Origin of the sequence: Trinickia sp. LjRoot230 (genome assembly GCF_964253315.1) — a bacterium.
GTDB lineage: Bacteria > Pseudomonadota > Gammaproteobacteria > Burkholderiales > Burkholderiaceae > Trinickia.
The window spans coordinates 911490-967874 of record NZ_CAXUQX020000001.1 but is presented as its reverse complement, the minus strand read 5'-3'; the positions used below and the strand labels follow the sequence as shown (position 1 = coordinate 967874).

Below are 56385 nucleotides of genomic sequence, written 5' to 3'. Positions count from 1 at the left end.
AACTCGAGCCATTCTCCGCGACCGCATCCGACATCAAGCGCCTTCTTGTCAACCGTGGCATGCAACGCTTGAACGACCGGCAGATAAATGCTCTGTCGCGCCTTGATGGTCTCTTTCGTCCCGCGAAAGCGCTCTTCGAGCGCCCGATAAAAATCGTCTGACAGCATATCCCCGCGCCTCTTTATAGTTGGTAACTTACCGTGCTCAGTTCGGGCTCCATCCACGCACAGCCAACGAACTTCTTTTTAGACATATTGAGCACCTGGAAAACGATGGCATGGTCACGCCATTCGTAGTTCCTTCCCACATGAGTGTCGCCGGCATGTAGCGCCACCGCCACCGAATAATTGCCCTCGCCAAGATTGGCGGTGAATGCAAACCGATATTTGATGCGCTCGCCTGCGGCATATGCAACTCGCGCTGGCGAAGGCTGCGCAAGAAAACGCGTGTTGGTACCGAAAATCGGCTGCCCGAGGCGGTCTTTGATCGCATATCCAAGCACGAGGTCCGGCACGTTCTCGTGCACCGATACATCGACCTCCAACGCCACTTCGCTACCCACATCGATAATCTCGACGCGCTTGCCCTCCGCATCGACCAAGCGAATTTCGTTGACGGTCGCCTCGCCGGTGCCGGATATCGTTCGCGTCTTGCCGTCGTCGCCGCGCACTTGCTTGACGGTCTTGCCTTCGCGATCGGCAAGCAGTGCGTTGTAGTAATCGAAAATCTCTTCGGGGTCGCCCTGCTTTTCGAGGCGCCCTTCGTTCAACAAAATAGCGCGATCGCAAATCGATTGGATGGCCGTCTTATCGTGCGAAACGATCAGCAGCGTGGTGCCCTCTTCACGATACGAACGAATGCGATCGAAACTCTTGTGCTGAAAATAGGCGTCCCCGACGGACAACGCTTCGTCGACGATCAGGATGTCGGGCCGGCGAAACGTGGCCACACTGAACGCGAGCCGCATTTGCATACCGCTCGAATACACGCGCACCGGTTGATCGATCGCATCGCCAATTTCCGCGAACGCTTCGATGCTGGCCATATTCGCGTTGATCTCGTCGACCGAATAGCCAAGCAGTTGCCCGGCCATGATGACGTTGTTGCGCCCCGTGAAGTCAGGGTGAAACCCCATCCCCAATTCGAGCATCGCAGCAACGCGCCCTGTCACGCTGATACCGCCTTGCGTAGGCTGCGTGGTGCCGGTAATCATCTTGAGCAACGTGCTCTTGCCGGCACCGTTGATGCCGACGATGCCCACTGCCTCGCCCTGCCTCACCTCGAAGCTGATATCGCGCAATATCCATTTCAGTTGGTGCCGGACAACCTGCCCCGGCGCCATCCATTCAACCAATCGCCCAAAGCGTGAAGCGTATTGCTTGTACGCTTTGCTGACGTTTTGTACGGAGATACTGCCCATAAGATCGGGTCCGCTGTTACGAGTCGACGCGTTCAATGGCTTCGTTAGAACGAAAACCCGATTTCATTTCTGCGCAAATCGGCTTGCACCATCATCTGGCACAGTTCCTCGAGCGACGTCTTCGGTTCCCAGCCAAGCTTTTCCTTGGCCCTCGCCGGGTCGCCAATCAGCAATTCCACTTCGGCCGGCCGATAGAACTTCGGATTCACGCGAACGAGCACTTTGCCGTCGGCTGCATTCACACCTTCTTCTTTCTCGCCTTCGCCACGCCACTGCAATTCCGTACCCGTTGCCTTAAAAGCCATCGACACGAAGTCACGCACGGTCTCGGTACGGTTCGTAGCCAGCACGAACGTGTCGGGTTCGTCGGCCTGCAGCATGCGCCACATACCTTCGACATACTCCTTTGCAAAGCCCCAATCGCGCTTGGCGTCGAGATTGCCGAGTTCCAACATGTCGAGCTTGCCAAGCGAAATCTTCGCGGCGGAATCGGTGATCTTGCGCGTGACGAACTCGCGCCCACGCAGCGGCGATTCATGATTGAACAAGATGCCGCTCGAACCAAAAATATCGTACGACTCCCGATAATTCACGGTCATCCAGTGTGCATAGAGCTTGGCCACACCGTACGGGCTACGCGGATAAAACGGCGTGCTTTCCTTTTGCGGAACAGCCTGCACCTTGCCGAACATTTCGGAAGTGGAAGCCTGATAGAAGCGAATCGAGCGGTCGACAATGCGAATGGCTTCGAGCAAGTTCAACGCGCCCACGCCGGTAATCTGCGCCGTGGTGCAGGGCTGGTCGAACGACACGCCAACGAAGCTTTGCGCGGCGAGGTTATAGACCTCGCGTGGCTGCGCCGATTCGAGCAAGCGGATGGATGAACCAAGGTCGGTTAGATCATGCTCGACAAGGTGCAGCTTGGGGTGACCGAGAACGCCCACCTCTTCCATGCGCCAGAAGTTGACCGAACTCGTACGGCGATAGGTGCCATAGACTTCGTAGCCACGCTCGAGCAGCAATTGCGTCAAGTACGCTCCATCTTGACCGGTAATGCCGGTTACGACTGCCCTTGTCATTCCCTCTCCTTTCAAAAGCCAGTTCTTCGCAACCGCTTTTACGGCTTTGGCAAAGAACCATCACAATATCGAATCAAACGGCGCAAATTATATCCGAGGGGTATGGATCGAAACCCGATGCCCCCCTGCACTACAACTCGTCGACCATTTCCGCGGCATGACGCCGAAACAGATAAAGACCCAGCACGCAGACCAGTACGCCGGCTACGAATACCGGCCACACAATCGACCAGTCGGGCCACAAGCGGTTGACGAAAATGGTCTGATAACCCTCGACGAGGCTCGCCATCGGATTGAACCGAATCAACGGCTTCACCTTCTCGGGCAACACGTGCCATGGATAAACGATAGGCGTGAACCAGAACCAGAACTGCAGCAAGATGCCCATGAACTGGCCGACGTCACGAAAAAAAACGTTTAGGACTCCTAACGTCATGCCGAGCCCGATGCCGAACAACACCTGCGTCAGCAACAACGGTATGAGCCCGAGGAAGACGACGCCAGGGAAGTTTCCCGTCGCAACGAGAAAAATCAGAAAGAGTCCGAAGATGATCGCGAAATTAAGGAGTGCTGAACAAGTGACGATCACGGGCAACACGATGCGCGGGAAGTTCAGCTTTTTCAGCAGATTGGCGTTATCGACGAAAACGCTTTGCCCACGCGACACAATTTCGGAGAAGAGCCCCCAGGTCAATACGCCGGCGCACAGGTAGATGCTGTAGCCAAACGTGCTCTGTACACCGGGCATTCTCGATTTCATCACCTCCGAGAAAATAACGGTGTACACGACAATCAACGCCAACGGTTGCAGCACGAGCCACAACGCGCCGAGCATGCTCGTACGATAGCGCGTCTGGAATTCGCGTTTCACGCTGCCGATGACAAAACCTCTGTATCGAAGCAGCGCATTCAACAATGCACCCAATTTATCTTTCCTCTCTATTCACCGCCGGTCTGGCGGCCGACACGCTCATCACCACGCCTGCCGCTCTTGCAGGCAAAGCGCCAACGCTTCGCGCCAATGCGGCGCGCTGATGCCGAATGTCGCGCCCAATTTGGCATTGGACAAGCGCGAACTGGCGGGCCGTCGCGCCGGCGTCGGATAGTCGCTCGACGCAATCGCGACGACGTTTGGCGCCTTCGCGGGTAACGCCAGCTGGAAGATCGCCCGCGCAAAACCGGCCCACGACGTATCGCCGGCCGCGCTCAGGTGGTACGTGCCGGTTCGTTGCGCCCACCATTGCGTGCGTTCTTCGCGCGGCACAGCCAAGGCTTGCGCCACGATATGCGCGCTTAGCGTCGCAATCGTGCGCGACCATGTGGGCGCGCCCCATTGATCGTCGACGATCCGCAATTCAGCACGCTCAGCGCCGAGCCGCAACATCGTCTTCATAAAGTTGCGCCCGCGTGCGCCATAGACCCAACTCGTGCGCAAGATCAAATGCGGCGCGCTAGTCTTGGCAATCGCGCGCTCGCCGGCCAATTTGCTCTCGCCGTAGACATTGAGCGGGCCGACCGCATCCGCTTCGTCGTAGGGTGCGGCCTTGCTGCCATCGAAGACGTAATCAGTCGAATAGTGAATCAACGGAATACCTGCCCGCTCGGCGGCCATTGCAAGCACGCCCGGCGCCGTTGCGTTCACGCGCATCGCAGCGTCGACGTCCGTTTCGGCCTGATCGACCGCGGTATAAGCCGCCGGATTGACGATCAGCGAAGGCTTGATGGCCGCGAGCGCCATTTCGATCGCCCGTGCATCGGCGAGGTCGAGCCCGTGACGATCGGGCGCGATCACAGCGCCTAGCCCTTGAAGGCTGCGCACGAGTTCGAAGCCCACTTGTCCGGACGCCCCGGTGACGAGAATGATCGGTTGGTTCAAATCGGACATGAACGAATACGAATGCAACGCAAGGACGAATGCCGGATGATCGGCGCCGACACGCAGGAATTACGCGTCCGCTAGCGAGGACACGAGATTATAGAAGCACAAGGCGCCCGTTCGAAGGCACCTAACAATCTGATACACGCGAATTAGGCGGATTTTGCCGACCGAGAGGCGCAACAAGGTACAAATTGCCGCACCCGCTACGCTCGCTCACACGAATGACGCTAATGATGCTCGGGTTGAACCATCCAACGAATGGTATCGGCGAAATCGATGGGCTCGACATCGGGAACGAGTTGCCGCAATTTCGCCGCCGAGCCGATCAGCATTTTGACTTCGTTGTCCCGAACGAATGCGCGATTCACGCGCACGTCGAGATCATGACGCGATTCTTCGCGCACCATATCGATAACCCGGTGCAACGTGTAAGCTCGTTCGCTGCAAACGTTGACGACCTCACTGGCTGCGCTGCCTTCCAGTAGCGAACGGTAGATACGCGCAACCATCCGTACATCGGAGAAATCGCGCGCGACGTCGAGATTGCCGAGTTCGATGAACGGCTTGCGCTGCACGAAATGCGAGACGATCTTCGGCACGAGAAAACGCGACTCTTGCCCGCGGCCCGTGTAATTGAACGGCCGCGTCACGACGATGGGCAAGCGGTCGAACCAGGTCCGCACCAAATGCTCCATCGCGAGCTTGCTGGCGGCATAGTGGTTGACCGGTGCGGGCGGCACGGTTTCATCGACGACGCCTTCCGCATTCCCATACACGTTTGCACTGCTGGCAACGAGGATCTTCTCCGGCTGACATCCGACATCGACACAAGCCCGCAGCAAATTCAATGTGCCGACGACGTTGACGCGATACATGTCGAGCGGATCGTCGTGTGCAACGAAGCTAATGGCCGCCATATGCACGATATGCGTCGGGCGCACTTCGCCGATCACACGCCGGCACTCGTGCAATGACGAAATATCGAGGAAATGCTCGTCTTCGCCGACATTCTCGTTACGCGCCACCGTCCCGACGATTTCATAACCGGCACGTCGCAATTCATGGCTCACGTACGTGCCGGTGAAGCCGCGAACGCCGGTGATCAACACCCGTCGAGGCGCTGGCCGAGAAGAATCATTCAATACCATTTCCATCTTTGAATATGTGTTGACGAACCGGATCGATCAGTCCGAATCGAATAAATCCGCATCGGCCAGCGAACGGCCAGCAACATCTTTCGCCGCTAGCACAGGCTCGAAATCAATCGGCCATTCGATGCCCACCTGCGCGTCATTCCAAATCAGACAGCGTTCGAACTCGGGATACCAATAGTCCGTCGTCTTATACAGAAACTCGGCGGACTGGGACAGTACCACGAACCCATGCGCAAAACCGGGCGGAATCCACAGTTGCCGGTAATTCTCGCTCGACAGCACGATGCCGTCCCACTTGCCGAACGTGGGCGATGCGCGGCGCAGATCGACGACGACGTCGAACACCTCCCCTTCGGTCACGCGCACAAGCTTGCCCTGCGCATGCTGGATCTGATAGTGGAGCCCACGCAGCACACCCTTGGCCGAGCGCGAGTGGTTGTCTTGCACGAAAGTCACACCGTCTTGCACTTTCTGCGCGAATTCACGTGCATTGAAACTCTCGAAGAAGAAGCCGCGTGCATCACCGAATACTTTCGGTTCGATCAGCTTGACGCCGTCGAGCGACATCGAGGTAACTTGTATGGTCATGCTATTTGGTCAGTGAGAAGGCCGCAAAGATAGCTGCCATAACTGCTCTTGTTCAGCGGCTTGGCCAGCTTGAGTAGTTGTTCGGCATCGATCCACTTGCGGCGAAACGCGATTTCCTCAGGGCACGCCACCATCAAGCCTTGGCGCTTTTGCAGCGTGGCAATGAACGTTGCCGCTTCGATCAGCGAATCGTGCGTGCCGGTATCGAGCCACGCATAACCGCGCCCCATGATCTCGACGTTAAGCGCACCGTCTTGCAGATAGCGCGAATTCACGTCGGTGATTTCGAGTTCACCGCGCGTGGAAGGCGTAATGCTCTTGGCGATTTCGCAAACGTGCTCGTCGTAGAAGTAAAGCCCCGTCACCGCATAATTCGAGCGCGGTAGCGCGGGCTTTTCTTCGATCGATAAAGCACGAAACCTGGCATCGAATTCGACGACACCGTATCGTTCAGGGTCCTGTACGTGATAGGCGAAGACCGTGGCGCCGGCATGATGTTCGTTCGCCCGCTCGAGCTGGCTTACGAGGTCGTGTCCGTAAAAGATGTTGTCGCCGAGAATCAGCGCAGACGGCTTGCCGCCAACGAAATCGCGCCCGATGATGAACGCCTGCGCAAGCCCGTCCGGCGTGGGTTGCACAGCGTATTGGAGGCTCATGCCCCACTGGCTGCCGTCGCCGAGCATCGCTTCGAAGCGAGGCGTGTCTTGCGGCGTCGAGATGATCAACACTTCGCGAATGCCCGCCACCATCAACGTCGATAGCGGGTAATAGATCATCGGCTTGTCGTACACCGGCAGCAGTTGCTTCGATACGGCATGCGTAATCGGGTAAAGGCGCGTGCCCGAGCCGCCTGCGAGGATGATGCCTTTTCGTGCCATGGCCGCTCCTTCAAGCGCGCTGCGCGTAGTTCGTTTCAACCCACTTTCGGTACTCGCCCGAAGCGACTTCGTTCACCCACGCCTGATTGTCGAGATACCAGCGCACGGTCTTGCCCATGCCCGTTTCGAACGTCTCGGCCGGCTTCCATCCGAGGGTTCGTTCGATCTTGCCAGCATCGATCGCATAACGCCGATCATGGCCCGGCCGATCCTTCACAAAGGTAATTTGTTCGGAGTACGAACCATTCGCTTTCGGACGAAGATGATCGAGTAAATCGCAAATCGTCTGCACGACCTCGATGTTCGTTTTCTCGTTCCATCCGCCGACGTTGTAAGTCTCGCCTGGCTCGCCGCGCGCAAGCACCTCGCGCACAGCCGCGCAATGATCGCCAACGTAGAGCCAATCGCGCACATTGAGCCCATCGCCATACACCGGTAGCGGCTTGCCAGCCAATGCATTCGCAATCATCAACGGGATCAGTTTTTCCGGGAACTGATAAGGCCCGTAATTGTTCGAGCAGTTTGTCGTCAGTGTCGGCAACCCATACGTGTGATGATAGGCGCGCACGAGATGGTCGGAGCCCGCTTTCGTCGCCGAATAAGGGCTGTTCGGCGCATAGGGCGTTGTTTCGGAGAACTGAGGATCAGCGGGCGACAACGAGCCGAACACTTCGTCCGTCGAAACATGCAAAAAACGAAAGGCAGCGCGCGCCGCGCCATCAAGTCCGCCCCAATATCGGCGCACCGCTTCGAGCAGCGTGAACGTGCCAACGATATTCGTTTGAACGAAATCGGCAGGCCCGTGGATTGACCGGTCGACGTGGCTTTCGGCGGCGAAATGCACGACGGCACGCGGCTTGTGTTGCGCGAGCAACGTATCGAGCCAGGGGCCGTCGCAGATATCGCCGCGTGCGAAGATGTGGCGCGCGTCGCCCGCGAGCGGCGCCAGGGTACGCAGGTTCCCCGCATACGTCAGCTTGTCGACGTTCAGCACGGCTTCATCGGAATGGCCATTGCTAAGCCAATCCAACACATAATTCGCGCCGATAAAGCCTGCGCCGCCCGTTACCAGGATCATGGGGTTCCTCAAAAATGCGCGGCCGGCAACGCTCGTGCCGGAGTGTGCGTACAATGCCCCCGTCGCTCGGAGCCAGTTCGACGGCCCGCTCTTTGCTAGCGGTGAGGCACGCCTCCATGGCCGATGTACCCGCTTGGTTTGGCTACGTTCGGCTAAACGCGCTTGACTACGGATTCAGCCGCGCGTTCGACAAATAATCAGCTAATTATACGGCTGCAGGCCCTCAAAACTTGAGGGTGCCCTCTGCGCCCACTTGCACTCCGTAACCATGGACACTACAGCTGCCCCTTACGCCTTTGGCGACCTGCAAGGATGCCTCGCCCCGCTGCGACGCCTGCTCGCCGAACTGACATTGCCCAACGACACACCGCTGTGGTTCGCCGGCGACTTGATCAACCGCGGCCCGGAATCGCTCGCGACATTGCGCGAAATCGTAGGTTTTGGGTCGCGTGCAACCGTCGTGCTCGGTAATCACGATCTGCATTTGCTGGCCGTATCGGCCGGCATCCGCCGTCAACGGGCCGACGATACGCTCGGCGAAATCCTCGCGGCGCCCGATGCGGCTGAATTGCTCGACTGGCTGCGGCACCGGCCATTCGCCCACGTCGAGAACAATATGTTGATGGTTCACGCCGGCGTGTTGCCGCAATGGGACGCGACGCTCGTGCTCGAATTCGCCGATGAATTGCACCGGGCATTGCGCGCCGACAACTGGCGCGAAACGCTGGCCACGTTCTACGAAAAAGGGCCGAACCGGTGGTCGCCCAATCTGAAACGAACGGACCGCCTGCGCGTCGCATTCAACGCGTTCACGCGCCTGCGCTTTTGCTCGCCCGACGGCGAGATGGAATTCAGCGCGAACGGCACGCTCGCACACGGCCCAGCCGGTTTCCTGCCTTGGTTCGAAGTGCCCGATCGCCGCACGTCGGACATGACGGTCGTCTTTGGACACTGGGCCGCACTCGGGCTGATATTGCGCGAAAACGTGGTCGGGCTCGATTCTGGCTGTGTGTGGGGCGAGCGTTTAACGGCCGTTCGGCTGGATAGCGATCCGGCCAAACGCACTGTTGTGCAAGTCGAGTGCGACGACTGCCGAAATAATCGGTAACCACACGGGCTGCGTTGCGGCCGCTCGGTTTCATAAAATGCCTTCGTGAATGCGAACGTGAGGCCGCTGCGCGTCGTTACCGGTTGATGGCGTTTTAGTCGTCAGTCGGCCCGCTCGTATGTCGCCCCGCCAAGCGTATCGGGCACATCGGCGGCATTGCTCGCATCATCGGCATTACCGGCGTGAAGCGTGGCCCCCGGCGCGGCAAGATGCTGCGACTGCAACTCGGAGAGGCCCGCTGCCACGGCCTCTCTGGCCGCCGCTGCGAGTGCGCGCCGATCGGCCATCGGCTCGATCGGCTTGCCCACATACAAATGCGCTGTCAACGGCCCACGGCGCAACACCGCATCGACCGATTCCCCAAGCGACATATCGTTGATATACGCGGGCGCCGTCGACTGTTTTCCTTCGGCGTCCTGATAAAGGAGGCAGATGGGCTGCACCGCGCAACCTGACGACACGGCTGCCTGGAAAAGATTCGCATGAAAAGGCAGCAACGCCAGACCATCGGACGTCGTGCCCTCCGCGAACAGACACATCACCTCGCCTGCATCGAGCCGCGCGGCCATCTCATGCATCGTCCGATGCGCGTCTTTGCGCTTTTCGCGGTGAACGAACACGGTGCCGAGCTGATGCGCAAGCCAACCGACCACGGGCCAACCGCGTACCTCGGCCTTGGAAACGAATGGCGTGGGCCGCCACGCGTTGATCACGTAAATATCGATCCACGAAATGTGGTTGCCGACGACGAGCGCGCGATGGTCGAGCCGTGCCTCGTCATGGTGGACCACCAGCTTCATTCCGGCCAGACGCAGCATCTTGATTGACCACGCACGCGTGAGCGCGAGCTTGCGCTCGGCCGATGCGCGCGGAAAGCACGTGGCCACGGTCCACATGCCATGCAGCAGATGCAGCGCGAGTCGTATTTTGGCGAGCGCGAGCTTCATGTCGATCTTCGTCCGGCTAGGGCTTGGGTTTTCAGGCCTGCTCGAACGCGACGCGGCCCGCGACGACCGTCGCCCGCACACGCGCGGGCAACTCGTACCCGAGAAACGGCGTGTTATGCCCCTGGCTCTTGAGCACGCGCGGCTCGACGCGCCAATGGGCATTGCGATCGAAGATGCATAGATCGGCGGCCGCACCCACCTCGATGCGGCCCGCCGGCAAGTTCGACACGGCGGCAGGCGAAACCGTCACGCGGCTCATTGCTTTGGCTAGCGGCACGTTTGCTTCGTCAGCCCATTTCACCGTCAGCGACAGCAGCAACTCGAGACCGGTCGCGCCCGGTGTCGCCTCGTCGAACGGCAACAGCTTCTCGTCGTCGTCGACAGGCGTGTGGTTCGAGCAAATAGCGTCGATGGTGCCGTCTGCGAGCCCCGCACGAATCGCGTCGCGATCGCGCTGCGTGCGCAACGGTGGATCTAGGCGGAATTGCGAATCGAAGTAGCCGATATCGACATCGATCAAATGCACGTGATTAGCCGAGACGTCGCAACTCACGGACAACCCTTCGGCCTTGGCTTCGCGCACGAGTGCAACGCCCGCTGCCGACGATAAATGCGAGACATGCACACGCGCACCGGTGACGCGCATCAATTCGAAAATCGTATGCAGCGCAATCGTTTCGGCCGCGACAGGTACGCCGGCCAAGCCCATACGGGATGCCACCGGGCCGCTCGCGGCCACGCCGTTCTTGCCGAGGTAGGCATCTTTCGGCCGCAGCCATGTTGTGTAGCCGTACGTGCTCGCATACTGCAATGCGCGAAGCAGAACCTGCGTGTCGACGATCACGGCGTCAGCCTGCGAAAAACCGACACATCCGGCTTCGGTCAACGCGACCATCTCGGTGATGGTCTGCCCTTTGAGACCGACCGTCAGCGCGCCGAGCGGATAAACATGCACGCGATCAAGGTTCAGCGCACGAAATTTGAGCATCTCGACGAGACCGGGCTCGTCGAGCACCGGGTCGGTATCGGGCGGACATACGAGACTCGTCACGCCGCCCGCCAGCGCCGCCGCGGTCTCGGATTCGAGCGTGGCCTTGTGCTCGTAGCCCGGCTCGCGCAGGCGCGCCGATAGATCGACGAGACCCGGCGCCACATACAAACCCTGCGCCGCAATATGCTTCGTTGCTTCGAACCCGGCCGGTGCCGCACCGATCGCCGCGATCTTGCCGTCAGCGATAAACACATCCGCTTGCCGCTCGGCGCCGGCCGTCGGGTCGATCAGCGTGCCGCCTTCGATATGAATCTTCATGCGCTGCCTTTGTTTTTCGTCTTTCGGTCGTCGTTAGTCGTTAGTCGTTGTTGCCGGCCACGATGCCCATGACGGCCATGCGCACCGCAATGCCAAACGTGACCTGATCGAGAATCACCGATTGCGGGCCATCGGCCACCTGCGAGTCGATTTCGACGCCGCGGTTCATCGGCCCGGGATGCATGACGATTGCATCGGGCTTCGCGCGCGACAGACGCTCCGGCGTCAGCCCCCAGCTCTTGAAGTACTCCTGCGCGGAAGGCAGCAGTGCTCCGCTCATTCGCTCGTTTTGCAAACGCAACATGATGATGACGTCGACGTCCGCCAATCCTTCGTCGAGGTTATGAATAACGCGCACGCCCATTTGCTCGAGCCCGCCCGGCAACAGCGTGCGCGGCCCGACGGCACGCACCTCGGGCACGCCGAGTGTCGTCAATGCGTGGATGTCGGAGCGCGCCACGCGCGAGTGAAGGATGTCGCCGACGATCGCCACACGCAGCTTCGTGAAATCGCGCTTGTAGTGGCGAATGGTGTACATGTCGAGCAGGCCCTGCGTCGGGTGCGCATGGCGGCCGTCGCCGGCATTGATCACGTGCACGTGAGGGGCGCAATGCTCGGCAATCAGATACGGCGCGCCGCTCGATGCGTGACGCACGACGAACATGTCGGCATGCATCGCCGACAAATTGTTGATCGTATCGAGCAGCGATTCGCCCTTGCTCGTGGACGAGGCGTTGATGTTCAAATTGATTACGTCGGCCGACAGACGCTTCGCCGCAATTTCGAAGGTGGTACGCGTGCGAGTGGAGTTCTCGAAGAACAAATTGAAGACGGACTTGCCGCGTAACAGCGGCACCTTCTTCACTTCCCGGTCCGTCACGCTGACGAACTGCTCGGCCGTATCGAGAATATGCGTGACGATCGCGCGCGGCAGGCCTTCGATGCTCAGCAAATGCTTGAGTTCGCCGTTTTTCGTCAGTTGCGGATTGCCCTTCAGGAAGCCGTAGCGGAAACGGTCTGCCGATGCTGCACGGTCGCCGGCTTGCCCGGGGCGGACGATGTTCATGTTCTACCCTGCTTCAAACGTGAATGAATGGTGGTTGCTCAACGGCGCGCGGCGGTCGGTTGTCGGCGGTCCGCGGTCGGCTCCGCACCTGTCTCGAAAATGTTGCGCTATTCATCGCATCCAAGTTGGTCAGTACCGCTGAACAATTCGATCGTCAGGTATGCGCCGATCAGTCGCTGCGCGGCTCGGTGCGGAATGTGAAGCGCTCACCTTCACGCGTCAGCACAAGCGTTGCGTCGTCGGCCACCTCGACGTGCCCGCCGATAAATCGTGCGGCAATCGGCAATTCGCGCCCACCGCGCTCGGCCAACACGGCAAGCTCGACCGCAGCGGGCCGGCCGAAATCGTAAAGCTCGTTGATCGCCGCGCGCACCGTGCGCCCTGTGTAAAGGACATCGTCGACGAGCACGATGCGCCGGGCGTTGACGTCGAACGGCAACGACGTCGGGCTGGCTTGGCTGTGCAAGCCCTTTTTCGCGTAGTCGTCGCGATGAAGCGCCACATTGACGACGCCGAAGCTGCCGGCACCCAGATCGAGCGCGAGCCGCTCGGCAAGCCATGCGCCACCGCTATGGATGCCAGCGAGCGCGGGCGCGTCGGGCGTGCCGAACTGGCTGCCGTAAGCGTCACGAATTTGCGCGAGCAAGACGCGATAAAACGCCTCGGCGTCAATGCAACTCATCGGAAAGTCCGTCCAGATATTGTTGAAGAATGATGCGGGCCGCCTCGGCATCGAGCATCGCGGCGGGGATACCGGCCGCGCGCATGTCGGCTTCGGCATCGACAGAACTGTAGCGTTCGTCGACCCAGTTGACCGGCAGATTGAAACGCCCGTTCAACTGATTGCCAAAACGCTTGGCGAGCCGCGTCATGTCGTGCGGTGTGCCGTCCGGGTGCAACGGCAGGCCGACGACAAGCGCGTCCGGCCTCCATTCGCCGATCAGTTTGCCGACGGCCTCGAAGCGATAGTCGCGATTGCGATTGGGAACAACGAGCAGCGCGCGTGCTTGCCGTGTAAGTGAGTTGCCGATTGCGACGCCGATGCGCTTTTCGCCGTAGTCGAAGGCAAGCAGCGTCGTCTCTCGCCCGATGGGCAGGTTCATGCGTGTCCCGCGTCGCCGGAAAGCATCGACGGCGATACGCCAAGCAACCCAAGCGCCGCCTCGAACCGCTCTTCGGCGGGCACATCGAACACGATGCGCGGATCGGCTTCCACGGTCAGCCAGCCGTTCTTCGAAATTTCTTCTTCGAGCTGGCCGGCACCCCAGCCGGCATGGCCGAGCGTCAGCAAAAAGCGCTCGGGGCCCTTGCCGCTTGCGACGGCCTCGAGGACGTCTTTCGACGTCGTCATTTCGAGACCGCCCTCCACCGCCATCGACGATGTGTATGAACTGCCTTCGACCGGGTCATGCAGCACGAAGCCGCGCTCGGTTTGCACCGGACCGCCGAAGTACACGGGGATATGCAAAAGCGGCTCGATTGCGAGCTTCAGATCTATGCGGCTGAACAGCGATTCGAGGTCGATATCGGTCGGCCGGTTGATGACGAGGCCGAGCGCACCACGTTCGCTGTGATCGCAAAGATAGACCACCGTCCCGGAGAACGTGGGATCGGCCATGTTCGGCATGGCGATCAAGAACTGGTTGGTCAGGTTGATGCGATCGTTACTCTTGGACATGGTTCGAATTCTAGCAAAGACAATGCGGAATCGCCCCCTGACTTCGCGGCGCTGGACACAACGGCGCACACCGAAATGTGCCGCACGCCGCGCCGCCGCTGGGCGACATGCCATATTTACCGCACACTCTATCACGCTCGCCGGCCGCATCGGTCGAGCGTATGGCGATGCGCACGCGCTGTACCGAAACAATCGAAGATACCCAACGAGGGAGAACGCGTGCGCGGATCAAGAAACACGGTAGGTGGGCGCCGGCCCCGCGCGCTCGATGGCTTGCGTCAGCGCACTCAGCGCACCGGCCGACTCGGGCGGTGCGACGCCGGCCGCCACGCGCAACAGCATCGCGCGCAGCGCTTCGGCACCGGCTTCGACCGCAGCGGGCGCAGGCGCGCGGCTCGGCATGTCAGCGCTCCACGCGTGCGCACTGAGCCGCCAAGCCAACCCAAGCGCATCGGCCAACGCGGCCACGTGCCCAAGGCCAAGCGCACATCCGGCCGCGCCAAGCCGATACGCCGCATCCGACGCACGCATCGCACCCGCGGCGTCGGCTGTGGCATCGGCCGCGCGGGCGCCGGTCTCGCTCGCCAGCGTCGTCATGGACGCATCCGCCGTCTGCAAAAAGTCCTCATAGGCATGGACGTTCAGGGCAAGTACCCCGAGTTCGCGTACCTGAGCCGCATCTCGAACGGCCGTTTGCTCGGCGCGTGCCGCACCGGCCTCCCAAAGCGCCTCGGAATCCTGCGTGGCCGCAACATGCCAGTCGACCGTCAACCCGTAGTCGTTCAAAAGCGCGACTTCCTCGACGTCCTCAGCCGCCGCGCCGTAAAGCGCGTAGTCGCGCCAGAGCAGCGCCAGCACGGCACGCACGAACGAGCGTGGTGCGAACGTCAGGCCGCGCACCTGCTCCGCGAGCAGCAGGTTGCAACGCGCATAAAACCGCTTCACCTCTGCCGCCCCCGACGCGGCACGCCCCGCCACGCGCAGCGCTCGCGCGCAACCCGCGGCCAACCGCCAAACGTCATACGGATCGTCTCCCGCGAGTTGGGCGATATAGCCGTCCAGTTCATCGAGTGCGCCCGCTGCGGGGACTTGCCCGCGCAGCCCGCCGAGCAGCGCACCCTCGTAGCAGGCGCGCAAGCGCGCCAACTGCGTGGGCGCAAGTGCTCGCAGCGTGGCCGGCGCAATCGGCCGCCCGACGAGCGCGAACTCTTCATAGGTAACGCCGCTTGCCCCGGTATGCACGGCGAGATGCACATTGAGGCCGCGATAGTGCTCGAACAACACCGGCGAACAAGCAAGCTCGCGTAGATTGCGCCGCATGAGCGCCGCACGAAAATCATCGAGCGCGGCGCGGAATGCGGGCATCAGTTCACCATCGGCAAAAGGCGAAGCCAACACGAGGGTATCGACGTAGCGCTGCGCCGGCGACCATCCTGCCTGGCCGAGCGCCTTCGCCGCGCGCAGCAGGGCAGAGCCGGGCGCCGCATGCGAATCAACCGCCTGCCGTGCTTCGTCGAGCCCACTTTCGGCCGCGCGAACGGCCCCTCCGCGAGGGTTCGGCAAGGCTTCGAAGTTCGACGTGAGGAAAGAGCTCATGAGAAAGGCGCGTGACCCGCGCAACACCGCAACATTCGACACCCGACACGCGTAATGAAACGAGCGGCTTGCCGCAGACCACTCGCGCCGACGATCAGATCAGATCTGGACCATCTCGAAGTCTTCCTTGCGCGCTCCGCACTCGGGGCACGTCCAGTTGAGCGGGACATCTTCCCACCGCGTGCCGGGCGCGATCCCCTCTTCCGGCAAACCGGCCTCTTCGTCGTAGATCCAGCCACAAATGAGGCACATCCAGCTTTTGTATTCCATTCTTATGCCGCGCGAAAGGTCCGTTAATCAAAGAGCCATGATGGTACCGTTTTTGAGGCTGCACTGGCTATGCCTTTGCCGTTTGCACGCAGATGGTGCCATCAGATGAAATAAAGCCGCATAATTGAGCCGACCGCGCTTTGCGCCCCCGCTCACCGCCATTTGGACTTCCGTTCCCAGCTTCATTGCCATGCCAAGCGCCGTTCCCACTATCCCTATCGTCCTCACCTTCGGCCTTTCGGACCCAACCGGCGGCTTCGGCATTCAAGCCGATCTGCTCACGCTTGCCAGCATGGGCTGCCACTGCGTCTCCGTGCTCACCGGCTACACGGTGCGCGACTCGGCGAGTTGCGATGAAGTCACAGGGCTCGACCCCGATGTCGTGGCCACGCAGGCGCGCATGCTGCTCGAAGATATGCCGATCGCCGCTTTCAAGATCGGCGCGGCCACGCGCGCCGAAGTGGTTAGCGCGATTGCCGAGGTGGTATCCGACTATGACGACATTCCGCTGATCCTCGCACCCGATTTCACACTCGACGATGAGCATGTGCTGGCTGCCGACGAACTGCGCGAATCGATTGCCGACCTGCTCGCGCCGCAAACGACGGTGCTCGTCGCCGATCACGCCACACTCGCCGCACTGGCCCAGCCCGATGGCGACGCTGAGTCGCCGAGCCTCGATGCCGCAACGGCTCATTTGCTGTCGCAGGGCACCGAATACATTCTGTCGATGCAAACCGGCGCGCATCGGCTCGTCAACACGCTGTTTAGCGAAGAAGGCCAGTTGCGGCAAGACCTCTGGGATCGCCCTGCTCATCGCTTGATGGGTATGACCGATACGCTCGGCGCCGCAATTGCCGCCCTGCTCGCCAACGGAATGGAGCCTGCCGAAGCTGCCCGCGCGGCGCAGGAATATCTGTATCAAGCCGCGCGCCACGCTTTCCGCCCCGGCATGGGCGCCTACTTGCCCGACCGGTTTTTCTGGGCGCGCGACGAGGACGGCGAAGTGTTTCGAGCAAAGCACGTGCCGAACCTGCCGCGCAACCGGCTGCCGCCTGCCTGAGCCGGGAGCAATCGCGCGGGCCCCCGTCAACGATCGGCGGCCCACGGTATGGACGAAAAAAAACCGCATCACATAGGTGACGCGGTTTTTTTTCGAGGGAACGCGCCGTAAGGCGCGCCCCTCCATGCACGTTCGACCTAAGCCGAAATTACATGTCCATGCCCATGCCGCCCATACCGCCGGGCATGCCGCCACCAGGCATCGGTCCATCCTTCTTCGGCAACTCGGCAATGGCGGCGTCCGTCGTCAGCAGAAGACCTGCAACCGAAGCGGCGTTTTGCAGCGCCGTGCGCGTCACCTTCGTCGGATCGACCACACCGGCTTCGACCAGATCGCCGTACTCGTCCGTGGCAGCGTTGTAGCCGAAGTTGCCCTTGCCAGCAGCAACGGCAGCCACGACGACGCTCGGTTCTCCGCCACCGTTTTGGACGATTTGACGCAGCGGCTCTTCCATCGCGCGCAGGACGATCTTGATGCCGGCGTCCTGGTCGGGGTTCGCACCCTTGACCGTGGCGATGGCAGCACGCGCACGGATCAGTGCAACGCCGCCGCCCGGCACGATGCCTTCTTCAACGGCTGCGCGCGTAGCGTGCAGCGCGTCTTCGACACGCGCCTTCTTTTCCTTCATTTCGACTTCGGTGGCAGCACCGACCTTGATCACCGCCACGCCGCCAGCCAGCTTCGCCACACGCTCTTGCAGCTTTTCGCGATCGTAGTCCGACGTTGCTTCTTCGATTTGCGTGCGGATTTGCTTCACACGCGCCTCGATGTTGGCGCTCACGCCTGCACCGTCGATGATCGTCGTGTTTTCCTTGGCCACTTCGATACGCTTGGCTTGGCCGAGCTCTTCCAGCGTCGCCTTCTCGAGCGTAAGACCCGTTTCCTCGGCGATCACTTGGCCGCCCGTCAGGATCGCGATGTCTTCGAGCATCGCCTTGCGACGGTCACCGAAGCCAGGCGCCTTGACCGCAACGGTCTTCAGGATGCCGCGGATGTTGTTCACGACCAGCGTGGCGAGCGCTTCGCCTTCGACGTCTTCCGCGATGATCAGCAGCGGACGGCCGGCCTTCGCGACTTGCTCGAGCACCGGCAGCAGATCACGGATGTTCGAAACCTTCTTGTCGTGCAGCAGCACGAACGGGTTCTCGAGCACGGCGACTTGCTTGTCGGGGTTGTTGATGAAGTACGGCGACAGGTAGCCGCGGTCGAACTGCATGCCTTCCACGACTTCGAGTTCGTCGGCGAGCGACTTGCCGTCTTCAACCGTGATGACGCCTTCCTTGCCGACTTTGTCCATGGCTTCGGCGATGCGGTCACCGATCGACGCGTCGCTGTTAGCCGAAATCGAGCCGACTTGGGCGATTTCCTTGGTCGTCGTGCAGGGCTTGCTGATCTTGCGCAGCTCTTCGACTACTGCGAGCACGGCTTTGTCGATGCCGCGCTTGAGGTCCATCGGGGCCATGCCCGATGCGACGTATCTCATACCTTCGCGAACGATGGACTGAGCGAGGACCGTAGCCGTCGTCGTGCCGTCACCGGCGTTGTCGCTGGTCCTGGAAGCCACTTCCTTGACCATTTGCGCGCCCATGTTCAGGAGCTTGTCGTCAAGTTCGATTTCCTTGGCGACCGACACGCCATCTTTCGTGACCGTCGGGCCGCCGAAGCTGCGTTCGAGCACGACGTTGCGGCCCTTCGGACCCAGCGTGACCTTCACTGCGTTGGCAAGAATGTTCACGCCTTCAACCATCTTGGCACGTGCGCTGTCGCCGAATACGACCTCTTTAGCTGCCATCTTCTAACTCCTTGAAATCTCTGTGGAATACGAACCGGGGATGGTTACTTTTGAACAACCGCCATGATGTCTTCTTCGCGCATCACGAGCAGTTCGTTACCATCGACCTTGACGGTCTGACCGGCGTATTTGCCGAACAGAACGCGGTCCCCGACTTTGACGTCGAGCGCCATTTGGTCACCCTTGTCGCTGCGCTTGCCCGGCCCGATCGCGAGTACCTCGCCTTGATCCGGCTTCTCGGCCGCGGCTTCGGGGATGACGATGCCCGAGGCGGTCTTGGTTTCCTGATCCAAACGCTTCACGATGACGCGATCGTGCAAAGGACGAAGGTTCATACACACTCCTCTCTTGATTGAGACTGTTGAGACTGAAGAACGCTTTTGCTTTAGGCTGCCCGGCAGCCCGGACGGAATTTGTTAGCACTCACCTGCAGCGAGTGCTAATTATATGGGCGGGTAGCGACGAATTCAAGAAGGGACGGGACAGGAAATGTAAGTATGCGGATGGCTTACCTCGGCAGCGGCCAAAGCGCACCCGGGTATACCTGTAGCACGCGCTAGCGTCACCCCTTACGTCGCAGGAAGTACACATACGCGGCAATGACCAGAACGCCAACGGCATCAACCCCGGCCAGCACCGGTAGCGGGTTGGACCATTTGTCCATGTTGGTCGTGCGGCCATAGTACGGCGGCCCATCGCCAAACGCCTCGGTGAGGTTGACGGCATTGAACGCGACGATCAACACCACGAGCAGCAGCAAGGCCACACCAAAGGCTATACGTACCGATCGATTCTTCATGATGTTGGTACGCGTACTCGAGTTCGATTCAATAGCATCCCTGGGGCGATCGGACCTTCATTGCTTTCGCGCTGTCGAGTAGTCGAAACAGCCCGAGCGCGGGGGCGGATCCAGCAGGTGCAGACTGCCAGCCATCAGGTGAAAACGATTACTTTGTTTCGTCGGACGGATGTTTACTGCAGAATTGGGGCCTCCCTGCCAGTCGGCCTACGCCATGCCAGCAACCTGCATTTTTACGTTGAACCGACAACGACTGTCCAGCCTGCTCTGCCCAGGCTTAGGCGCCATTCCAGCTTTTTCCGGGTACGGGCGTTTCGTCAACGACCCAAATTCGACCGCGGTACCCGACGACGGCCCCCTTCCGAAGGGACGTACTACATTGTCGCTCGTCCGAACGGCGGAAAACATCAGGCGCTCGTCGAGACACTCGAAGACATCGCAAACGGGACACACCGCGCCCAATGGTTCGCGCTATTTCACGAAGGTTCACCGCCAACCGACTTTATGACCATCAACGGTATCCGCCGCGGAAGGTTCCGGCTACATCCGGTGGGATACTGGGGGCGAAGCGAGGGATGCATCACCCTGCCTCACCCATCGCAATTCGACACGCTTCGTAAATGGCTGACAGCGCACCCGCCGGAAAATATCCCTGGCACGCAGATCCCTTCTTACGGCAAGGTCATCGTCCGATGAAACGCAAATTGGTGCTTGTCGGCGGCGGCCTGCTACTCACGTTGCCGGTCTATCTCGCTCTAGCGAATTTCCAGCCGCTCGAAAATCTGTTCCTCTATCACGACGCATGGAAAGCGTTTACTCCGCTGTTCATGCTAGGCAACGCAATCGGGATACATGACGACGGAGCGATAGTGGAAACGACGATGTTCATCGTGAGCTTCGTTCTTGCACTCGCCATCGTCGCGTTGCTCGACAAAGGCATCGCATGCACAAGACGACAACGAACCGAGATGTAGTCCGCAAAGCGTTGTCGTCAGGGCTTTTGACCGTCGTGATCGGCTTCGTGCTTGCGTGGTACGCCGCTAACCTTCCCTACGAATTTGCGCCGCTGCCAGCTTCCATTGCGTTCGTCATGCGCGAATTCAATATCGATACGGTGGCGAACGCCGACGATATCGAGACGATCGGATTGCTCGTCATCATCACGCTGTCTCTGATCGTCGCCGCCCTGCTGGTCTGGCTGGCAAATTCGATGGTTCGTCGCTGGCAACTCCGGCACCATTCCTAACGCAGGCGCCGACGATGGCCTAGCCGTTCAACCAATTCTCCAATTTCAGGCCGGGATAAGTGACGAAGGCGCACTCGTTGTTCGTAACGAGCACCAAGCGCAGCTAAATTGCGGCTCTCCGCGCCCGGCGCGGGCTGACGCTTACGTCCTATTCAAGTTCGGCATACGTGATTGCAGACATCACCACATCGCCTACGTAACACTGCGCGAAGCGCTTCGCAATTTGTTCCGGCTGATACCAGATAGAAGCACATGTTGGCATCGAGCATGAAGCGAGGCATCAAAGTACCTCTACTCACTTTGTTCCTGCTCGCCGCGGCCTTCGTCCATGAACTCCGGCCCGAATTTGGCGAACTTTTTCAGCACGCCCGATAACGCACGGCGTGCGGGGCGGATGCGGATCTCATCGCCAATGCGCTCGATTTCGACCTCAACGTCGCTGCGAGCGTAGGCCAGCTCGGCCGGAATGCGCACGGCTTGAAAGTTGCCGTGCTTGAACGCTTTCGTGGTGTGCATGGCGATCTCAAGTTCGGATGTACGGAGGATGTGCTTTAAGCGATTTTCAACGCAATGTAAATCCACGTATGTACGCCGATCAACGTGCATCGCCATAGCGGCAATTTGGCGTTCGATATCCAGAAATATCCGGCGATAGCGCATAACGCGTTAATAACATACGCGATACAGCGTTTCCCACAATCCGCGGCGTAAGAACCGACCACCGCAAATCTTCGGCCCCTTGGCCGGCCCTTCGCTTGCGCAAGGGCTTGATTCGGTTTCGCCCCCAACAATCTCACCGAGCGCCCCCTACTCCCCCTTAGTTAAACTAGGCTCATCTCCATGTCGACACCTGCTATCGGGGGCTCTGACAGCACCCCGCACTCGCCGCGCGTGGAAAACGTCGATGCTCCCGCCGCAGCTCGGCCCTCCCCGCAAGCCGCCGCTCCTGGAATACTTGGCGGCCTTCAAAGCAGCCCGCATCGTGCCACCCAACCCGCATCGCCGGCCTGGCGCAGCAAGGCCGGCACCGCCAGGCAACTGTCCTCCGAGCAACAGCTCTGGCGACTGATGATGCACACCGGCAATGCTGGCCGGCTGCCGCTTGGCCAGCGGGCAGCGGCGTTCAATGACTGTCTCGGTGAAATCTTGCAATTGCCCGCAGAACAGCAACCACCGTTGATGGCGCAACTTACGGCTCAAATCGGCGAACTACCGCAAGTCAAACGGGCAGCGGCATTCACTGACATCGCCAACGCAATCGACACACTGCATCGCGACGAACGAGCCGAAGCGTTGACAGCTCTCGCCAGCCAGGTCCGCTCACTGCCAGATGTCAAGCGATCGGAGGCTTTCTGCCGCGTGTGCAGTGCGGTAGCGCTGCTCACCGACGAGCAACGGACCGCTCCGCTAGTGGCGCTTACCCAACAAATCGGCTCCCTGCCGCAAGCCGAATGTTCGACTGCGTTTAATGCCATTGCGCAATTGCCTGTCGGCGACGGCGCTCATCTAGAGGCGCTAGCCACTCAGCTCAACAAACTACCGACAGCCGAACGACCGGCGGCATTCGATGCGATGGTGCAACTGCCCGTTGAGAACCGGGCAGCGTATCTCAAAGTACTTGCCTCCGCGGTTATCAGACTGTCGCAAGCGAAGCGGCCAGCGGCGTTCATCAGGATCGCTGATGCGATCGAAAACTTGCGCCCCGAAGACCGAGTCGCGCCATTGAGGGAACTGACGGTCCGGGTCCGCTCGCTACCGAAACATGTACGATCGGCGGCCTTTGGCCGGGTGATCAGTATGACAACGCCGTTGTCGACAAAAGACCGAACGATCACGTTCTCGAGGTTGGCCGACCAGATCTCCTACCTGCCACTCGCCGAGCAGTCCGACGGCTTCGATGCGATTGCACAACAGCCTCTCGAGGAAGTCGCCTATCTGGTGGACGATCTTGCCAGAACGATCCCGTATCTGCCGGCAGCCGTATGGCCGGCGGCTTTCCGGCGCTTGGTCGATGCAGCAAATCTGCTGCTATCCGCCGAAGACCGGGCCCAGTCAGCGTGGTCGCTTCGCGCGGCGATTCGGAGGCTGCCAAAAGCGGAGTGGGAAGCTGCCGACAACATCTGCAAAGCGCTCGATCGACGATGACCTCTAATGGCGCGTCCGCACCGTCGTTTCCCCTGATAGTCATCAGTTGTAGGATGACGTACCTTGCGACGCAATACTAATAGTAAGGAGAAAACATGCCCGCACGCCTTTCATCGCGCCAATACGCCGGCGCGAAATCGAAAGCCTCCCGCATTGGACGGAACGCGCTCGCTGTCATCTTTGCGGTGCTCGCCGTCAACGCGGCCCACGCAAGCCGCACGTACGTCTACATTTCGAATGCGGACAGCCAGGACGTCTCGGCTTACCAGGTCAACGAACGAAACGGCGAGCTGACACCGATTCAAACGCTGGCCGTCAATGGCACCGCGATGCCGATGGCCCGCTCGCAGAACCGCCATCACCTCTACGTCGGGCTGCGCTCGAAGCCGTACCGTGTGGTGACGCTCTTCACGAACCCGCTCGACGGACATCTGACGCAGATCGGCTCCGCACCGCTGCCTGACAGCATGGCCTACATTTCGACAGACGCGACAGGACGCTACCTCTTCGGCGCGTCCTATGGCGGCAACATGTTGTCGGTGAGCCGCATCGACGCGGCAGGCTTCCCGCAAGCAGCCCATCAAACCATTCCCACCGGCCCAATGGCTCACGCGATTCGCACCTCGCCCGATAACCGCTACGCGGTCGCATCGGTACTGGGCGCCGACGCCTGGCTGCGGCTCAAGCTCGATAGCGACGCCGGCACGCTCACGCCGGATGCCGAGCCAGCCTATACGTTGCCGCACGGCTCCGGCCCGCGCCACTTCGTCTTCTCGGGCAACGGGCGCTTCGTCTATTTGATCGACGAACTCGACGGCAAACTGCACGTCCTCTCGTTCGACAAAAAAACGGATACGGCCAAGCCGATTCAAACGATCTCGATTCTGCCGCCCGATTTCGGCGACGGAAAACCGTGGGGCGCCGATGTGCATCTCACCCCGAACGGCAAGTTCCTCTATGTCACCGAGCGCACCTCCAGCACGCTAGGTGGCTACCGGGTCGATCGGCACTCAGGCAAGCTCGTACGCATCGGCACCTGGGAAACGGAGAAGCAACCGCGCGGTTTCGGCATCGATCCGGCCGGCCAGTACCTGTTTGCCGCCGGCCAAGTCTCCAATCACGTGAGCTCGTATCGCATCGATCCGAAAACAGGCGCGCTCACCGCCAAAGGTCGCTATGAAACCGGCAAGAATCCTAACTGGGTCGAAACCGCGGTTTTCGAGTAACCGCTAACGTCGAATCTGGCCGAGTCCCCGGCCGCACGGCATACCGCTGGTGCGCCGCCTGGCTCGGCTCGGCTATATGTCGGTCATCAGACGACCGACGCCGCTGCTGGCTATAATTGGTAGCGTTCGCTTTACGAAAGCTCTACGAAACGCTGTTCCCACGAGGTACATCGATGTCCGCGCCGCCTTCCACCTCCGTGCCACCCAGGCGCGCCCGCAATCTCGCCGAATTTGTCGTCAGCCGCTTGACGGAGCAAATCGAATCGAGCGCGCTAAAACCCGGCGACAAGCTGCCGACCGAATCTCAGTTAATGGAAACCATGAGCGTGAGCCGCACGGTCATCCGCGAGGCGATCTCGCGGCTGCAAGCGGCGAAGGTCATCGAGACGCGGCACGGCATCGGCAGCTTCGTGCTGGAGGCCAGCGCGAAACCGTTCGGGCTGGAAGTGGTGCCGGGTACGACGCTGCGCGATGTGCTGTCGATTCTCGAACTGCGTATTTCGCTCGAGACCGAATGCGCGGGGCTCGCAGCCCAGCGCGCCCAATCTGACGACCTCGCGCGCATCCGGGCCGCGCTGGACACCCTTGCCGCCATCCGCGCGGATAACCCCGACAGCGTCGAAGCGGACCTCGAGTTCCATATCTCGGTGGCGCGGGCGACCGGCAATCGCTATTTCGTCGATATCCTGACGCAGCTCGGCACCGCATTGATTCCGCGCGAACGGCTCGATTCGGCCAGCATCGCGCGCGAAGACCCGAATGCCTACCTGTCGCTCGTCAATCGCGAACATGAAAGCATCTTCGATGCGATCGCCCGTCGCGACGCGGAAAGTGCGCGCGCAGCCATGCGCATGCACCTGTCAAATAGTCGCGAACGATTGCGCCGCGCCAATAAGGAAGCCATGGCGGCGCACGACTGACTTCAAACCCGGATTCAGGCTGATTTGAGGCGGAAGGCGGCCACCGCGCGTGCGGTCGCCTGAGCCTGTTGTTCGAGCGCGCTGGCCGCGGCAGCCGATTCTTCCACGAGCGCCGCGTTTTGCTGGGTGACTTGATCCATCTGGCTCACGGCGTCGCCAATCTGGCCAATGCCGATGTTCTGCTCGGCCGTGGCCGACGTGATCTCGCCCATGATGGCCGCCACTTCGCGCACAGCCGTCACGAGTTCGCTCATCGTCTGCCCCGCCTCGATCACAAGCGTATTGCCGCTTTTCACATCTTCGACCGACGCACCGATCAACGTCTTGATCTCGTGAGCCGCGGCTGCGCTGCGCTGCGCGAGCGAACGCACCTCGGATGCAACAACCGCAAACCCGCGCCCGGCCTCGCCCGCGCGCGCCGACTCGACGGCCGCGTTCAATGCGAGGATGTTGGTCTGGAATGCAATGCTGTCGATCATGCCTGTGATATCGGCGATCTTTTGCGAGCTGGCGGACACGGCGCTCATCGTCTGAACCGCACGCTCGACAACCTGCCCGCCGCGCGCGGCCACCTGCGCTGCGCTCGTCGCGAGATCGCTCGCCTGTTCGGCGTTTTCGGCGTTGCGCTTGACGGTGGCGGTGAGCTCCTCCATGTTCGTCGCGGTGTTCTGCAGCGAGGCCGATTGCTGTTCGGTCCGGCTCGACAAGTCGATGTTGCCGGCGGCAATCTCGCGCGCGGCGGTATGGATGGCGTCGCAGTTAGTGCGCACTTCGGAGACGGTCTGCCACAGCCCCTGGCGCATCCGCCGCATGGCTTCGAACAATTGCCCGATCTCGTTCGTTCCCGCAGCCGGCACTTCCACGGTCAGGTCGTTCGCGGCGATCCGGTCGAGCACGCTGGACGCCTGCTGCAACGGGCCGATCACAATACGGCGCAGCGCGAAGTGGGTGGCAACGACAAGCGTAAGCGCAAACGACAGGCCAACGGCGACGAGCGCCACGACCCATCCGTATTCCTGCTCGGCCTGAGCCGATGAGGCCTTCGCCAACGTGCCCGCGAGTGTCTGGAATTTTTCGACGGCAGCCGAATAAGCGATGCCGGCAGCGGTGATGTCGCGATCGTTGATTTCGACGTAGGCGGCGGTGTTGTCGTTGCGCAACGCCTGAAACGCCAATGTCAGTTGCGCGGCGAGGCGGTCGGCGGCGTCGAGCAGCTGTTGTTTTAACGCGTCATCCTGCCCGTCGAAATGGCCGGATTGCCGAAAGGCATCGGTCTCCCGCGCGGCGCGGTCGATCGTGGTTTGGGCGCTCTTCAATGCGGCATCGCACGTGGTTTTGTCGTCGCGCTCCTTGAGCGCCGCGTAGGCTCGCGTCAGCGCGGAGCGGGTGCGCGTGGTGTCTTTATAGCCGTCGTTGATCAGAATGACCTGCCGCGCAATCTCGCTTTGTCGTTGCGCGCTGACGTTCGAACGCTCCAGCGCGAGCACGCCCAGGACGCCGCCAAACACCATCATCGCAGCGAAAACGGCCAGCACTGCGAGCAGGCTGCGTCGCACGGTCCAATTGCGCATTACTTACCCCCGGGTATCGCGGCGCTCGCCAGTACGTAGCCGTCGGCGTGCGCTTCATATTCGTAATTGATATTTGTATTGGTTTTGGCGCAAGCCCGCTGAAAAACCCTGCCGATTCACGAGGCCAAACGCGCCGCGCACATCATACGTCGTCTTACAAGTAGCAACCAGCAAGTTTACACTTGGTAGTTTCCCTAGTATCTGGCCCCTACGCGGCCAACTGACAATTTCATAGGCATCCCGAGTTGTACGATGACATATGAGCGGCGTCCGTCGGACGTCGACCGCACGAAAGCAGCACTCAGCACATGCATGGAGATCGAATGAAGAAGAAGGCAATCGCCACGATGGTGGCCGCATTGGCGACGGGTCTGGTCGCTACCGCCGCTCAGGCACAAAGCAGCGTGACGCTCTACGGTATCGTCGATACCGGCCTCCAGTGGCAAAACAACTCGACCAGCGTCGGTTCGACTACGGGCGGCAAGTCGCTCGTGCGCATGGGCCAAGGCGTGTGGGCGGGCAGCCGCTTCGGCCTTAAGGGCAGCGAAGATCTCGGCGGCGGCACCAAGACCATCTTCACGTTGGAACAAGGCTTCAACAGCGCGACGGGTGCATCGTCGACGGCTGGCCTCGAGTTCCACCGCCAGGCGTTTGTTGGCCTGACGAACAGCTCGTACGGTACGCTGACGGCCGGCCGCCAGTACACGCCTTACTACACGCTGCTTTCGCCGTGGAGCCCGACGACGTGGCTGACCGGCGCATACGGCGCGCATCCGGGCGATATCGACTCGCTGGACACGAACTACCGCACGAATAACCAGTTCGTGTACACGTCGCCGAGCATCTATGGCTTCACGTTCAGCGGCGGTTATGCGTTTGGCGGCGTAGCAGGCAGCGTGGCAGCCGATTCGGTGTGGAGCGTGGCAGCGCAATACAAGAATGGCCCGTTCGGCATTGGCGTAGGCTTCCAGAAGATCAAGAACTCGGCCACGTCCACTGCGGCGTGGAATTCGGCTGCGAGCAACAACGGCGCCGAGCAAGCCGTTTCGTCGATCAACAACGGCTACAAGACGGCGACGGGTCAGCAGCGCATTGGTGTGACGGCCGGCTATCAGTTCACGCCGGCATTGGACATCTCGATGTCGTACACGAACGTCCAGTACATCCCGGGTGCGGGCTCGACCTTCCACAACGAAGCAATCTTCAACACGGCTGGCGCCGTGCTGCACTGGAAGGCCACGTCGGTGCTCGACCTCGCAGCCGGCTACAGCTACACGGCCGCTTCGAAGTCGAATGGCATCACGAGCGCGGCGAAGTATCAACAGTTCAACCTGTCGCAGTACTACTCGCTCTCCAAGCGTACCGGCTTGTACGCGCTTGAGGCCTATCAGCACGCATCGGGCAAGACGCTCAACGGGGCGAGCATCGTCAATGCAACCGCCCAGATCGGCGATGGCATCAACCCGTCGAGCAATCAAAACTCGGTTGCAGTCGGCGCAGGTATCATCCACCGCTTCTAAGCAACAACGATATGCGTGACGTCGTTTGACGATTGTCTTTCGATGTCACGCAGCTCTGACTTCGGTCTAGAGCACTTGAGCGCCAGGGTTTCGCGACCCTGGCGTTTTTATTTGCGCGCTCAATGCAACGGTTAGTTAGGACTCCTCAGAAAAAGCCGAGCGGCTTCGCGTCGTAGCTGACAAGCAGACACTTCGTCTGCTGGTAATGCGACAGCGCCATTTTGTGCGTCTCGCGTCCGATGCCCGATTGCTTGTAGCCGCCAAACGCCGCATGCGCCGGATAGAGGTGATAGCAATTGGTCCACACGCGGCCCGCTTCGATCTCGCGGCCCAGGCGATAAGCGCGCGTGCCGTTACGCGTCCATACGCCAGCGCCAAGACCGTAGAACGTATCGTTGGCGAGTTCGACGGCTTCGGCTTCGTCCTTGAACGTCATCACTGATGCGACGGGCCCAAAAATCTCCTCCTGGAATACGCGCATCTTGTTGTTGCCGAGCAGCATCGTCGGGCTCACGTAATAACCGCCGCCGAGCCCTTCGGCGGGCGCCGTGCGCTGGCCGCCGGTCAGGCAACGCGCCCCTTCGTCGCGCCCGATGTCGATGTACGACATGATCTTGTCGAGCTGCGCCTGCGAAGCCTGTGCGCCGATCATCGTGCTCGGATCGAGCGGATGCCCCGCTTTGATGGCCTGCACGCGTGCAATTGCCTTTTCGATGAAGCGCTCGTAGATCGATTCCTGAATCAGCACGCGCGAAGGACAGGTGCAGACTTCGCCCTGATTCAGCGCGAACATTGCGAGGCCTTCGAGCGCTTTGTCGAGAAAGGCGTCGTCGTGGTCCATCACATCGGCGAAGAAAATGTTCGGGCTCTTGCCGCCCAGCTCGACCGTCGTCGGAATCAGGTTTTCGGCCGTCGAGCGCAGCACGTGCTTGCCGGTCGGCGTCGAGCCCGTGAAAGCCAGCTTCGCGATGCGCTTGCTCGTGGCCAGTGCTTCGCCCGCTTCCTTGCCGAAGCCGTTCACGATGTTGATCACGCCGGGCGGCAACAAATCGCCGACCAGTTGCATGAGCACCAATATCGACGCCGGTGTCTGCTCGGCGGGCTTGAGCACGACGCAGTTGCCGGCCGCCAGGGCCGGGGCAAGCTTCCATGCGGCCATCAACAGCGGAAAATTCCACGGAATGATTTGGCCGACGACACCCATCGGCTCATGGAAATGATAAGCAACGGTGTTTTCGTCGATTTCCGAAATCCCGCCTTCCTGAGCGCGGATGCAACCGGCGAAGTAACGCAGGTGATCGATCGCCAGCGGCAAGTCGGCCGCCATCGTTTCGCGCAGCGGCTTGCCGTTATCGATCGTCTCGGCGACGGCCAAGCGCTTTAAGTTTTTCTCCATGCGATCGGCCATCGCGAGCAGCACGTTGGCGCGCTCGGTGGTCGAGGTCTTGCCCCAGCCACGACGCGCTTTATGTGCGGCATCGAGCGCGACATCGATGTCCGCTGCTGACGAACGCGGCACGCGGCAAAACGGCTTGCCGTTGATCGGCGAAATGTTGTCGAAGTACTCGCCGGCAACCGGCGGCACCCATTGGCCGCCAATGTAGTTCTCGTATTGCCGAGCGAACGGGTATTCAATGTCCAATCCCAGCTTCTCGAGGTCGATCCTATCCATTGCGTGTCTCCAGGTTTTTTCAATGACAGCGCCAGCCGGCTGTGGGCCCTACGAGGCAACATGTATGCCACGCGCGAGGTTCATTGCTAGATGTCGTCTTGCGCTGTCGGTGTACAACCGGGCCTGCAACACTGTTCCAATTTGCAGCAGGCTCTGTTGCGATTCGGAACAGTTTTCATTGCGACGGCCCGGCGTTCAGCGGTGTCGTGGAGGTGCGCGCAACATCGGCCGTCAGCTTCGCGCTGGTCGGCCGGTAGCCGTTCGAATAGAGCAGGAACGCCATGATGTCCGTATAGTCCTCGGGCTTCATCTTGCCCGCGCGGTCAGCGGGCATGTTCGTCGACAGGTAGCCGAAGATGCCGCCGAGCGTCAGATGCGAGTGGCCCGCCGGTGCGAACGACGGCCCCGTCAACGCAGGCGCCGTCACGCCCTGCAACGCTGCACCGTGACACTTCGCGCATGCGCTGGCGTAAAGCCGCTTGCCGTGGGCCACTTGTGCGCCATCGAACGGAGGCATGGTGGCAACGGCAGTCGCGCAAACGCGCACGAAGCCACCCTGTGCGACCGGTGATCGAGCATTGGTCCGCTTCATTTGTGCGCGTGCAGGCAAGTCCCATTCGCGCGTGAGCGAAGCGAGCCGGCCGTCAGCTTGCATCGCCGCAAGCGCGCGGTCGACGCGCGGCTGCAAGCCAGCGCCCCGCGCCCGGCACGGTGAAGCGCTTCCAGAGCAGCTTGCCGTCGGCCGGGTTCAGCGCTGCGATAAAGCCACGGGCACCATACTCTCCGCCCGAGCTGCCAATCACGATCGCACCGTCCAATGCAAGTGGCGCCAGCGAAAATGCGTAGCCGAGGCCCGGATCGAACATCGCCTGTTTCCACACGAGGTTGCCCGTTTGCGCATCGAGCGCCACCACCTCGCCGCTCAGCATCGCGACGTAGACGTTCTTGCCATACAACGCAACGCCGCGATTCACGACATCGCAACAGGCCGTCCGGAACGATTCGGCGCCGAGTTTCGGTTCGTACTTCCATAGTTGCTTTCCCGTCGCCGCATCGAATGCGTAGACGTTATCCTTAGGTGTACTAACGAATAGATAGCGACCGTTGATGATAGGCGTGGCCTCGAAGCCTTGCTTGAGGTCGGCCGGAAACTTGTAGCTCCATGCGGTAACGAGCTGCTTCGCGTTGGTGGGATCGATCTGCGTGAGCGGCGAATGCGATTGCCCGTTATACGTGCGGTAGTACGTCAGCCAGCCTGAATCGCTTTGCGCGTCGGTCAAGCGCACGTAGGTCACCGGCGGATATGAGACGGCTGCGGCTGCCGCTGCCTGCGTATGCGAAGCGTCGAGGCCGAGGACGCCGGCGAGCATGCACGCGAGCGCCGTCAACAACGAGGCCGAGGCCGAACCTCTCTTCATGTCTGTCTCCTATGGGTTTAGCTGATTTATCGCGGCGTTTTTGACGACACATTCGCGAAAACGCGGCGCGCGGCCCGACGCAAGTCATATGCCATCGCAACGGCATCAGCATGCGATGCACCGGCCTGTGTCGAATCGACGCACCGATGCGCCCAGCCTGGCTGCGGCAATATTGCCGCAGCGTTGTACCCATTCAGAACAAGCGGAACATCGCGCTGTTCACGAACGAAACGACAGCGCGATGTGAGAGATCGTTCGGACAACTAAGTATTCGAAGACGGGGTCCAGCCGAACATCGTTTCGATTGCCTGCGCGAGTGCTGTTGCGATACGCGGCTCATTGCCAAGATGGCCCGCGTCGATACGGTCGAGCCGCGCAGCCGGCACGGCGCGAACAAGGCGTCGCGCGTTTTCAATTGGACAGACGGGGTCCCGCATGCCGTGCACGGCCGCGAGCGGCACACCGGCGCTCGCGGCATGACGCGCCAGCGCAAGAAGACGCCGCTCGCCCAGCCAGCAATCGTGCGACAGATAGTGCGCCTGAATGCGGTACTTCATGACGAGCCGGCCGGTTGCCACATGTGGGATGCGGGCGGGCTGCGGTTTGCGGCGCGAATGCACCGATGCAAGCACGGCATCCTCGTATGCATGCCACGCGAGCGCAACGGCGCGGCTGCGCGGCGTGGCCGAGCGTGGCGACAGCGCCTGCGCGCAACGCGCAAAAAGCGTAGACGCACGTCCACCGTCGCACGCCGCTGCTTGCGCAAGTGCCTGCCACTCCTGCGGCGCACGCTTGCGCGATCCAACGAACAGGCGCCGCACTTCGCGACGCGAGGTCAGGAAAAGCCCGCGTACGACAACGCCCAGTACGCGCTCGGCGTGCGCGCCTGCATAAGCGAGCGCAAGCGCGGCCCCCCATGAGCCGCCGACGACGCCCCACCGTTCGATGCCAAGCCGCGCCCGAACCGCCTCCATATCGCCGACGAGCCGCGCGGTGCTGTTGTGGCGCACGCTGCCGCTGGGCAAAGAAGCGCCCGCGCCGCGTTGATCAATCAGCACAACGTGAAAGCGCGCGAGGTCGAACCCGCGCAGTTGGCTCGTGCGACTGCCACTGCCCGGGCCGCCGTGCAGCACGACGAGCGGCACCCCGTCCGGCGCGCCGGCAACGACAAAGGCGATGCGATGACCGTCGCGCCTGATATGGCAAAACGTTGTCGCACCGTGCGCCTGAGTCGATCGCGAGTAAGAATCAATCATAAAAGGCACCATCAGAAATGCCGGGAAACCTGGGGAAACTACGGATAACTCCCGATACCGCCTGCTGTTCGCCGGCCCCATCGTATATGACGCGGTCGATATCGGTGCTGTGATGTGGTGTGGAACTTGCTCGCAGGAGCACGACAGAGTCGCGGCCATGCGTCGACACTCGACAGGAGGAGACTATGCGCGACGACATCCGTCAAGCCGCGAACCCGCTAGCGCCCAGCGACAGTGGCTGGAGCGCGCCCTGCATTCAAAAGGCGCACGAACGCTCGGAGCGATTCGGGCTCGATGCGTCCACTCGCCCCGATTACGACGTGCTAAGCGCAGCGGAGCTTTCGCTCACGCTCGAGCAGAACCGCGTGCTCACCGCCCATGCGCTACCCGTGATGGAAACGCTGCACGAGCAGATCGTCAACACGCAAAGCATGATCGTGTTGACCGACGCACAAGGCCTGATCCTTCATTCGATTGGCGATGACGACTTCCTGCAGCGCGCAGAGAAGGTCGCGCTGCGCCCGGGTGCGAATTGGGCCGAGGACCGCCAAGGTACGAACGCCATCGGCACGGCGCTCGCCGAGCGCAATGCGACCGTCGTGCATGGCGACCAGCATTATCTGGCGGCCAACCGGTTTCTGACCTGCTCGAGCGTGCCGATCCTCGACCCGTATGGCGAGCTCGTAGGCGTGCTCGACGTGACGGGCGACTACCGCAGCTATCATCAGCACACGATGGCGCTAGCGAAAATGTCGGTACAGATGATCGAGAATCATCTGTTCGCAAGCGCGTTTCGCGATACGCTGCAAATCGCATTTCATAGCCGCCCGGAGTTTCTCGGCACGCTGATGGAAGGCATCGCCGCCTTTACGCTCGACGGACGCTTTCTCTCGGCCAATCGCAGTGCCCAGTTTCAACTCGGCTTGCCGCTTGCTGCGCTGCGTGCGCACACGCTGTCGTCGCTCATCGGTCTCACGAGCGCGCAGCTCTTCGATCGCATACGCGCGAACCCTGATCATGTGCTGTCGCTGAACCTGCATAACGGCGCGGTTGTCCGCGCACGCGCCGACTTGCGGCGGACTACGCTTGCGGACCGCCATGCGTGCGCGGACATGCCGCGCCCGTCCGACTCGTCGCGGATCGAGCCGCGCGGCGCAAGTGCTGCTACTGCTACTGCAGCCACCGCTTCCGCCAAGTCGTCGGCCCGTCTTGAGCAACTCGACACCGGCGACGCGCAAGTAGCCGCCGTTATCGGAAAGGTGCGCAAGGTTATCGGCAAAGACATTCCGATTCTGATCACCGGCGAAACCGGCACCGGCAAGGAGCTGCTCGCGCAAGCCATCCATAATGAGTCGCCGCGCAGCGATGGACCGTTTATCGCAGTGAATTGCGCGTCGATTCCCGAGACGTTGATCGAATCGGAACTCTTCGGCTACGAGGAAGGCGCGTTCACAGGGGCGCGCCGCAAGGGTGCGCTCGGCAAGCTCGTCCAGGCCAATGGCGGCACGCTTTTTCTCGACGAGATTGGCGACATGCCTTATCCGTTGCAAGTGCGTTTGCTACGCGTGCTGCAAGAGCGCATCGTCAATCCGCTCGGTTCGGCGAAGTCGATCTGCGTCGATATCGCCGTCGTGTGCGCGACCCATCGCAGCCTGCGCGAAATGATGGCGCAAAACCGCTTCCGCGAGGACCTTTACTATCGTCTGAACGGGCTCGTCGTCAAACTGCCCCCGTTGCGCGAACGCACGGACCTCGCGGTTGTCATCGACAAGATGCTCGATGACGAGTCGCTCGCGAGCGCTCACGCTCGGCGCCTGAGCGTGGCGCCTGACGTGATGAAACTTTTCGAGCAATGCGCCTGGCCCGGCAATTTTCGACAGCTCGGCAACCTGCTGCGCACGGCTGCGGCAATGGTCGATGACGATGGGCAGATTCGGCGCGAACATCTGCCCGATGATTTTTTCGAAGATCTCGCCGCTGCTGAACCAGCCAGCGCGGCATCGGCCAATGCCACGCACGCGCCATCAAGCCATAGCACTCGACTGCAGGATGTGGCGGTGTCGGCGATCGCCGCCGCCATCGCCCGGCATGGCGGCAATGTATCGGCCGCGGCCCGTGCATTAGGCGTCTCGCGCACCACCATCTATCGGAAGATGCCGGCGGCATTCGGTCCCGGGCACGGGTCCAATGACGAATAGCATGTGCGTTTTGCAACTCGGTTGTGGCACAACGGGACACCGGGTCGATCGCATATTTAGTTCGGACTCCGAACCGTTTGCCCTGTCGCGCTCGGCATAGCGCTTGCTTTTATAGTCCCGCCCACGCGATGCGTCGGCATATCGATTCTCGTTTTCGAGCTACCCAAGGAGACAAAGCATGCAATGGACTACGCCCGCCTATACTGATCTGCGTTTCGGCTTTGAACAAGTCCGCGGCAATCCCCCACGTTCCTGGGGGGACGAAGGATAGCGCGGACGGCCGTAGCCCTCCTTGTAGGGCGCTTAGTGCGGCGTTCGCTGTTGCTCGATGTACTGGCGTATCACTGAGATAGGCGCCCCGCCGCAGCTACCCGCGAAATAGGACGGGGACCAAAGCGCACCGCCCCACAGCTTGCGCCGCATGCTCGGGTAGTTCTTCTTGCGGATCATGCGGCTCGAAACACCCTTCAGGCTGTTCATGAGCGCCGCCACGGCAACTTTGGGCGGGTATGTCCACCACCAGAAGGTGTACGTGGTCGTCCTCGCCGTCGAACTCCACCAGTTCAGCCTCGAAGTCGGCGCACACGCTCGCGAACACGATGTGCAGATCGTCGATGATCTCTTTCGTGAACACGCCACGCCGGTACTTGGTCGCGAAGATCAAATGTGTGTGCGTCAGGAAAGCGCAGTTGCGTCCGCATCGAATGTCGTTGTCGATGGTCATAGACCAAAGTATTCTCTGGTCTATGGAACGACTCCAAGCCTTCAAATTCGAACTGATGCCGACCGGCGAACAAGCGCGCACTATGCGCCAGTTCGCGGGCGCGTGCCGGTTCGTCTATAACAAGGCGTTGGCGTTGCAAAAGGAAAACCACGCGGCTGGCGGGAAGTTCATCGGAAAGTTCGCGATTAGCAAGCACCTGACGGCGTGGCGCAACTGCGCTGATACGCCATGGCTCGCTGAAGCGCCGCGCCATGCGCTGATGATGGCGACGCAGGATTGCGATCGCGCATTCCAAAACTTCTTTGCCAAGCGCGCAGAGTTCCCGCGTTTCAAGCGCAAGGGCGAGCACGACGGTTTCCAATTCCCCGACAAGAATCAGATTGCGGTCGATAGCGGCAATGGCCGCATCAAGGTTCCGAAACTCGGCTGGCTGCGTTACCGACATAGCCGCGATGTACTCGGCGAAGTGCGCAGCGCGAGCGTATCGCTGCGCGCGGGCAAGTGGTACGTCTCGATCCTGACGAAGCGCGAAGTCGAGCAATCGGTTCCGCACGGCCCGGCGGTCGGTATCGACGTCGGCGTGACCCGCTTCGCAACGCTGAGCAACGGCACGTATATCGTGCCGCTCGCGAGCTTCAAAAAGCACGAACAGCGCCTCGCGAAGTATCAGCGGCGCATGGCCCGCAGGGTCAAAGGTTCGTCGAACTGGAAAAAGTCGAAGGCCCGCGTTCAGCGCATCCATGCGCACATCGCGAACGCGCGCAACGACTTCCTGCACAAAGCATCGAATACGATCGGCAAAAACCACGCAATGATCGCCGTCGAGGATTTGCAGGTGCGCAATATGAGCAAATCAGCAGCCGGTACGGCCGACGCGCAGGGCTGCAATGTCCGCGCGAAGTCCGGACTCAATAAGTCGATTCTCGACCAGGGCTGGTTCGAGTTTCGCCGCCAGTTGCAGTACAAGACGGCGTGGCGCGGCGGCTTTTTCGTCGCCGTCCCGCCGCAGAACACAAGCCGCACGTGCCCGGCATGCGGCCATATTTCAGCGGAAAACCGCAAGATACAAGCGCTATTTGCATGCGTGCGCTGCGGCCACGAAGCAAACGCCGATCACGTCGGCGCGATCAATGTGTTAGAGCGCGGACAGCGCTTGTTAGCCTGTGGAGAGACGGTGCACTCAGGCCGCTCGAAGAAGCAGGAGCCCGCCGAAGCGACTCAGGCCATCGCGGCCTAAGCGCAGTAGGGATCTCGGTCCTTCAGGGCGGAGAGGATGTCAAGTCACGATGTACATCGCTAACCGATGATGTTGATATCGAAGGTTTAAAGGAGCACTGCCCTACCTGATCTGCCATCGGTTCTCCGTTTTTTTTCTCGCATTGCCGCCCCGTGGGAATTTCTGCGCACCTAGCGCGGTAATACGAAGCGAGGGCGGCAGATTTCTCGCTGCCTCGCTCACCGCGAAACATGCGAAAACACGAGAAAGACAGGAGAAACGAAAACCATGGCAGACACAGACAACCCTCGCTCGCCGGGCGCGCGGCGCGAGTTCTTGAAGTGCATGGCATTGGCCGGCACAGGCACGCTATGGCTGATGCAAGGCGGCGTGCTGCGCGCACGCTCGCTTTCCGACCCGGCAGCCGGCGCGGGTGCCGATGCCGCCTTCGGTTTCGTGCAGATCAGCGATTCGCATATCGGCTTTAACAAAGCCCCGAATGCGGACGTGGTCGGTACCTTCAAGGCCGCCCTCGAACAAATCAACACGCAAGCCGTGCAGCCCGATTTCGTCATGCATACGGGCGATCTCACGCATCTGTCGAAACCCGATGAATTCGATACGGTTGCTCAGCTGATGCGCGGCGTACGCACGCCACAGGCTTTTTACGTCCCCGGCGAACACGATGTGATTGGCGACAACGGCGCCGAGTTCTTTCGCCGTTTCGGCCAGAAGGCAAGCACGGGCGGATGGTACAGCTTCGATCATCGAGGCGTGCATTTCGTCGCACTGATCAATGTGCTGAATTTGCAGGCGAGCGGCATGGGCTCCCTCGGCGCCGACCAACTCGCATGGTTGCGCCGCGATCTTGCCGCGCGTTCGTCGGAAATGCCCATCGTCGTGTTCGCGCACATGCCGCTGTGGTCGCTCTATCCGTCGTGGGGATGGGGCACCAACGACGCTGGCGAGGCCATGAAGATGCTGCGCCGTTTCGGCTCGGTCACCGTGCTCAACGGCCACATTCATCAGATCCAGCAAAAGGTCGAGGGCAATGTCACGTTTTATACCGCGCGTTCCACGGCTTACCCGCAGCCGGCACCCGGCGATGGGCCCGGCCCTGGTCCGCTGAAAACGCTACCGGCCGGCAAGCTCGCCGACTATCTCGGCGTACGGGTGGTGCATCGCGTCGAAACGGCGCGAGCGCTGACATTGACCGAGGAGACGCTGTCATGATCGTCGCCAATCTGCTGCGATTCGCGGCGAACAGTCTGGCAGGCGGCAGGCATCGCATCGTTGCGCGCTCGCGCGCGAGCTTGCTGGTTGCCGCTCTGAGCGCACTCGCTGGGGCGGCCGCGCCGGCCTTCGGTGAACAGGCCGGCCAGACGCATCAGATCGAGATTCGCAATTTCGCTTTCGCGCCGAACGACATCACGGTGCCCGCCGGCACGCGCATCGTGTGGACGAACCACGACGATGAACCGCATACGCTCGTCAGCGCAAGCGGCGCATTCAAGCCGTCGCAGGCGCTCGACACCAACGACTCGTTCGCCACCGTGCTCGACAAGCCCGGCACGTATCGCTACTTCTGCGGGATTCATCCCATGATGGTCGGCAAGATCGTGGTCCGCTAGACGGAACGAGCGGCACGCGGATGACTACGAGGAAACCGCCATCGGAGACGCTATGGGAATAAACTCGGCAAACGGCCGGTATTACGGTGCTAAAGCCGGGAGAGCCTGCGTGACCGAAAGCGAAAGACCCGCCGATCAAGCGCGCGACGATGAACGCAACCGCCGCTTTCAGCAGCTCGCGTTGCCGCATCTGGATGCGGCGTACAACCTCGCGCGCTGGCTGAGCGGCAATACCGCCGACGCCGACGACGTCGTGCAGGAAGCGTTCATGCGCGCGCTGCGCTTTTTCGACTCGTTTCGTGGCGACAGCGCGCGGCCGTGGCTGCTCGCAATCGTCCGGCGGACTTGGTATACGGAATGGCACCGGCGCGCGTCGTCGCATGAAGTCGCCTCGTTCGACGACACGATCGACGACGCGCCGATCGACGGCTGGAGTGAGGCCGTGGCCGACCCGGAAACGCTGATGATCCGCGCGCAAGACAGCCGCATCGTCAATGCGGCGCTCACGCAGTTGCCGGTGGAATTCCGCGAAGTGCTGATTCTGCGCGAACTCGAAGCACTCAGTTATCGCGAGATCGCCGCCATCACCGATTTGCCGCTGGGCACCGTCATGTCACGCATCGCACGCGCGCGGCGCAAGCTGGCTACGCTGCTGCTGGGGCAGCGGCAGCCGTCCGAGGCCCGTAGCCAGACGACGCGCGCCTCGGGTGCCAAGCCTTAAGGAGATGCCCGATGGAATGTAACGAAGCCAAACCGTGCATCGATGCAAGCATCGATGGCCAATTGTCGCGCGAGCAAACGCTGCGGCTGGAGGCACATCTGCAAAGTTGCGCGGCGTGTCGCCGAGAGCGCGACAGCCTGCTCGCGGTAAGCGGCGCGGTGCAACGCGCCGAGTATCATCGCGCACCCTCGGCGTTGCACGCGCGTATGGCAGTGGCCTTACAGCCGAGCGGCGCCCAAGCCGCCGCGCCCGCGCGCCCGCGGCAAGCCGGCTGGCGCGATGCGCTGGGCGGTCTGCGCGGGTTGGGCGGTGATTGGTTCGGCTCGCGCGGTTTTGCGCGCCCGGCCGCCGCGGCGCGTGCACACATCGGCGGCACACTCGGCGTCGCGCTGGCCGCCGTTGCGTTGGCGGTCTCGCTGACCGTCGCGGTAATGGTTTCGCTCGCGCCGCGCCATGCGGCCAACGCGGAACCGTTCGTCGATGAACTCGTGGCAAGCCACGTGCGGGCGCAATTGTCGGGGCACAACATCGACGTCGTCTCGTCGGATCAGCACACCGTCAAGCCCTGGTTCAATGGCAAGCTCGATTACGCGCCGCCGGTCGAAGACCTCGCCGCGAACGGCTTCGCGCTCGCGGGCGGGCGCCTCGACTACATCGATCATCGCCGCGTGGCGGTGCTCGTTTATCGTTATCGGTTGCATGTCGTCGAAGTCTACGTGCTGCCGCAAGGCAGCGCACGCCCCGTCGACGCGCCCTCGCCCGCGTTCGCGCGCGATGGCTACGCGCTCTCGCACTGGCGTGCGCACGGTATGGCGTGGTGGGCCATCACCGATGCCGAACCCGACACGCTCGCGCAGTTCGAAACGGCGCTCTCCACCCGGCTCGGGCAACAGGCGTCGGAGTAAGCAGGTCAGGAGTCACTGCTTCGGCACGGATGCCGCGATGCGATCGGCAAGCTCGCCCAGCATACGGCTAAGCGCGGCGGCGTGCGCCCGCTCCGGCGTTCGAGCGGATAGTGGCAAATGCGACAGCGCGCGAGGCTGCGTCGCGAGAGCGGGGGAATATCTTCGAGCGCACCGCACTCCGGGCAGCCGATCGTCATGCCGTCTCGCTCGAAGACATGAAAGATCTGCGAAACCCGCAAGGCGCGAACCGAACCGGCCACGCGGCAGTCAGCGCCCAGTCGCGGTGGATTGCGAATGCGTTCATCACGATCACCTCATTGCCGGACTGCCCTCGACATCTGCATCTGCATCGCACGACGCGCAAGGCTCACACGTCACGAGCAGAATTTGCTCCTGCCTTCGGGTTCTGGCGGCTCGCTGTGTGTAGCCTGCTCAGTAGCTCGTCGACGCTAAGTGCCTGCGTTATGCGACACTGCTTGGCGGGTAAGCGGGGCGGCGGCAATAAGGTAAAAGCCGGCCCGACGTTGGCCCACTCAATTGAGGGAGCAATCGATCTGATGAACATCGCCGATCATGTCGAATGGTGCTTCGATTTCGTCTCACCTTTCGCTTACCTGCAGTTGGAACAGTTCGAGCGGCTGCCGGCTTCGCTCGTCGTGGAGCCACGACCTGTCGTGCTCGGTGCGCTGTTGGCCCACTGCGGGCAAAAAGGCCCGGCCGAGATTGCAGCCAAACGCAGGTTCACCTATCGCCACGCGCTCTTTCGGGCGCAAAAGCTCGGCATTGCGTTACACATGCCGCCCGCTCACCCTTTCAATTCGATCCAGGCGTTGCGGCTTTCCATCGCAATGGGCGGGTCGCTCGATGTGGTGCGGCGCATCTTTCGGCATATCTGGCGAGATGGCCAGGAGGTGGCGTCGCCGCAAGGCTTTGCGACGTTGTGCGAAGCGATGGGCTGCCCGGATGGCGTCGCGGCGGTTCAGGCACCCGAGGTCAAAGACACGCTGCGCCGCTTCACCGACAGTGCGATCGCGGCAGGTGTGTTCGGCGTGCCGACGTTCGTGCTTGAGGGCGAGCTGTTTTGGGGCGAGGACGCGACGGAACTGTTCCTGCATTGTCTCGGCGACGCGGGCTGGCTTTCGTCGGCCGAGGTGCTCCGGCTCGATACGTTGCCGGTCGGCGTGCGGCGCGGGTGACGTGGATCGAAGGGTGGCGACCAAAGCCAACGCACAGCACAAGCTGACTGGCGCGAACAAGCCGTCCGATCTAAAGACGTCGGCGATTCGCAGACCAATGTGCGCTGTTCAGTTTGATTGGGATGATGTAGGCCGGCCATTGCCCTATGTTGATCGCGCTACTGCGGACCTACACGCGTCTCGCGCGTCTCTATTACGACGCGGACGTCACCCCGCACGCGGCCATGCCATAGGCGATGACTCGCCATCTAAGTGCGCTGCGCGATGATCTCGCGCATCGTGCAGCTAGCCTAATTGCACGGTTCAGCGGTGCTCGCCAACCACCTGACGGCGTCCATCCGCAAGCATGCGCTTAAGTCGCACTTGCCCCGAATTTGATGCGCAATTGCTGTTCGACCCAGCGAATGGCGCGCGGCGTTCATCCTGAACCTGAGGACGCCGCCCGACGACAAGCTACTCGCTCGGGTCGTCAGCACCAGCATGGCCACCGCTCCTGCGCCATTCCTCTAACTTGTCCAGTACTTCGATGGACTCGCCATACCCATGCCAAACGCGAAACCGGTCTTTGGCTTCGTCGGCTGAGAGTTCTCCTCGCAACACGGCCGCACACGCTTTCCTCATCGGCATCAAATGTTGAGCGGAATCCATATGTTGCTTAGCATAATCAGCTGCTATCCGATTGAGCTCTGCGCGGTCCGTCTCGGGAATGTCATGTATCGCCATTACCACGTCAACGGGAATGTTGTACATTACGGCGACTTTCGCGCTGATCATCGGCATTTCCGCCCTCAATGCTTCAAAGAACCGTTCCCCGGGCCTAACGGGTTCGCTGTGGCTTTCGACGCCAGTTGGTGTTCCATTGCGGCTCCTTGGCGAGGGCAGACCATCGCGCTCAGGAAGCCGAGACGGTGCAAAATCTGCTGCACCCGCATCGCCGCTTTGCTCGTCGGCCGAAGGATTCCACTCCGGACTGTTCCCCAATCCCGCCACAGTTGGCATTGATATCTCCAAATCGTTAGCCAATATGGATGCTACTCTCCCCAACCTTGTTATCACGCCAGGCGTACGAAGCTTTATTCGCGCACACGCAAACTTCCTTTCGCGTGTTTCCGGAAGCCGTTACGCCCGCTGTAAGAACGGGTTTTTCGATCGGCCCTGATCGCCTGACCTACTTTGATTCGTCTCGGAACAATAACGATAACCATATCCGCATGATCAAGATGCCAGCTACTTGGATAGACTAGATCAGGGCTCGGGTGCCACTACTAAACTAGGGGACTTCCAATTAAACCGCTTAGCCGCCCCAGCTCGATCAGACGTTCCCCAAAACGCGCGCCAGCGTTCGTCTTTGGAAACAACGTCGCCGCCGTGCGCTGCGGATCGAGCCCAAACGTCTCGGCCGCCGCGCTAGCCACGAGCGCATCGAGCGATGCGCTCGGCCGCAAATCGCGCCCTTCATAAAGATCGCCCGGTCGCAAACCCGGCCATTGCGCCAGCACGCGCCCGCCCGCAACCGCGCCGCCAACGAGCATCGCTACCGCGCCCGTGCCGTGATCCGTGCCGCCGGTACCGTTAGCGGCAGCCGTGCGGCCGAATTCCGTCGCGACGACTACCGTGGTCTGCATCCAAGCCACGCCGAGCGCATCGCGCAACGCCGCCAGTAACGCGTCGAGACCCTTCAATTGCGCGGCCAGCCGTGCGTTCTGCGCGCTATGGGTGTCCCACCCGTTTGTTTCGATCATCGCAATGCGCGGACCATCGGCGCGCGCGAGAAACCCGCCAGCCAGCTTGCCAACGCTCGCCGGGTCTTGTCGTGGGCTCGCGCGTCCCGCCATCCCGCGCGCCGTCAGCGCCTCGTTCCATAGCGGGCCGAGCTGCGCATCGTGCGCGTAGAGCTCGCTCACGCGCATCAGCAGATCATCCGAGGCGCCCGGCAGCCCCGACGGTGCGTACGACGTCACGCCCGCGCGGCCGCGCAGCGCAGCCGGCACGGTAGGCGCGAACGCGATGGCCTCGGCCTCGCGCTTAGGCAGCATCGTCACGAGCCGGTTGAGCCAGCCGTCGCGCATTTGATAAGGCGCCAGGCCCCCGGTCTCCAGCACATTCTGACCATCGAAGTGCGAGCGGTCGCGATACGGCGTTGCCACGGCGTGAACGAAAAGCGCCTGGCGCGCGGCGTAAAGCTGCGCCGTTTGCTGCAACGCCGGATGCAAGGCAAAGGTGCCGTTCAGCTTCGTCGCGTTTGCGACATCGATCGCAAGCGGCCCGCGCAATGCCGCGTATGCCGGCTCGGCGTACGGCACGACGATATTGAGCCCGTCCGCCGCGCCGCGCTGAATGATGAACACGAAACGCCGCTCCGATTCGACGCGCGCCAGCGCGAACGACGGCCCGATCAGCAACGCGCCGGCACCGGCGGCGGCGCTCGCAGCGCAGAGCGAGAGAAACCTGCGACGCGAAATCATCGTCTTATCTCCGTTGAAATTCGGGCGACACCAATAACAGCGCGAGCGCGGTTGACACGCTATCGGCGTGGGCGACGGCCGTGGCGGTCGGCGGTGTGAGCGCACCGCCGACGAGCATGGGGCCGAACTGGCGCGGGTCGAGGCGATCGCCGACACGTGCGGCAATAGCCTGTGCAAGCTCGACACGCCGCAACAGCGCGTCGGGGGCGGCCCAGCTTGCGGCGACGTCGTCGTAGCCAGCCGGCGAACCGGGCCGCCAGACGGGCTGGCCAAGCTGCGCGAACAGCGGCGCTGCGTGCATGTTCTCGATCCGCGGCACGCCCATACCGCGCCAGGCCGAAATCGCCCACTCCCACGGCGTCTTGAACTTCGCCGCGGCGGGCGACCAGGCGTGCGGCGACGCGATCAGCGCGCGATACACGGTCGGTAGATCGCCACCACTCGTCTGAAAAGCACGAGCAAGCTGCTCGACCAGCGCAGCGTTTGGCGTGTCGGCCGAGAAATGGCGCGCGAGCTTGTAGGCGATGTGATGCGCGGTCGCAGCAGCGTGGCAGAGATCGCGTAAAACGGCACGCGCCTGTGCATCGCCATTCGCGGCGTCAGCACCATCAACCGCGGGATAGCGCCGCCCCATGATCGAACGCTCGCCGGGCTCGTGCCGCGCCGGCCGAAAGATGAAGGTGCCGGGTGGCGCGTGCGCGGCGGCTTCGGTACCCGCCACGCCGCCATGCGGGCCGGCGATGCCCCAGCCCGTCAACGCGCGAGCAAACTCGGTCACGTCATCTTGCGTATAGCCGCTACGCGCGCCGAGCGTGTGCAACTCCATGATTTCGCGAGCGAGATTCTCGTTCAGACCTCGCTTGAGCGCGGCATTGCGTGCGTTGGCACGCACCGCGGCCGGACTGCCGGGGCCGACCGAGACGACCTGGTCCAAGTAGAACTGCATCGCCGGGTGCTGCTCGACGGCGATCAGCATGTCTTCAAAGCGCCCCAGCACATACGGCCGGATGGCTTCGGCTTCGAATGCGCCGGCGAGTACCGCGACTTCCGGCTTCTCGACCGAAATCGCAAAGTGATTGGACCAGAAATGAACCAGCCGCTCGACAAAGGGCGTCGAGGTTGCAAGCGCGCTGTTGACGCGGGCATCGACCGCGCAAAGATAGGTGTCGCGCGCGTCGGCGGCGAGCGCTTTTCTGAGCGCCTGCTTGGCGGTTTGCGGCGCGGGCGGCGTCGCCCCGGGTTTGGCTGCGGGCTGGGTCGCGGGGCTGGCCGAATGCTCGCTGGCGGCGGGCGTCATGCCCGCGCTGGCGACCTGAGCCAGCATTTGCGTCTTTGCAGCCGCGGCCGCTTCCTTACGCGCCTGCGCGAACTGGTCGAGCGCCATTCGCGCGCTGGGCTCGTCGCGCCAGGACGCGGGCCACGGATCGTAGGCATCGAGTTGGCCGAGCACCCACGCCTTGGGCTCGGCGGGCGCGGCGTCGCCCGGGCGCGCCCCGAGCCCGAACCGGTTCAGCGCGACAGCCACGCCGCTCATATGAGACGAGTCGACCATGTTGTTTCCCAATATTCGCCACGTGCCGAGCGCAAACGACCTATTCTAGGAGAACCGCTTGTTGCCACCTGTTACCGCTTGCAACCCGCGCTTGCAACCCCGATCTTGCAACCGCGTTTCAAGCCGGCTCCATCCTACCGAAGGAGGTGCGTCATGCCCATCTCAGCCACGCTGCACGAGTGCCTTCGTATCAAAGACGCCCCCTACGACGTCGTGCACCATGCCTACAGCCATTCGAGCGCCGAAACAGCGGCCGCCGCACACGTGCCGGGCGACCGGCTCGCCAAAACAGTCGTGCTCGAAGACGAGCATGGCTATGTCGCCGCGGTTTTACCTTCCACGCACGCGGTACGCTTGTCAGAACTGTGGGCCAAGACGGGCCGGCATTTGACACTGGCAAAAGAAGCCGACATGCGCGAGCTTTTCAAAGATTGCGACATCGGTGCGCTGCCGCCCGTCGGGACGGCCTACGGCATGCCAACCTATCTCGACGAAAGCCTGGCGATGCAACCCGATGTCTACTTCGAAGCCGGCGATCACGAGGCGCTTGTCCACATGGACAGCAAAGCATTTCTCGCGCTGATGGATAGCGCCGAGCGTGCGCACTTTTCGCATCGGATGCAGGGGCTGGCGATTTAACACCGAGCCTCCCTCAATCCTGCCGTTTTTCGCGACACCGCGAAGTCGCGTACGGGCCCGCGAAAAAAGGACCCGAGCGCGCTCGCGGTGCACTGCGCAAAAACGCGCTCGCCGGTGGGCGAGCCCGAGCATTGCGAGCCGAACGCGAACCGCTCAAGCCCGTCCTGCGGGCATTCAAGGACTGCACCTCCTATTCGCCGCATCGCCGCAATGCAGTTCGCACGAGCGCACCCCTTTTTTTGAAAGCCTTTACGATGCGAAGGAATCGGGCATAGAGTCTTGGCGCAAGTGCGCAGTCCCGTCATATCCGTCATGTAGCCCCCTTCCAGGAGTGACACCATCATGGTTCTTCGGTTGCTCGCCGCGCTGCCGTTCGTCGGCATTTTGCTCGGCGTCCCATTCGTCAATCGTGTCGAGCCGCTCGTGCTCGGCATGCCGCTCGTGTTGGCGTGGATCGTCGCGTGGGTCGTGCTGACCGCCGCCATCATGGCACTCGTCTACCGGCTCGACCCGGCCAACCGAACTGCCGGCCAGCTCGGCGAGGAGCTTCGCCCATGAGCAGCGCACTTCTCATCATTTCCGCCTTCACGCTGCTCGCGCTGGGCCTCGGGCTGCGCGCCCGCCGCGGGCACGACATGAACCTCGAGCAATGGTCGGTCGGCGGGCGCAGCTTCGGCACCGCCTTCGTGTTTCTGTTGATGGCCGGTGAGATCTATACGACGTTCACGTTTCTCGGCGGCAGCGGGTTCGCCTACGGCAAGGGCGCGCCCGTCTATTACATCCTGCCGTACGCCACGCTCGCCTACATCCTTTCGTACTGGCTGCTGCCGCCCATCTGGCGCTATGCGAAAGCCAATCGGCTCGTCTCTCAGCCGCACTTTCTGGCGAGCAAGTATGCGAGCCCGTCGCTGGGCGCAGTCGTAGCCATCGTCGACGTGGTCGCGCTGGTGCCGTATCTCGTGCTGCAGTTCAAAGGGCTCGGCATCATCGTGGCAACGACCTCGTATGGCGCCATTACGCCTACCGCCGCGATCTGGATCGGCGCGATTGTCGTCACGGCTTATGTGACCGTGTCCGGGGTACGCGGTTCAGCTTGGAATTCGGTGACGAAAGACCTGATGATCCTCGGCGTCGTCGTGTTTCTCGGCATCTATTTGCCGATCCATTACTACGGCGGCCTCGCGCCGATGTTTCATGCCATCGACGCCGCCAAGCCCGGCTTTCTGACGTTCCCCGATAAAGGCTCGAGCACCACATGGTTCCAGTCGACCGTGCTGCTCACGGCGCTCGGTTTTTTCATGTGGCCGCATACGTTCGCCTCCGTCTTCACCGCACGCGACGAACGCATCTTCAGGCGCAACGCCGCGGTGCTGCCGATCTATCAGTTGATCCTGCTCTTCGTGTTCTTCGTCGGCTTTGCCGCGACGCTCAAAGTGCCGGGCCTCAAGGGCAGCGATATCGATCTCTCGCTGTTCCGGCTCTCGCTGCAGACGTTCGATCCGTGGTTCGTCGGCGTGATCGGCGCGGCCGGTGTGCTGACGGCGCTGGTGCCGGGTTCGATGATCCTGAACGCCGCCGCCACGTTGATCGCAAACGATATCTATCGCGGCGCGCTGGCGCGCCAAGCCACCGATGCGCAAGTGACACGGCTTGCGCGCGTGCTCGTGCCCGTCATTGCGCTGGTTGCCGTGGGCTTCACGCTGCATGGCGGCGAGACGATCGTCGCGCTGCTGCTGATGGGCTATAGCTTCGTCACGCAGCTGTTCCCGGCTGTACTCGCGAGCCTCGCCGCGCGCCGGTGGGTGACCCGCCAAGGTGCGTTCGCGGGCATCGTCGCCGGCGTGGCCGTGGTGGCCATCACCTCGCTCACGCATGCCAGCATCGGTCAGTGGTTCCCGTTCTTGCCCGGTCCGCTCAAGGACGTGAACATCGGGTTTGTGGCATTGACGCTGAACGTGCTCGTGCTGATCGTCGTGAGCGCGCTCACGCAGCCGCGCTCGGCTGGGCAGCAAGTTCAGTCGCTGTGAGGCGCTAACCGGTAAGCTTCATCCTGGCGGCGGCTGAGCGCCGTCGTCCAGGGAGGCTATGCATGCGAAACGCAACGCGATGGCCGGGCGCATTCGCCCTTTTCTTTTTGTGCCTCGTCGTCAGTTGCGCGGGGACTGCCGTTGCGGCGCCGTCCAGCGTACCTGCCGCCACGGCCGCACCCGTCGCACCCGCCGATTGCAGCAAGGGCACGCTCGTCACCGTCGTCGCCCATCTCGACGACGATCTGCTGTTCGTCAACCCCGGCATCAGTGACCATCTGCGGGCAGGATGGTGCGTCGTCACCGTGCATTTGATCGGCGGTGCGAACAGCTCGGCGTTCGACTATGTGCTCAAGCGCGAGCGCGGCGTACGGCAAGCCTATGCCCGCATGGCCGGCGTGCCCAACGTGTGGGCCGAGACCACGGCGACGATCGCCGGCAAACCGGTGCATCGCATGGTGCTCGCCGCCATGCCGCGCGTGACATTGCTCGAATTGCGGCTGCCGGGTGGGCAGGTGCGCGGCGGACGCGTGCCGCTCGGCCTGTTATGGGACGAAGGCGAGACACTGTCGAGCTACCCGATGCACGCCGACGGCAGCGGTGCGACCCATTACGATCGCACTACCCTGACGGCCACACTCGAGGCCATCCTCGCGCGCGCCACGCACATCTATACGCTGAACCCCGATACGGTCGCATTCCTCGAGCATCCGGATCACATCTACGCCGCGCGCATCACGCGCGCAGCGGCACTCGCGGCGGGCTTGCACGTGCCGCTGCGCTATCACTTCACCTATGTGACGGCCGGCATGCCCGCCAACCTGTCGGCCGAGGCGACGCAAGACAAGCGCGACCAGGTGGCAAGCTACTTCGCCATCGATGGCGGCGATATCGCGCAGGTATTCGGCGAATACGAATGGAACGGCGACTGGGTCGCCCGGCGCTATGCATTCGGAGAACAGCGGGGCGTAGCCGCCACAGCGGCAGCGGCGGGCTCGGCCCCCGCCCTGCCGCTCGTCAATGTGCACACGAGCCGGTGCTTGAGTGCAAACAGCGGGAACGATGAGCCGACCGATCCGCACGCACGCCCCGAAGTACGCCTTGCCGCATGTGACAGCAGCGCCGCGCGCGCATGGCGCTGGCAGCCGTTGCCGTCCTATCCCGGCAATCCGCACAACGCGGCGCTCGTGAGCGCGCTAAGCGGACGATGTGTGGCCGAACGCGCGGGTGCGCTCGTCGAGGAACCCTGCGCGCCCGACGATATCGCGCAGCGCTTCACGCCGTGGGACTTCGGCATCGTTCGTACGCCGCTCGATCATTGTCTCGGTGACGAGGGAGCGGGACGGGAAAGCGCAAGCGATGCAAAGCCGACGCTCGCGGCCTGCCGCTCGCTCACCACGGCCTATCGTTGGACGTCGGCCCCCGCCTCGCCATGGACCGATACACGCACGGCCGGGGCGCTTTACGGCGACGTAACCGGCACGGGTCATCCAAGCGCCGTCTATGTACAGCGACGCACCGATGGTCCCGGCTTCGATATTTGGGTCACCGCGCTCACGCCCGGCACGCATCCTACGCGCTGGTATGCGAGCCCGGTACCGTTCGATGCGAAAGCGATTGCCCCGAGTTGCCACGGCTCAGCGCTTTGCTTCGATAGCACGCGCTTCGTGCTCGGCGACTTCGAGGGCAACGGGCGCACCGACTTGATGGCGATCGCGCCCGACGAAAACGGCGGCACGGCCTTTTGGCGCCTCGCCAGCACCGGACACGCGTTCGCCGCGCCAATCCTGTGGTACCGCAGCGGCCCAACGCTCACGCCCGGCCGCGCGCAACAGTATGTCGCCGCCGACTTCGACGGCGACGGCCGCACTGACGTGGTGGTTGCCGAACGCACGCAAGACGACGCCGGCTTCGATCTCTGGTTGCTGGCGAGCAAGGGCTCGAGCGCCCGTGCACCGGCGCTATGGCGGCAAGCGGCGCCGCTCGTGCCCGCCACCGAATTTTTTGCCGCGCACGTGTTCGACTCCGCGCATCCCGGCCTCATTGCAGTGGAACGCGACGGCGCCACGCTCGCGCTATCGCAACTGCCGAGCTCGGGGCACGGATTCGCACTGCGCTATCGGACCGACATCCTCACAGGAACGAGACCCGCCTTCACCCGCATTGCGGCAGGGCGCGTCGATGCGAGCGGTCTCGACGGGCTCATCCTGCTGCAGGCCCGCGAACCCGACGCCGCGGACCATGCCAACATCGACGTCTCGATGCTTGCCCCGGGCCGCCGCTTCGGCGCCCCCGTGCATATCGGCACGATAGGCGATGTGGCCTGGACCGACGCGCGACCCTCGCTCGTGTCGGCGGACCGAGATGGCAAAGATGGCCGACACGACGATGAACGCGATAAGGCACCCGCGAACCTGGTGCTCTTCGAACGCACCGATGCGCTTCTTGACGACTTTCACTTCACGGGCGGCGCGCCCGCGTTGCGCGCCTATTCGCTGGCGACCGGCAGCCGTACACAACGCCCCACGCTGCGCCCGTTGCCGCCATGGGGTACGCTGCCGGGCCGTTACTCGGAGACGATGCGGCTCGACTTGTTGAAATGACCGTCGTCGGCCCCTACCCGATCACCTCCCGGGCGATGGCGAGATAACGCTCGGCGGTGTCCTCGAGCGTGAGGCCGTCGAGCGGGCGCTGCACGCGCGGCGCGTCGAGCGCCGCGGCGAGCGAGCGGGCGTAGCGCTCGATATCGGAGGTATCGATGAGGCTCACGCCTGGCCACCCTCGCGCAAAGGTAAAGGCGCCAATCGTGTTGGCGACGATCGGAATGCCCGAAGCAAGTGCTTCGAGAAAGCCGATGCTGTGCGCTTCGAACCGCGAAGGCATCGCAAACACGCTCGAGTCGGCGAGAATGTCGGCCACGTTGGCCTGGGGCGGCTTAATGTCGACGTACTCGGCAAGCCCGAGTTCGTCGACCAGCGCACCCAACGCGCGATGGTATTCGGCGTTTTCGACGACGCCGCAGAACAAGAGCCGCGCGTCCGGTTCGAAATCCAGCACGCGCTTGAATGCGCGCAAGGTATCGAGCTGCCCTTTTTCGGCGATGTAGCGCCCGATCTGCACGATGCGTTTCGTGAGGCGCGGCAAGCGGCACGCAGCGTCGGTGTCCGGGTGGGCGCCGTCGCCTTTGCTGTCATGTGGCTTGCCCGCCGGTGCTGTCGTCGCGACGGGCGCTCGATGACGAAAGCGCTCCGCATCGACCCCATTCGGCACGACCATCAGCGACGGATGCCGCCCAATAGCGCTCACGTATTCGTCGACGTTTTTCTGCGAAACACCGATCACCGCCTTCGCGCGCAGCGACAACATGCGCTCGGCGCGCTGCAACCGGTTGTCCTTGAAATCGTCGACCCCGGAATGCATGACCCATACGATCGGCACGCGCAACGGCAATGCGCGAACATAAAGCGCCGGAATGGTGGCGTGCGCGAAAATGACGTCGGGCTTGAAGCGCCGGATCGAACGATAAAGAAACAGCAGCCGGCCCAGTTTTTCGTACTCGCGCGATGGAAAAAAACAGGTCACGCGATGGCTCGCGAGCTCGCCGGCCGCGGGCGCAAAATCCCCATGCGCCGGCAATAGCGAAGCGACACAGACGTGGTGTCCGCGTTGCTGGTGATCGATCGCAATGCCTTTGACCAGCATTTCGGCGCCGGATAGCCTCGGCGCAAGGACCAACTGGAAAATGCGCATGGTGTCCTTGTGGGCGACGAACGTGTCAGCGCGCAACCGCGGGCGCCCACCCGCCGAGCACGCGTGCGCCCCGAACACGCAGCGCGCTTGCGCACCAAAGTAACCCCCGCCCCGGTGGGCGCGCTCGCCATCTTGTAGCACGTTTCGGCCTCGCGCCAAGAAACGTTACTCGGACGCTACGAGCGTCGGCACGCCAGTTTTGCGACAATGGCTGTCTTTTAGGCTACCGGGCCCGCGTCCGAACATCGCGAGCCCGGCCTCATTTCGTTGATTTTTCGTGCCGCTCGTCACCCGATGCGGCCGCCTACAGCACAACACGAACAATGGCCCTGCCCCATATTGATCTGCTGTATTCCGCATCCGGCCTCGCCGTCGGATTTCTGGTCGGCCTGACAGGGGTCGGTGGCGGCTCGTTGATGACGCCGCTGCTCGTGCTGCTATTCGGCGTGCATCCGGCCACGGCCGTGGGCACCGATCTGCTCTACGCGGCCGCGACGAAGGCGACCGGCACGCTCGTGCACGGTCTGAAAGGCTCGGTCGACTGGCGCGTCACGGGCCGGCTCGCGGCAGGCAGCGTGCCCGCTGCCGCGCTGACGCTGTGGCTGCTGCATCGCTACGGCTTGCATTCGCCGGCCGCGACGGCAGTCTTGCAGCGCGTGCTGGGCACCGCACTGCTGATTACCTCGCTCGCGCTCGTGTTCCGCCCGCAATTGATAAAGTTCGCCGCGCGCGTGAGGGGCGTGCCAACGCCCGCTCGCATCACTGCGCTGACGGTCTTGACGGGGGCGGTGCTGGGGGTGCTCGTCTCGCTGACGTCGGTAGGTGCCGGCGCGATCGGGGTGACGGTGCTGTTGCTGCTTTATCCGATGCTGCCGGTTTCGCGCATCGTCGGCTCCGATATCGCGCATGCCGTGCCGCTTGCGCTGATCGCCGGCATGGGGCACTGGCTACTGGGTACCGTCGACTGGATGATGCTGCTTTCGCTGCTGATCGGCTCGCTGCCGGGCATCGCGCTCGGCAGCCATCTGTCGGCACGCTCGCCCGATGCGGTGCTGCGCAACGTGCTGGCCGGCGTGCTGGTGCTGATCGGCGTGCGGCTCGTCATAAGCTGAATGGACGAAACCACCGCAACCAGCACAGCCAACGCAACCAACGCAGCCACCGAACAAGCGGCAACGCTACCGCACGCGCAACTGAATGCGCGGCGGTAGCGCTTTACCTCACAGCTTTACATCAGAGCGAAGTCACTGTTTGACAGTCGCAGGCGGCCGCTGCAAGCGCAACACGCGCATCACTGCAGTGCGATCGGCCATGACACTGTCGTAGAACGCGCCGAGATCGGCCTTCATTGCGGTACGCGACGGGTTATCGAGATAAACCATATGTCCCGACGGGTAATTCTTGATCGCGATATTCGACTGCAGCGACGGGTCGATCGGCATCCCGCCAAGCGTGAGCTCGGTCTGGAAGAAAGGCGTGACCGCGTCGAAGTAGCCGTTGGCCGACAGCACCTTCAAGTCCGGGTTCAGCGTCATCGTGGCCGCGAGGTCGCCAGCCGTATAGAGCGTGTTGCCGCCGCCCTTCGATGCGCCCGTTGGATCGATGTGGCTGAAATCCCAGTTGTTGAAGACTTGGTCGTTCAGATCGGTGAACGCGGAAATCGACGTGTACTTGAGCTGATTGTGCAGGTACTCGTTCCACTCGATCGTATAGACCCCGGCCACGTTCGTGATCGACGGATCATTGCTGCCGGCGTTGGGCAAAATAAACGGCCCGATGCCGGTATTGATCGACGTTGCGCGCCCGTCATACTGCCCAATCGCGATGCCCGGCACGAGCTTGCCGAAGAAGTCGCCGAACGCAGCCGGATTGCCGTAGTCCTGAATCAGCGTGACCGGATCGATGCCGATGTATTGCTGCATTTGCCGTGCAAGCGGCATGGTCATCGCAAGACGCGTGTTGACGAAGCCGCCATCGGCCGGGTTCGGCGGCTCAACGCGCGGCATCAGCGTGGTCGTCGTGAAATTCACCGCTTGCTGGACGTAGGCGGCGAGATCGGTCGGCGTGGGCGTCACGCCAGTCTTCTTGTGATAGAACGCATCCGCTGCCAGTGTCGGGAACAGCCCGATCGCGCTTGCCGCATTGGAATAATCGAGAATCGACGAAAGCAACGTGATGCCGTTGAGCTCGATGCCATCCTCATGCAGCACCCACGCGGTGACCGCGCTGCGCGGCGTGCCGTATGACTCGCCAAACAGGAACTTCGGCGAATTCCACCGGTTAAAGAGCGACAAGTAACGCTGAATGAATCGGTCAATCGATCGCGCATCCTGATCGACGCCCCAGAAGTCCTTGTTCTTCCAAGGCGCAATCGCCGTCGAGTAGCCGGTGCCGACCGGATTGACGAAAACCAGGTCGGTGCGATCGAGCAGGCTGTCCGGGTTATCGAGCAGCTTATAGGGTGCCGGCGGCGTGAAGTTCGGGAACGACGATTGAATCCGCTTCGGGCCGAACGAGCCGAGCAGCAAATAAACCGCCGAGGAACCAGGGCCGCCGTTATAGAGGAACGTCACCGGGCGCGGCTTGCTCGGGTCCGGGTTGTCGAGCGTGTACGACACGTAGAACATCGACGCGTTGGCCTTCGAGGTGCTCGGGTCGATCGTCGTGAGGTGGCCGGCGCGGGCCGTATACGTAACCGTTTTGCCGTTCATCGTCAGCTTGTGATGCGACACGGCCATGCGCTCGTTCGGACTCTTGAGCTGGTCGTTCGGCCCGGCGCCATAGACGGTGTTGTCGTTGAACGGCTCGTCAGGCGGCGGCGCAGTAACGTTCGGCGCCACCGCTGCCACGTTGGCCGCGCCACCCGATGAAGCAGGCGACGAATCGCCCCCACAGCCGGCCAGCAGCAATGCGCAAAGCGTCGCCGTGGCCAGCGGCGCCCATCCGTTTTGTGTGCCCCATATCGAAAATTTTCTGGAGAGCCCTTGTCTCTTCATGATTTGTTATCGCCTTTTCTTAATTCACGATGAATACCACCGCCTGAAACCGGTTTGTTTCCGGCGATTACCCGCATCTTCGATATCAATTCAAATTGACTAGACTCGATATCAAAGTGCATTCTTATCCCTACCGATATCGGTAGGCTTTAATTCTGATCGGATATTCGTCGACAAGTCCGCAAGACGGCTAGGCGCAGCACACCATCCGCCATGCGGCAGATTTATTCGCCCGCTAATGTGGCGTCAAAAAATGAGATAAAAATTCTAAAAAAAATGCCTCATACGAAATGCATAAAATCAAAATGCATGTATGCTCTAATGCGATTGAATTTGCTATTTAGCGAACTTGAATTAAGCGTGGATTACGAAGCCATGTGCTCACGCACCACCTGGTGCGCGATAGCCAGATAGCGTTCGGCCGAGTCTTGCAACGTCAGCCCCGTCAGTTCGCGCGCGACGCGCCTCTCGGTCAATGCCGCGAGCAATGCGCGGGCGTAAGCGTCGATGTCGTTGGTGTCGACCAATTGGACGCCCGGAAACGTTTGCGCGAAACGAAACGGCTCGATGGTGCTCGCGACCATCGGAATACCGGACGCCAGCGCTTCAAGAAACGCGATGCTGTGCCCCTCAGAATGCGAGGGCATCGCGAAAACGCTCGCTTCGCCGAGCAGCCGCGACACGTCGGGACGCGGGCCTTCAACCTCGACCGACTCGGTCAGTCCGAGTTCGGCAACAAGGTCGATGACGGCTGCGTGATAAGCCCGATCCTCGATGACACCGCACAGCGCGAGGCGCGCCTCGCGCACCTCACGGAGCACCTGTGCAAACGCACGAACCGTCTGAAGCTGATTTTTCACCGCGGTGTATCGCCCGATCTGCAAGATCTGCGGCGCACGCGCATGCGCATTTGCGGCGGCGGTGCCGTTGGCCCCGGACGCATCCGGCACATCGTGAAAGCGTGCCGGGTCCACCCCGTTTGGAATGACGATCATCAACGGATGGCGGCCCACCGTCGCGATATAGTCGTCGACGTTGGTGCGCGACACGCCCACCACGGCGCGGGCGCGCGTCGAGAGAATGCGCTCCACGCGTCGGAACAGCTGTCGCTCGAAGTCGTTCGTGGCCGAGTGCATGATGTAGACGATCGGGGCGGCGATCGGCAACGCACGCACGTAGAACGCCGGGATCGTGGCATGCGCGAAGATGACGTCCGGGCGCATCGTTCGGATCACCTGATACAGGTGCCAGAGCTTGCCTGCCATACCGTAACGCTTGAGCGGAAAACGGCACCGCACGTCGTGTTGCACGAGCGTCAGGCGCAATGTGTCGAAATCGGGATGCTCGGGCAGCAGCGCTGTGACGCACACGTCGTTGCCCCCGCAGCGCTGATGCACGGCGAGGTCTTTCGCGAGCACTTCGGCGCCCGACAGACGCGGCGCGAGCACGAGATGAAGAATCCGCATCAACGAACCCTCACCGTTCGATAGAGCATCCATACCACTGCGGTGGCGAGCCCGCTCGTCATGCCCCATGCAATGCCGGTGACCCCCCAGTAATGCGTGGCGGCCGGCACGACCAAAAACAGGACGGCCACTTGCATCGCGGACGCTTGCGCCGCCGCGCGCGCATCACCGACTGCACGCAAATACGAAACGAGCACGGCAATCAATGCACCGAGCGCCAT

General features: G+C 62.0%; 53 protein-coding genes and 4 pseudogenes (2 of these 57 running past the window's edge). 22 read left to right on the top strand and 35 right to left on the bottom strand.

Features of this window, described 5'->3' with window-relative positions:
* From ACSQ20_RS04510 to rfbB, 9 genes are all read right to left on the bottom strand, one after another.
* On the bottom strand, nt 1-167 hold the 5' portion of the coding sequence (locus tag ACSQ20_RS04510) for a class I SAM-dependent methyltransferase (protein WP_436017843.1). The gene continues 1168 nt to the left of window position 1, outside the view; only the first 167 of its 1335 coding nucleotides appear in the window; the start codon lies at nt 165-167; its stop codon lies off the left edge, out of view.
* A 14-nt stretch (nt 168-181) separates the two neighbouring features.
* Complete coding sequence (locus tag ACSQ20_RS04505; protein ID WP_436017841.1) at nt 182-1420, bottom strand: ABC transporter ATP-binding protein; 1239 nt, start codon at nt 1418-1420, stop codon at nt 182-184.
* A 44-nt stretch (nt 1421-1464) separates the two neighbouring features.
* The gene (gmd, locus tag ACSQ20_RS04500; protein WP_436017839.1) at nt 1465-2499 is read right to left on the bottom strand and encodes a GDP-mannose 4,6-dehydratase; all 1035 of its coding nucleotides are present in this window, start codon (nt 2497-2499) and stop codon (nt 1465-1467) included.
* A 130-nt stretch (nt 2500-2629) separates the two neighbouring features.
* Nucleotides 2630-3424, bottom strand: coding sequence for an ABC transporter permease (locus ACSQ20_RS04495; protein WP_436017837.1), 795 nt, complete (start codon nt 3422-3424; stop codon nt 2630-2632).
* A 48-nt stretch (nt 3425-3472) separates the two neighbouring features.
* On the bottom strand, nt 3473-4384 hold the full coding sequence (gene rfbD, locus ACSQ20_RS04490; protein ID WP_436017835.1) for a dTDP-4-dehydrorhamnose reductase: 912 nt from the start codon (nt 4382-4384) through the stop codon (nt 3473-3475).
* Between the two features lie 221 nt (nt 4385-4605).
* On the bottom strand, nt 4606-5520 hold the full coding sequence (locus ACSQ20_RS04485; protein ID WP_436017830.1) for an NAD-dependent epimerase/dehydratase family protein: 915 nt from the start codon (nt 5518-5520) through the stop codon (nt 4606-4608).
* A gap of 42 nt (nt 5521-5562) precedes the next feature.
* Nucleotides 5563-6120: a dTDP-4-dehydrorhamnose 3,5-epimerase gene (rfbC, locus tag ACSQ20_RS04480; RefSeq protein ID WP_436017828.1), complete on the bottom strand. Its 558-nt coding sequence runs from the start codon at nt 6118-6120 to the stop codon at nt 5563-5565.
* A complete protein-coding gene (rfbA, locus tag ACSQ20_RS04475; RefSeq protein WP_436017826.1) occupies nt 6117-6998 on the bottom strand; it encodes a glucose-1-phosphate thymidylyltransferase RfbA in 882 nt (293 codons plus the stop codon). Before rfbA ends, rfbC begins: the two co-directional genes overlap by 4 nt.
* Nucleotides 6999-7008: 10 nt before the next feature.
* On the bottom strand, nt 7009-8076 hold the full coding sequence (rfbB, locus tag ACSQ20_RS04470) for a dTDP-glucose 4,6-dehydratase (protein WP_436017824.1): 1068 nt from the start codon (nt 8074-8076) through the stop codon (nt 7009-7011).
* Nucleotides 8077-8344: 268 nt separating this feature from the next.
* Between rfbB and ACSQ20_RS04465 the strand changes: the two genes are divergently transcribed.
* Nucleotides 8345-9184: a symmetrical bis(5'-nucleosyl)-tetraphosphatase gene (locus tag ACSQ20_RS04465; protein ID WP_436017822.1), complete on the top strand. Its 840-nt coding sequence runs from the start codon at nt 8345-8347 to the stop codon at nt 9182-9184.
* A gap of 101 nt (nt 9185-9285) precedes the next feature.
* Here ACSQ20_RS04465 and ACSQ20_RS04460 read toward each other — a convergent pair whose 3' ends face one another.
* The 8 genes from ACSQ20_RS04460 to ACSQ20_RS04425 all read right to left on the bottom strand — a co-directional run bounded on the left by ACSQ20_RS04460 (nt 9286) and on the right by ACSQ20_RS04425 (nt 16050).
* Nucleotides 9286-10131 carry a lysophospholipid acyltransferase family protein gene (locus ACSQ20_RS04460; RefSeq protein ID WP_436017820.1) on the bottom strand — a complete coding sequence of 282 codons (846 nt, stop codon included), beginning with the start codon at nt 10129-10131 and terminating at the stop codon, nt 9286-9288.
* Nucleotides 10132-10162: 31 nt separating this feature from the next.
* Nucleotides 10163-11440 (bottom strand): dihydroorotase, encoded by a 1278-nt coding sequence (locus ACSQ20_RS04455; protein ID WP_436017818.1) that lies wholly within the window; start codon nt 11438-11440, stop codon nt 10163-10165.
* A gap of 40 nt (nt 11441-11480) precedes the next feature.
* Nucleotides 11481-12506 (bottom strand): aspartate carbamoyltransferase catalytic subunit, encoded by a 1026-nt coding sequence (locus ACSQ20_RS04450; RefSeq protein WP_436017816.1) that lies wholly within the window; start codon nt 12504-12506, stop codon nt 11481-11483.
* A 169-nt stretch (nt 12507-12675) separates the two neighbouring features.
* Entirely contained in the window at nt 12676-13188 is a 513-nt protein-coding gene (gene pyrR, locus ACSQ20_RS04445; protein WP_436017814.1) for a bifunctional pyr operon transcriptional regulator/uracil phosphoribosyltransferase PyrR, read from the bottom strand.
* On the bottom strand, nt 13175-13609 hold the full coding sequence (ruvX, locus tag ACSQ20_RS04440) for a Holliday junction resolvase RuvX (RefSeq protein WP_436017812.1): 435 nt from the start codon (nt 13607-13609) through the stop codon (nt 13175-13177). The genes pyrR and ruvX overlap by 14 nt, the downstream gene beginning before the upstream one ends.
* The gene (locus ACSQ20_RS04435; RefSeq protein WP_436017810.1) at nt 13606-14184 is read right to left on the bottom strand and encodes a YqgE/AlgH family protein; all 579 of its coding nucleotides are present in this window, start codon (nt 14182-14184) and stop codon (nt 13606-13608) included. The genes ruvX and ACSQ20_RS04435 overlap by 4 nt, the downstream gene beginning before the upstream one ends.
* 228 nt (nt 14185-14412) lie before the next feature.
* The gene (locus ACSQ20_RS04430) at nt 14413-15780 is read right to left on the bottom strand and encodes a hypothetical protein (RefSeq protein ID WP_436017808.1); all 1368 of its coding nucleotides are present in this window, start codon (nt 15778-15780) and stop codon (nt 14413-14415) included.
* A gap of 99 nt (nt 15781-15879) precedes the next feature.
* Nucleotides 15880-16050, bottom strand: a complete 171-nt coding sequence (locus ACSQ20_RS04425; RefSeq protein WP_436017806.1) for a rubredoxin — start codon at nt 16048-16050, stop codon at nt 15880-15882.
* A gap of 190 nt (nt 16051-16240) precedes the next feature.
* Here ACSQ20_RS04425 and ACSQ20_RS04420 point away from each other — a divergent pair, with 190 nt between their 5' ends.
* Nucleotides 16241-17113 (top strand): hydroxymethylpyrimidine/phosphomethylpyrimidine kinase, encoded by an 873-nt coding sequence (locus ACSQ20_RS04420; RefSeq protein WP_436017804.1) that lies wholly within the window; start codon nt 16241-16243, stop codon nt 17111-17113.
* Nucleotides 17114-17261: 148 nt separating this feature from the next.
* Here ACSQ20_RS04420 and groL read toward each other — a convergent pair whose 3' ends face one another.
* From groL to ACSQ20_RS04405, 3 genes are all read right to left on the bottom strand, one after another.
* Entirely contained in the window at nt 17262-18905 is a 1644-nt protein-coding gene (groL, locus tag ACSQ20_RS04415; RefSeq protein ID WP_436017802.1) for a chaperonin GroEL, read from the bottom strand.
* Between the two features lie 44 nt (nt 18906-18949).
* Nucleotides 18950-19240 (bottom strand): co-chaperone GroES, encoded by a 291-nt coding sequence (groES, locus tag ACSQ20_RS04410; protein ID WP_436017801.1) that lies wholly within the window; start codon nt 19238-19240, stop codon nt 18950-18952.
* Nucleotides 19241-19467: 227 nt separating this feature from the next.
* Nucleotides 19468-19704 (bottom strand): hypothetical protein, encoded by a 237-nt coding sequence (locus tag ACSQ20_RS04405; protein WP_436017799.1) that lies wholly within the window; start codon nt 19702-19704, stop codon nt 19468-19470.
* Between the two features lie 117 nt (nt 19705-19821).
* Here ACSQ20_RS04405 and ACSQ20_RS04400 point away from each other — a divergent pair, with 117 nt between their 5' ends.
* Genes ACSQ20_RS04400 through ACSQ20_RS04390 form a run of 3 tightly spaced genes read left to right on the top strand, consistent with a single transcriptional unit; the run spans nt 19822 to nt 20950 of the window.
* On the top strand, nt 19822-20400 hold the full coding sequence (locus ACSQ20_RS04400) for a tlde1 domain-containing protein (protein WP_436017797.1): 579 nt from the start codon (nt 19822-19824) through the stop codon (nt 20398-20400).
* Nucleotides 20397-20678, top strand: coding sequence for a hypothetical protein (locus tag ACSQ20_RS04395; RefSeq protein WP_436017795.1), 282 nt, complete (start codon nt 20397-20399; stop codon nt 20676-20678). The genes ACSQ20_RS04400 and ACSQ20_RS04395 overlap by 4 nt, the downstream gene beginning before the upstream one ends.
* Nucleotides 20648-20950 (top strand): hypothetical protein, encoded by a 303-nt coding sequence (locus ACSQ20_RS04390; protein ID WP_436017793.1) that lies wholly within the window; start codon nt 20648-20650, stop codon nt 20948-20950. The genes ACSQ20_RS04395 and ACSQ20_RS04390 overlap by 31 nt, the downstream gene beginning before the upstream one ends.
* Nucleotides 20951-20969: 19 nt before the next feature.
* On the opposite strand, the pseudogene ACSQ20_RS04385 reads toward ACSQ20_RS04390, so the two are convergent.
* A pseudogene (locus tag ACSQ20_RS04385) lies at nt 20970-21231 on the bottom strand (hypothetical protein).
* Between the two features lie 10 nt (nt 21232-21241).
* Entirely contained in the window at nt 21242-21466 is a 225-nt protein-coding gene (locus ACSQ20_RS04380; RefSeq protein WP_436022913.1) for an antitoxin, read from the bottom strand.
* Nucleotides 21467-21790: 324 nt separating this feature from the next.
* Here ACSQ20_RS04380 and ACSQ20_RS04375 point away from each other — a divergent pair, with 324 nt between their 5' ends.
* The 3 genes from ACSQ20_RS04375 to ACSQ20_RS04365 all read left to right on the top strand — a co-directional run bounded on the left by ACSQ20_RS04375 (nt 21791) and on the right by ACSQ20_RS04365 (nt 25241).
* A complete protein-coding gene (locus tag ACSQ20_RS04375; protein WP_436017791.1) occupies nt 21791-23095 on the top strand; it encodes a hypothetical protein in 1305 nt (434 codons plus the stop codon).
* A 95-nt stretch (nt 23096-23190) separates the two neighbouring features.
* On the top strand, nt 23191-24321 hold the full coding sequence (locus tag ACSQ20_RS04370) for a lactonase family protein (protein ID WP_436017789.1): 1131 nt from the start codon (nt 23191-23193) through the stop codon (nt 24319-24321).
* 173 nt (nt 24322-24494) lie between these two features.
* Nucleotides 24495-25241, top strand: a complete 747-nt coding sequence (locus ACSQ20_RS04365; protein WP_436017787.1) for a FadR/GntR family transcriptional regulator — start codon at nt 24495-24497, stop codon at nt 25239-25241.
* Nucleotides 25242-25255: 14 nt separating this feature from the next.
* Here the strand turns inward: ACSQ20_RS04365 and ACSQ20_RS04360 are convergent, their stop codons facing one another.
* Nucleotides 25256-26812 carry a methyl-accepting chemotaxis protein gene (locus ACSQ20_RS04360; protein ID WP_436017785.1) on the bottom strand — a complete coding sequence of 519 codons (1557 nt, stop codon included), beginning with the start codon at nt 26810-26812 and terminating at the stop codon, nt 25256-25258.
* Between the two features lie 323 nt (nt 26813-27135).
* On the opposite strand from ACSQ20_RS04360, the gene ACSQ20_RS04355 reads away from it, so the two are divergent.
* Nucleotides 27136-28332 carry a porin gene (locus ACSQ20_RS04355; protein WP_436017783.1) on the top strand — a complete coding sequence of 399 codons (1197 nt, stop codon included), beginning with the start codon at nt 27136-27138 and terminating at the stop codon, nt 28330-28332.
* 145 nt (nt 28333-28477) lie between these two features.
* Here the strand turns inward: ACSQ20_RS04355 and exaC are convergent, their stop codons facing one another.
* The 4 genes and pseudogenes from exaC to ACSQ20_RS04335 form a co-directional block, all read right to left on the bottom strand.
* On the bottom strand, nt 28478-30004 hold the full coding sequence (exaC, locus tag ACSQ20_RS04350; protein WP_436017781.1) for an acetaldehyde dehydrogenase ExaC: 1527 nt from the start codon (nt 30002-30004) through the stop codon (nt 28478-28480).
* A 175-nt stretch (nt 30005-30179) separates the two neighbouring features.
* Nucleotides 30180-30704: pseudogene (locus ACSQ20_RS04345) on the bottom strand (c-type cytochrome); the annotation flags it as partial.
* Nucleotides 30700-31422: pseudogene (locus ACSQ20_RS04340) on the bottom strand (outer membrane protein assembly factor BamB family protein); the annotation flags it as partial. The pseudogenes ACSQ20_RS04340 and ACSQ20_RS04345, both read right to left, overlap by 5 nt.
* 263 nt (nt 31423-31685) lie before the next feature.
* Nucleotides 31686-32678, bottom strand: coding sequence for an alpha/beta fold hydrolase (locus tag ACSQ20_RS04335; protein WP_436017779.1), 993 nt, complete (start codon nt 32676-32678; stop codon nt 31686-31688).
* 185 nt (nt 32679-32863) lie between these two features.
* Between ACSQ20_RS04335 and ACSQ20_RS04330 the strand changes: the two genes are divergently transcribed.
* Both ACSQ20_RS04330 and pqqA read left to right on the top strand, forming a co-directional pair.
* Nucleotides 32864-34876 (top strand): sigma-54-dependent Fis family transcriptional regulator, encoded by a 2013-nt coding sequence (locus ACSQ20_RS04330; protein WP_436017776.1) that lies wholly within the window; start codon nt 32864-32866, stop codon nt 34874-34876.
* A gap of 178 nt (nt 34877-35054) precedes the next feature.
* Nucleotides 35055-35147, top strand: coding sequence for a pyrroloquinoline quinone precursor peptide PqqA (gene pqqA / locus ACSQ20_RS04325; protein WP_436017774.1), 93 nt, complete (start codon nt 35055-35057; stop codon nt 35145-35147).
* A 32-nt stretch (nt 35148-35179) separates the two neighbouring features.
* Here pqqA and tnpA read toward each other — a convergent pair.
* Nucleotides 35180-35600 (bottom strand): annotated as a pseudogene (tnpA, locus tag ACSQ20_RS04320) (IS200/IS605 family transposase).
* A 22-nt stretch (nt 35601-35622) separates the two neighbouring features.
* Between tnpA and ACSQ20_RS04315 the strand changes: the two are divergent.
* The 6 genes from ACSQ20_RS04315 (at nt 35623) to ACSQ20_RS04290 (ending at nt 41269) form a co-directional block, all read left to right on the top strand.
* The gene (locus tag ACSQ20_RS04315; protein WP_436017772.1) at nt 35623-36837 is read left to right on the top strand and encodes an RNA-guided endonuclease InsQ/TnpB family protein; all 1215 of its coding nucleotides are present in this window, start codon (nt 35623-35625) and stop codon (nt 36835-36837) included.
* 267 nt (nt 36838-37104) lie between these two features.
* The gene (locus ACSQ20_RS04310) at nt 37105-38049 is read left to right on the top strand and encodes a metallophosphoesterase family protein (RefSeq protein WP_436017770.1); all 945 of its coding nucleotides are present in this window, start codon (nt 37105-37107) and stop codon (nt 38047-38049) included.
* Nucleotides 38046-38447, top strand: coding sequence for a cupredoxin domain-containing protein (locus tag ACSQ20_RS04305; RefSeq protein WP_436017768.1), 402 nt, complete (start codon nt 38046-38048; stop codon nt 38445-38447). Before ACSQ20_RS04310 ends, ACSQ20_RS04305 begins: the two co-directional genes overlap by 4 nt.
* 109 nt (nt 38448-38556) lie before the next feature.
* Complete coding sequence (locus ACSQ20_RS04300) at nt 38557-39168, top strand: RNA polymerase sigma factor (protein ID WP_436017766.1); 612 nt, start codon at nt 38557-38559, stop codon at nt 39166-39168.
* Nucleotides 39169-39179: 11 nt separating this feature from the next.
* The gene (locus ACSQ20_RS04295; RefSeq protein ID WP_436017764.1) at nt 39180-40073 is read left to right on the top strand and encodes an anti-sigma factor family protein; all 894 of its coding nucleotides are present in this window, start codon (nt 39180-39182) and stop codon (nt 40071-40073) included.
* Nucleotides 40074-40630: 557 nt separating this feature from the next.
* Nucleotides 40631-41269: a 2-hydroxychromene-2-carboxylate isomerase gene (locus ACSQ20_RS04290; protein ID WP_436017762.1), complete on the top strand. Its 639-nt coding sequence runs from the start codon at nt 40631-40633 to the stop codon at nt 41267-41269.
* Between the two features lie 453 nt (nt 41270-41722).
* Here ACSQ20_RS04290 and ACSQ20_RS04285 read toward each other — a convergent pair whose 3' ends face one another.
* The 3 genes from ACSQ20_RS04285 to ACSQ20_RS04275 all read right to left on the bottom strand — a co-directional run bounded on the left by ACSQ20_RS04285 (nt 41723) and on the right by ACSQ20_RS04275 (nt 45286).
* On the bottom strand, nt 41723-42268 hold the full coding sequence (locus ACSQ20_RS04285) for a hypothetical protein (protein WP_436017760.1): 546 nt from the start codon (nt 42266-42268) through the stop codon (nt 41723-41725).
* A gap of 266 nt (nt 42269-42534) precedes the next feature.
* A complete protein-coding gene (locus ACSQ20_RS04280; protein WP_436017758.1) occupies nt 42535-43734 on the bottom strand; it encodes a DUF1501 domain-containing protein in 1200 nt (399 codons plus the stop codon).
* A 4-nt stretch (nt 43735-43738) separates the two neighbouring features.
* Nucleotides 43739-45286 (bottom strand): DUF1800 domain-containing protein, encoded by a 1548-nt coding sequence (locus ACSQ20_RS04275; protein WP_436017756.1) that lies wholly within the window; start codon nt 45284-45286, stop codon nt 43739-43741.
* A 153-nt stretch (nt 45287-45439) separates the two neighbouring features.
* Between ACSQ20_RS04275 and ACSQ20_RS04270 the strand changes: the two genes are divergently transcribed.
* The 4 genes from ACSQ20_RS04270 to ACSQ20_RS04255 all read left to right on the top strand — a co-directional run bounded on the left by ACSQ20_RS04270 (nt 45440) and on the right by ACSQ20_RS04255 (nt 50555).
* Complete coding sequence (locus ACSQ20_RS04270; RefSeq protein WP_436017754.1) at nt 45440-45925, top strand: aminoacyl-tRNA deacylase; 486 nt, start codon at nt 45440-45442, stop codon at nt 45923-45925.
* 342 nt (nt 45926-46267) lie between these two features.
* Entirely contained in the window at nt 46268-46483 is a 216-nt protein-coding gene (locus tag ACSQ20_RS04265; RefSeq protein WP_436017752.1) for a DUF3311 domain-containing protein, read from the top strand.
* Nucleotides 46480-47952, top strand: a complete 1473-nt coding sequence (locus tag ACSQ20_RS04260) for a sodium:solute symporter family protein (protein WP_436017750.1) — start codon at nt 46480-46482, stop codon at nt 47950-47952. Before ACSQ20_RS04265 ends, ACSQ20_RS04260 begins: the two co-directional genes overlap by 4 nt.
* 62 nt (nt 47953-48014) lie before the next feature.
* A complete protein-coding gene (locus ACSQ20_RS04255; protein ID WP_436017748.1) occupies nt 48015-50555 on the top strand; it encodes a PIG-L family deacetylase in 2541 nt (846 codons plus the stop codon).
* 13 nt (nt 50556-50568) lie between these two features.
* On the opposite strand, the gene ACSQ20_RS04250 is transcribed toward ACSQ20_RS04255, so the two are convergent.
* On the bottom strand, nt 50569-51702 hold the full coding sequence (locus ACSQ20_RS04250; RefSeq protein WP_436022911.1) for a glycosyltransferase family 4 protein: 1134 nt from the start codon (nt 51700-51702) through the stop codon (nt 50569-50571).
* Between the two features lie 323 nt (nt 51703-52025).
* On the opposite strand from ACSQ20_RS04250, the gene ACSQ20_RS04245 reads away from it, so the two are divergent.
* Nucleotides 52026-52814: a sulfite exporter TauE/SafE family protein gene (locus ACSQ20_RS04245; protein ID WP_436017746.1), complete on the top strand. Its 789-nt coding sequence runs from the start codon at nt 52026-52028 to the stop codon at nt 52812-52814.
* Nucleotides 52815-52946: 132 nt separating this feature from the next.
* Here ACSQ20_RS04245 and ACSQ20_RS04240 read toward each other — a convergent pair whose 3' ends face one another.
* The 3 genes from ACSQ20_RS04240 to ACSQ20_RS04230 form a co-directional block, all read right to left on the bottom strand.
* The gene (locus ACSQ20_RS04240; RefSeq protein WP_436017744.1) at nt 52947-54698 is read right to left on the bottom strand and encodes a S10 family peptidase; all 1752 of its coding nucleotides are present in this window, start codon (nt 54696-54698) and stop codon (nt 52947-52949) included.
* 365 nt (nt 54699-55063) lie between these two features.
* Nucleotides 55064-56164, bottom strand: a complete 1101-nt coding sequence (locus ACSQ20_RS04235) for a glycosyltransferase family 4 protein (RefSeq protein ID WP_436017742.1) — start codon at nt 56162-56164, stop codon at nt 55064-55066.
* Nucleotides 56164-56385: the final stretch of an oligosaccharide flippase family protein gene (locus tag ACSQ20_RS04230; protein ID WP_436017740.1), read on the bottom strand. It continues 1026 nt past the right edge of the window; the window shows 222 of its 1248 coding nt (coding positions 1027-1248); its start codon lies off the right edge, out of view — the gene reads right to left on this strand; the stop codon is at nt 56164-56166. The genes ACSQ20_RS04235 and ACSQ20_RS04230 overlap by 1 nt, the downstream gene beginning before the upstream one ends.

Coding starts and splice junctions, on each gene's coding strand:
- ACSQ20_RS04505 (WP_436017841.1), bottom strand. CDS start 1,420: ATGGGCAGTATCTCCGTACAAAACGTCAGCAAAGCGTACAAGCAATAC.
- gmd (WP_436017839.1), bottom strand. CDS start 2,499: ATGACAAGGGCAGTCGTAACCGGCATTACCGGTCAAGATGGAGCGTAC.
- rfbD (WP_436017835.1), bottom strand. CDS start 4,384: ATGTCCGATTTGAACCAACCGATCATTCTCGTCACCGGGGCGTCCGGA.
- rfbC (WP_436017828.1), bottom strand. CDS start 6,120: ATGACCATACAAGTTACCTCGATGTCGCTCGACGGCGTCAAGCTGATC.
- rfbA (WP_436017826.1), bottom strand. CDS start 6,998: ATGGCACGAAAAGGCATCATCCTCGCAGGCGGCTCGGGCACGCGCCTT.
- rfbB (WP_436017824.1), bottom strand. CDS start 8,076: ATGATCCTGGTAACGGGCGGCGCAGGCTTTATCGGCGCGAATTATGTG.
- ACSQ20_RS04465 (WP_436017822.1), top strand. CDS start 8,345: ATGGACACTACAGCTGCCCCTTACGCCTTTGGCGACCTGCAAGGATGC.
- ACSQ20_RS04460 (WP_436017820.1), bottom strand. CDS start 10,131: ATGAAGCTCGCGCTCGCCAAAATACGACTCGCGCTGCATCTGCTGCAT.
- ACSQ20_RS04455 (WP_436017818.1), bottom strand. CDS start 11,440: ATGAAGATTCATATCGAAGGCGGCACGCTGATCGACCCGACGGCCGGC.
- ACSQ20_RS04450 (WP_436017816.1), bottom strand. CDS start 12,506: ATGAACATCGTCCGCCCCGGGCAAGCCGGCGACCGTGCAGCATCGGCA.
- pyrR (WP_436017814.1), bottom strand. CDS start 13,188: ATGAGTTGCATTGACGCCGAGGCGTTTTATCGCGTCTTGCTCGCGCAA.
- ruvX (WP_436017812.1), bottom strand. CDS start 13,609: ATGAACCTGCCCATCGGGCGAGAGACGACGCTGCTTGCCTTCGACTAC.
- ACSQ20_RS04435 (WP_436017810.1), bottom strand. CDS start 14,184: ATGTCCAAGAGTAACGATCGCATCAACCTGACCAACCAGTTCTTGATC.
- ACSQ20_RS04430 (WP_436017808.1), bottom strand. CDS start 15,780: ATGAGCTCTTTCCTCACGTCGAACTTCGAAGCCTTGCCGAACCCTCGC.
- ACSQ20_RS04425 (WP_436017806.1), bottom strand. CDS start 16,050: ATGGAATACAAAAGCTGGATGTGCCTCATTTGTGGCTGGATCTACGAC.
- ACSQ20_RS04420 (WP_436017804.1), top strand. CDS start 16,241: ATGCCAAGCGCCGTTCCCACTATCCCTATCGTCCTCACCTTCGGCCTT.
- groL (WP_436017802.1), bottom strand. CDS start 18,905: ATGGCAGCTAAAGAGGTCGTATTCGGCGACAGCGCACGTGCCAAGATG.
- groES (WP_436017801.1), bottom strand. CDS start 19,240: ATGAACCTTCGTCCTTTGCACGATCGCGTCATCGTGAAGCGTTTGGAT.
- ACSQ20_RS04405 (WP_436017799.1), bottom strand. CDS start 19,704: ATGAAGAATCGATCGGTACGTATAGCCTTTGGTGTGGCCTTGCTGCTG.
- ACSQ20_RS04395 (WP_436017795.1), top strand. CDS start 20,397: ATGAAACGCAAATTGGTGCTTGTCGGCGGCGGCCTGCTACTCACGTTG.
- ACSQ20_RS04390 (WP_436017793.1), top strand. CDS start 20,648: ATGCACAAGACGACAACGAACCGAGATGTAGTCCGCAAAGCGTTGTCG.
- ACSQ20_RS04380 (WP_436022913.1), bottom strand. CDS start 21,466: ATGCACACCACGAAAGCGTTCAAGCACGGCAACTTTCAAGCCGTGCGC.
- ACSQ20_RS04375 (WP_436017791.1), top strand. CDS start 21,791: ATGTCGACACCTGCTATCGGGGGCTCTGACAGCACCCCGCACTCGCCG.
- ACSQ20_RS04370 (WP_436017789.1), top strand. CDS start 23,191: ATGCCCGCACGCCTTTCATCGCGCCAATACGCCGGCGCGAAATCGAAA.
- ACSQ20_RS04365 (WP_436017787.1), top strand. CDS start 24,495: ATGTCCGCGCCGCCTTCCACCTCCGTGCCACCCAGGCGCGCCCGCAAT.
- ACSQ20_RS04360 (WP_436017785.1), bottom strand. CDS start 26,812: ATGCGCAATTGGACCGTGCGACGCAGCCTGCTCGCAGTGCTGGCCGTT.
- ACSQ20_RS04355 (WP_436017783.1), top strand. CDS start 27,136: ATGAAGAAGAAGGCAATCGCCACGATGGTGGCCGCATTGGCGACGGGT.
- exaC (WP_436017781.1), bottom strand. CDS start 30,004: ATGGATAGGATCGACCTCGAGAAGCTGGGATTGGACATTGAATACCCG.
- ACSQ20_RS04335 (WP_436017779.1), bottom strand. CDS start 32,678: ATGATTGATTCTTACTCGCGATCGACTCAGGCGCACGGTGCGACAACG.
- ACSQ20_RS04330 (WP_436017776.1), top strand. CDS start 32,864: ATGCGCGACGACATCCGTCAAGCCGCGAACCCGCTAGCGCCCAGCGAC.
- pqqA (WP_436017774.1), top strand. CDS start 35,055: ATGCAATGGACTACGCCCGCCTATACTGATCTGCGTTTCGGCTTTGAA.
- ACSQ20_RS04315 (WP_436017772.1), top strand. CDS start 35,623: ATGGAACGACTCCAAGCCTTCAAATTCGAACTGATGCCGACCGGCGAA.
- ACSQ20_RS04310 (WP_436017770.1), top strand. CDS start 37,105: ATGGCAGACACAGACAACCCTCGCTCGCCGGGCGCGCGGCGCGAGTTC.
- ACSQ20_RS04305 (WP_436017768.1), top strand. CDS start 38,046: ATGATCGTCGCCAATCTGCTGCGATTCGCGGCGAACAGTCTGGCAGGC.
- ACSQ20_RS04295 (WP_436017764.1), top strand. CDS start 39,180: ATGGAATGTAACGAAGCCAAACCGTGCATCGATGCAAGCATCGATGGC.
- ACSQ20_RS04290 (WP_436017762.1), top strand. CDS start 40,631: ATGAACATCGCCGATCATGTCGAATGGTGCTTCGATTTCGTCTCACCT.
- ACSQ20_RS04285 (WP_436017760.1), bottom strand. CDS start 42,268: ATGCCAACTGTGGCGGGATTGGGGAACAGTCCGGAGTGGAATCCTTCG.
- ACSQ20_RS04280 (WP_436017758.1), bottom strand. CDS start 43,734: ATGATTTCGCGTCGCAGGTTTCTCTCGCTCTGCGCTGCGAGCGCCGCC.
- ACSQ20_RS04275 (WP_436017756.1), bottom strand. CDS start 45,286: ATGGTCGACTCGTCTCATATGAGCGGCGTGGCTGTCGCGCTGAACCGG.
- ACSQ20_RS04270 (WP_436017754.1), top strand. CDS start 45,440: ATGCCCATCTCAGCCACGCTGCACGAGTGCCTTCGTATCAAAGACGCC.
- ACSQ20_RS04265 (WP_436017752.1), top strand. CDS start 46,268: ATGGTTCTTCGGTTGCTCGCCGCGCTGCCGTTCGTCGGCATTTTGCTC.
- ACSQ20_RS04260 (WP_436017750.1), top strand. CDS start 46,480: ATGAGCAGCGCACTTCTCATCATTTCCGCCTTCACGCTGCTCGCGCTG.
- ACSQ20_RS04255 (WP_436017748.1), top strand. CDS start 48,015: ATGCGAAACGCAACGCGATGGCCGGGCGCATTCGCCCTTTTCTTTTTG.
- ACSQ20_RS04250 (WP_436022911.1), bottom strand. CDS start 51,702: ATGCGCATTTTCCAGTTGGTCCTTGCGCCGAGGCTATCCGGCGCCGAA.
- ACSQ20_RS04245 (WP_436017746.1), top strand. CDS start 52,026: ATGGCCCTGCCCCATATTGATCTGCTGTATTCCGCATCCGGCCTCGCC.
- ACSQ20_RS04240 (WP_436017744.1), bottom strand. CDS start 54,698: ATGAAGAGACAAGGGCTCTCCAGAAAATTTTCGATATGGGGCACACAA.
- ACSQ20_RS04235 (WP_436017742.1), bottom strand. CDS start 56,164: ATGCGGATTCTTCATCTCGTGCTCGCGCCGCGTCTGTCGGGCGCCGAA.